Below are 57671 nucleotides of genomic sequence, written 5' to 3'. Positions count from 1 at the left end.
CGCCTCGTCGACCTGGCCCAGACCCAGCTCGAATTCAGCTTCGACTACGTCAAGCTCGACGCCCGCGATCTCGGCGTCGGCGAGACGCTGATCGCCCGCGGCCGGCAGCGGGTGGCGTGCATGCGGGGCCCCAACACCCGCACCGTGCCTGCCCGCGTGCCCGAGTCGCTGGTTCGAGCGCTCCAACCTTACGTGCCGTAGCCCCCGGGGGAGATTTGACATGGCAGACCAGAAGATCCTCAGGCGCGCCTTCGGGAGGTTCGCGACCGGCGTCACCGTGGTGACCGTCGGCGGGAACGCTCCGCACGGCATGACCGCCAACTCCTTCACCTCCGTCTCGCTGGACCCGCCGCTCGTGCTGATCTGCGTGGACCGCGGCGCGATCATGCACGGCATGCTGCCGGCCGCGGGCTCCTTCGGGGTGAACGTGCTCGCGGCCGACCAGGAGGCGCTGGCCAGGCACTTCGCCGACCGCTGGCGGGTGCCGGGCCAGGCCCAGTTCGAGGACGTGGACTGGTTCCCCGGCACGCTCACCGGCGCGCCCATGCTCAACGCCAGCATCGCCAGGTTCGAGTGCGAAGTCTGGCGGACCTACGACGGCGGGGACCACTCCATCTTCATCGGCAAGGTGCTCTCCCACGACGAGGAGGCCGAGGAAGCCCTGCTGTTCTTCAACGGCGGGTTCCGGCAGATCGAATTGAGCGCAGCGACATGATTGAGGTGAAGACATGACCGCTACAACCGGCCGGTCCCGGGCGGTTCCGCCCGGGCCGCCCCGGCGGGCCGCCCCCGGCCTGTTCGTCAAACTGGCCACCGACCGGCTCGCCCTGATGCGGGCCGCCGCCGACCAGTACGGCGACGCCGTGAAGATCTCCATGGGCCCCAAGACCCTCTACTTCTTCAACCACCCCGACCACGCCAAACACGTGCTCGCCGACAACAGCGGCAACTACCACAAGGGCATCGGCCTGGTGCAGGCCAAACGCGCCCTCGGGGACGGCCTGCTGACCAGCGAGGGCGACCTGTGGCGCAAGCAGCGCAAGCTGATCCAGCCGGCCTTCCAGGCCAAGCGCATCGCCGCCCAGGCGGGCGTGGTCGCCGAGGAGGCGCTCGCGCTGGTCGAACGGCTGCGGGCCACGGCCGGGAGCGGTCCCGTGAACGTGGTGGACGAGCTGACCGCGCTCACCCTGGGCGTCCTCGGCCGGACCCTGCTCGACGCCGACCTGGGCGTCTTCAGCGGGGTCGGGCACGCCTTCGAAGCGGTCCAGGACCAGGCCATGTTCGAGATGGTGTCGCTGGGCGCGGTCCCGATGTGGGTGCCGCTGCCCAAGCAGCTGCGGTTCCGGCAGGCCCGCAAGGAACTCCAGCACGTCGTGGACCGCCTCGTCGCGGACCGCAGGACGCGCACCGGCGACTGGGGCGACGACGTGCTGTCCAAGCTGATCCAGTCCACCGGCGAGGAGCCCGACCCGAAGGTCGGGCGGCAGCGCATGACCGACGAGCTGATCACGCTCCTGCTGGCCGGGCACGAGACCACGGCCAGCACCCTCGGCTGGACGTTCTACCTGCTGGACCGCCATCCGGAGGTGGCCGAGCGGCTGCACGCGGAGGCGGTGGAGGTGCTCGGCGACCGCCCGCCGGTCTACGAGGACCTGCACCGGCTGCGGTACACGTCCATGGTGATCGAGGAGGCGATGCGCCTCTACCCGCCGGTGTGGATCCTGACCCGGCAGGCCCTCGCCGACGACGAGGTGGGCGGTTATCACGTTCCCGCGGGGTCGGACGTGCTCGTGTGCCCGTACACGATGCACCGGCATCCCGAGTTCTGGAACGAGCCCGAGAAGTTCGATCCGCAGCGGTTCGATCCCGGCGTGCAGTCCGGCCGGCCGCGCTACGCCTACATCCCGTTCGGGGCCGGGCCGCGGTTCTGCGTGGGCAACAACCTGGGGATGATGGAGGCCGCGTTCGTGACCGCTCTGGTGGCCAGGGATCTGCGGCTGACCCGGGTGCCCGGCTACGAGGCCGTCCCTGAGCCGATGTTGTCGCTCCGGATGAAGGACGGGCTGCCTATGACTGTCTCGCCGCGTTAGGAGATGTGAGGGGCCACGGTCGTCCTTGACCGTGGCCTCGTCGTGCGTCCCCTGCTGTCAACCGGCCGATCTGAGCGCGACCTTGCGTACGTCGAGCAGTGCCATCAGAACGGGTGGGTCAAGGGGATGCGCCGGCCTGAGGTGCAGGTCGGCGGTCGTGATCCGGGTGTCGGGGCCGATGGTGATCGGGCCGACCCCGGCGACCGACGGCGCGTGCTCTCGGCTGAAGGGGTCACCGATGATCTCCTCTTCCCCGGGGGAGACCGCGTGCGAGAGCAGATGCCAGGCACCCTGAGGCACGTCCTCCAGCAGGTACGGGCCGGGGTTGTGCAACACCGTGCACCGCACCGGCCTGCCCTGGGGTACGCAGGTGGGGAAGAGCCCGACGAAGATCAGCCCCAGCCTGGCCGTCGAGGGCGCCCAGACCTCGCCCTGGACGGTGGCCGACCTGATCTCCGTGCCGATCGAACGGCTGTCGGGCACGATGCGGGTGGCGAAGCCGCCGTACTGCCGGTAGGTGGTGGGGGCGATGCCCACGCTGCTCTTGAAGCGCGAGCTGAAGGTTCCCACGCTCGTGTAGCCGACCCGGTTGCTGATGTCGGCCACGCTCAGCGAGGTGGAGATGAGGAGCCGTTTGGCCTCCTGCAGGCGGAGGGCGGACAGGAACCGCCCGGGGGAGATCCCGGTGGCCTGGCGGAAGACGCGGGAGAAGTGGAACTTGCTGAACATCGCGGTGCGAGCCATGTCATCGACAGTCAACTGCTCGCTGAGATTCTCATGCATGGTCTGAATAACTCGTCCGACGGCTCTTTCGATGGCCTCTTCCATTGTTGCTTCCCCTTGGCCAAAACGTCTATTGCGACTAACACGTAGTCGGACGTTTGAAGATGTCACAGGTCCAATTGTTCCCCACATGAATAGAGTTCGAATTCGCGCGCGTCCTCGGTGAATTCGGTTTCCTTCTTCGGGGCAGCCTCCATTCACGCGTCGATATGAGAGAGGTTGGGCGGTGCCTTCTGAGAATCACCGCACAGCGTTAAGAGACAATGGGTTGCCCGGTCCTGTCAACCTTTCAGATTCTGAACATGAAAGTTTCCGGGGGGCCTCGCCGTGAACATTCGCGGGGGGTGCCTGAACCGGTGCGAGACGTAATCGCACCAGGGCATGGGCGTATCGCGTCCGGCCCTGGGCCGTCGATCAGCCGGGATTCTCCCGGCGCTGGAGCTCGGTCGCGAACTGGCCCCACGCCTCGGCGCAGTCGCGGGCCAGCCTCGCCACCGAGTCGGCGCAGTGCGGGGGCACCGCGTCGACCAGGTCCTGCCAGTCCCCGACGGCGATCGACCGGGAATGCAGCAGCCGCAGCAGCTCGCGGCCCGGGTCGGTCAGCCGCAGGGACGGGTCCTTCCGCAGCGTCTGCAGGATGCTCGGGGAGTCCTTCGGCTCCGGCCGGGCCGGCGCCGGCGCTGTCCTGGCCGGCCGGGTCAGGGCCGGGTCGTTGCCCCTGAGCAGGCGATGCCGCACGTCGTGGGCGGTGCCGAGGGAGACGCCCGCGGCCCTGGCGATCTCCCGGATGGACGCGTCGGGATTGGCCGCGATCACTTCGGAGGCCCGTTGCCGGCCCGCCCCGCCGTCCAGCGGGCGCAACCTGCCGTCCACGCCGAGCCGCTCGTTCGACCGCGGCGATTCCGCACTCGAACGGCGGCGCACCGCGCCGACCGTCTTGGCGGCCAGCCCGGCGCAGGCGGCGATGGCACGATCGGAGAGCATCGGGTGCGAGGCGATGATGCGCTCCGCGGCCGCCTTCCGGTCGGCCAGCGAGAGCGGCAGCCCGTGGGCCACGTTCTCCTGGACGGCGCGGACGAACGCGTCCGCCTCGCTGCCGTCGAAGAAGCGCACCTCGATGGTGTCCTGGCCGCGCATCGCGGCGGCCCGCACCCGGTGCATGCCGTCGATCACGCGCATCGTCTGCCGGTGCACGAGGATCGGCGGGAGCGCGGTCTCCAGGCCCGCGAGCCGGATCAGATGATCCGCGTCCTCGCCCGCCAGCCGGGGCGAATCCGCAGGCCGGAGCGAAGCGAGTTGGACCAGGCAGGGAGCGTCGAGCCCGCCTGCCGGAGAATCAGGCGCACGTATCATCGGCCACCTCCACCGGCACGCGGCACACGTGACGGTTCCGAGTAGGACGGGTCCCCGGCCCCTCCCCACGGGGGGCTGATCTTTGCAAAATACCCCGGGCTCGCGCGCACTGGAACCCCGGGAGCCGCCGAGGTCTGAACGCTCGGCGAGGACGGCATTTCGGAAGATGCACCGCAATCGGTGCTGAAACGACGATGTGGGAGTTCGATCGCGCGCGTCCACATGCCGACTCCACGGTACAAACGGGAGTAATCCTTATGCGATCCGACTTACCCCCTCAAACCCGACAAAACATGACGTTAGAGGCGTTCGCCGACACGATCGTTCCCGGTGAGAAGCGGTTTCCGGACGACATCGCGGTGGCCGGCGCCTCCTCAGGCGGCGGCGCGGTCGCGGCCGGCGCGCTCGAACTCCTGGCCGACCCGGCCACCGGCATCGGCAGCGACCTCGGCGCGTTCGCGGACCTGATCAACGAGCACGCCCGGGCTTACGCCGCCGAGCACGGCCTGACCCCCGACCCGGAGCTGCCGCTGGTCGGCCTGTCCTTCGCCGACCGGACCGCGCTGATCCAGCATCTGACCTCGCCGACCCACCCGGAACGCGAGATCTGGATCCTGGTCGCCCTGTTCAGCAACATGGCCTTCGACACCGGGGCTCACCTGCACACCGTCGACGCGATGGCGGCCGGTCACCCAGGCCTGGCCGCGATGGGCTTCTCCCAGCCGGACGCCGACGGGCTGTGGCGGTTCCCGGACTACTCCTACGGCCGCGAGCTGGCCCATCTCCATCCGGGCACGACCTCATCCGGGAGCCCCGCATGACCAACAGCAACGGAACGGAACGCGTCGACGTGCTCATCGTCGGGAGCGGGTTCGGCGGCGCGATCGCCGCCTACCACCTGGCGGCGGGCGGGGCGAGCGTCCTGGTCCTGGAACGCGGGCCCTGGCTGGAGGGCGAGGACTTCGACCACGACTTCAAGCTCGGCTCCTCCTACACCCGGATCTTCGACTTCGTGGTCGGCGACGGCATGAGCCTGCTCGGCGGCAACTGCGTCGGCGGCGGCAGCGTGGTCTACTTCGCCGCGATGCCGCGCGCTCCCCGGTTCGTCTTCGACCGGCAGGGCTCGATCGGCCGCCGGATGTGGCCGGCCTCGGTGACCAGGGACACCCTCGACCCCTGGTACGACCGCGTCACCGAATCCCTCCCGGTCACCCGCCAGGACTGGAACGACGTCACCTACTCCGGCGGCCTGTTCGCCGCGGCCTGCGCGCACGCCGGGCGCACCGCCAACCCGGTGCCGGTGGCCATCGACGCGAGCAAGTGCACCAACTGCAACTGGATGATGGCGGGCTGCAGGTTCGACGCCAAACGGTCGCTGCTCTTCAACTACCTGCCCGCCGCGCTCGCGCACGGCGCCCAGATCCGGCCGATGCACGAGGTGCAGAAGCTGACCCGCAACGCCGACGGCGGCTACCGGGTGCACTACAACATCATCGACGACTCCGACTACCGGATCACCGCCGGGAGCGGCAGCATCGACGCCAAGATCGTCGTGCTGGCGGCCGGGGCCGGGGCCACGCCGGTGATCCTGCAGCGGTCCGAGCCGGACCTCGGGAAGATGCCGCACGCGGTCGGGCGGTACTTCTCCGGCAACGGGGAGCGGCTGAACACCGCGATACTCGACGAGGATCGGGTGCGCGACCTGCTCGGCCTGGCCAAGGCGGACGGCGTGCCGTACGCGGCGTCCCAGGTCGGGAAGGGCCCGTGCGTGGCCAGCTGGGACCGTCTTGACGGCGCGCGGCCCGAGTACACCCGGTACTCGCTGGAGCAGCTCTACTTCCCGCCCGGGTTCGGCACCATCCTGGCGCAGGTCCCGGACGCGACCGGGCCGAGCTGGTTCGGGGCCGAGAAGAAGGAGATCGTCCGGCGCTGGCAGTCCTGGCTGACCATCTTCGCGATGACCGAAGACGACAACGAGGGCGTCTTCGGCCCGCCTCCCGCCACCGGGAACGCGATGCGGATTTCCCAGCAGATGCTCGGGCGCGGCCCGATCCGGTACGACCCGACCCCGAACACCCTGCGGGGCTGGGCGCTGGCGGACGCCGACGTGAAGGACATCATGGAGCGGGACGGCCTGTCCCGGGTGATGCCGTGGACCAACGACGTGGTCGGCGCGTACACCGTGCATCCGCTGGCGTCCTGCCGGATCGGCGACGACCCGGCCACCTCGGCCCTGGACGACCGCCACGAGCTGCGCGGCCATCCGGGAATCTTCGTCACCGACGGATCGGCGGTGCCCGGCGCGCTGACCGTCAACCCCGCGCTCACCATCGCCGCCCTGGCCGAGCGGGCCATGCCCGGCATCGTGGCGGCGGCCCGGGCCCGCGGCGTGAAGGTGAGTTACGGCGCCCCCGCTCCGGACGGCTCCACCTCGGCGCGCAACGCGGTACTTCCGCTACTCGTCCGGGACTGAGCAAAAGACCGGGGGCCAGCACTCACAGAGATGCGACCCCCGGTCACGGATGGCAACGTCAAAAGAGACAACCCCACCGAAAGGCACGACAATGACCACTGCCCCATCCCGTGGCGCGGAACAGGCCCCCGGCAAGATCGTCGCCGCGTGGGCCAAGAACGACGGCGACGCCTTCGCGGCCGCCTGCACCGAGGACGCCAGCCTGATACTCCCCGGCGTCTACCTGAAGAGCCGCGCGGAGATCCGCGACTTCATGACCGCCGCCTACGCCGGCCCGTTCAAGGGGACCCGGGTGCACGGCGACCCGCTCAGCCTGCGCTACCTCAGCGACGACGTCGCCGTGATCGTCACCCAGGGCGGCGTGCTGCACCCGGGCGACGAGAAGGTCACCCCCGAGCGGGAGATCCGGGCGACCTGGGTGCTGACCAGGAAAGACGAGGGCTGGCTGATCGCCGCCTACCAGAACACCCCCACCGCGGCCTGAGCAGAGTCCTGGAGATCACGATGCAGGAGAACAAGTGCCCCGTCGCCCTCGACCCGACCGGCCGTGACTTCCACGGGGAGGCCGCGCGGCTGCGGGCGCAGGGCCCGGCGACCCAGGTCGAGCTGCCCGGCGGCGTGGTGGTGTGGGACGTCAACAGCTACGCCGTGGCCAAGAAGCTGCTGGCCGACCCGCGGGTGACCAAGAGCGCCCGCAACCACTGGCCGGCGTTCTACACCGGGCAGGTCCCCCAGGACTGGGAGCTGATCAGCTGGGTGGCGATGGACAACATGGTCACCGCGTACGGCAAGAACCACCAGCGCCTGCGCAAGCTGGTCTCCAGGGCGTTCACCCCGCGCCGGTCCGAGGCCATCCGGCCGAGGATCGAGGAGCTGGTCGGCGAGCTGCTCGACGGGCTGGCCGCCGCCGCCCCCGGCGAGGTCGTGGACCTGCGGGAACGGTTCGCCTACCCGCTGCCGGCCCGGCTGGTGGCGGACCTGATCGGCCTGCCGGAGGAGGCCCGCCGCAAGGCCAACGAGGTCATCGACATGATGGTGAACACCACCGTCACGCCGGAGGAGGCGCAGGCCACGCTGATGGGCTGGCGGATGGCGATGGAGGACCTGATCGCGTCCAAGCGGGCGACGCCCGGCGAGGACATGACCAGCGACCTGATCGCCGCCCAGGAGGAGGACGGCTCCCGCCTCAACGACGGCGAGCTGGCCGACACCATCTTCGCCATCCTGGGCGCGGGCTCGGAGACCACGATCAACTTCATGGACAACGCGGTCACCCTCCTGCTCACCCACCCCGAGCAGAAGGAGCTGCTGGACTCCGGCAAGGTCACCTGGGCCGACCTGATCGACGAGGTCCTGCGGGTGGAGTCCCCGCTCGGCCACCTGCCGCTGCGGTACGCGGTGGAGGACATCGAACTGGAGGGCGGCGTCACCATCCCCAAGGGCGACCCGATCCTGATCAACTACAGCGGGGCCGGCCGGGACCCGGCGATCCACGGCGACACCGCCGAGGTCTTCGACCTGACCAGGGAGAACAAGGAACACCTCTCGTTCGGGTACGGCGTGCACTACTGCCTGGGCGCCTCGCTGGCCCGGCTGCTGGCCACCATCGGCCTGACCCGCCTGTTCGAGCGGTTCCCCGACCTGACCCTGGCGGTCCGGCCGGACGAGCTCCAGCCGCTGCCCACGTTCATCATGAACGGCCACCGCTCGCTGCCGGTCCGCCTCAGCCGCGTGCCCGCTACCGTCTAGAGAGTCCATCGTCTAGGGAGTTCAAGGTGCACACAACGGAGATACCCCAGCGCGCGGAGATGCTCCGCCGGGCCACCGACCTGGTCCCGCTGATCAGGGACCGCGCCCCCGGCGCCGAGCACCTGCGGCGGATGGACGACGACGTGGTCAGCGCGCTGATCGAGACCGGCATCCTGAAGATGCGGGTCCCGGTCCGCTACGGCGGCTTCGAGTCCGACACCCGCAGCCTGGTCGACGTCGGCATCCAGCTCGGCCGGGGCGACGGCGCGGTCGGGTTCACCGTCGCGCTCTGGTGGATCACCTCCTGGATCGTCGGCCTGTTCCCCGACCCGGTCCAGGACGAGGTCTGGGGCAGCGACCCCGACGTCCTGGTCTGCGGCACCCTCGCCCCGACCGGGATGGCCACCGCCGTGGACGGCGGCATCCTGGTCAACGGCCGGTGGGGGTTCAACAGCGGCGCCGCGCACAGCCAGTGGAAGATGTTGTCCGCGGTGCTGACCACCCCGGACGGCGGCGGCGAGCCGATCATGGCACTGGTGCCGATCAAGGACATCCAGGTCGTGGACGACTGGCACGTGGCCGGGCTGCGCGCCACCGGCAGCGTGTCGATGGTGGCCGACAACCTGTTCATCCCGCAGGACCGGGTGATCGCCATCGCGCCGCTGATGGCGCAGCAGTACGCGTCCAAGCTCAACAAGGACCGGCCGATCTACCGGTGCCCGATGATCCCGGCCGCGTCCGCGTCCACGATCGGCAAGGTGGCCGGGCTGATGATGAACGCCAGGGAGGCGTTCTTCGAGCGGCTGCCCGGCCGGGGCATCACCTACTCCGGCTATGGCGACCAGCGGGAGGCTCCGCTTACCCACCACCAAGTGGCCGAGGCCGCGATGAAGATCGACGAGGCCGAGTTCCACGCCTACCGGCTGGCCGACCTGGTCGACGCCAAGTGCGCCGGCGGCGAGACCTGGTCGGTGACCGAGCGGGCGCTGGCCCGGGTCGCGATGGGCCGGGTCTGCCAGCTGGCCCACGACGCCATCGGCATCTACAACACGGCGAGCGGCGGTTCCTCGATCTTCGAGACGGTCCCGATCCAGCGGATCGTCCGGGACATGGAAGCGATCAACCTGCACGCGCTGAACCACCCGAACACCAACATGGAGCTGTACGGCCGGGTGCTCTGCGGCCTCGAGCCGGACAGCGCCTACCTGTAAGAACGAAACGACGAGAGTCCAGACCCGCCGCTGTGGGTCTGGACTCTCGCCGTTCGGGGATTTCCAGGCATGGCTTATAGGGCTTCAGCTGTACGCCCTCGCTTGCAGGGCGAACAGTTCGGAGTAAAGACCGCCGGAGGCGGCCAGGTCGGCATGGGACCCGGATTCGACGACCCGCCCGTCCCGCACGACGATGATCAGGTCGGCCATCCGGACGGTGGAGAAACGGTGCGACACGAACAGGGTGATCGCGCCGGTGGCCGCGCTGACCCGCCTGGCCTGCTCGGCGTACTGCTCGAACAGGGCGTGCTCGGCCTGCGGGTCCAGCGCCGAGGTGGGTTCGTCGAGCACCAGCAGCAACGGCGCGGACCGCATCAGCGCCCGGCCGAGCGCGAGCTTCTGCCACTGGCCGCCGGACAGTTCTGCGCCGTCGGCGTAGGTCTTGCCCAGCTGCGTGCGCAGCCCGTCGTCCAGCTGCTCCAGCACGTCATCGGCCTGGGCGCGGGAGAGCGCCGCCAGGATCGCGGCCTCGTCGCCGGCCCGGGGCAGGTCGCCCACGCCGACGGTCTCCCCGGCGGGGAACTCGTACCGGATGAAGTCCTGGAATCCGGCCGCGACCCGTTCCCGCCAGGCGGGCATCGGGACCCGGCTCAGGTCGACGCCGTCGGCCAGGACCTGGCCGCGGGTCGGCTGGTAGAACCCGCACAGCAGCTTGACCAGGGTGGTCTTGCCCGCGCCGTTCTCGCCGACGATGGCGACCGTGCTCCCTGCGGGGAGCTTAAGGTTCACCTCACCCAGCACCGGGGTCCCGGTGCCGGGGTAGGTGAACGACACGTCCCGCAGGGTGATCCCGTCGCGCAGCCGGTCGGGCGGCGACTGATCGGGCCGGCTCGGTCCGGTCGCGGTGACGACCTCGGTGAGCCCGGCCAGCCTGCGGTACGCGGCGGCCATGCGCTGCAGGTCCTGCAGCAGCGTGACGGCGGTGGTGACCTGCTGGTTCACCTGCGCGGCGAGCGCGATGACGAGCACCACGTCGCCGACGCCCCGCCGCCCGGTGATCGCGTCCCGGACCACCAGGAGGACCGCGCCGACGTACGCCAGCGCGAAGATGATCTGCCCGGCCGCGCGCACCCAGGTCGCGGCCAGCTGCGCGCGGACCAGGCCGCGCGTGGCGGTCGCCCACAGCGCGCGGTGCCGCCCGCGCAGCTCGCCACCCAGCCGGAACACCCGCAGCTCGCCCGCGAGCCTGGCCGAGGTGGTCAGGTGGAACAGGTTGAGCGCGACCCGGGTGGGTTCGGCGGTGCCGGTCCTGGCCCGGTCGCTGATCCGCTCGGCGATCCGGCCCGCCAGCAGCGGCGGGAAGGCGGCCAGCGGGAGCAGCAGCAGCCACGGGTTGACCTTGGCCAGCAGCACGGCGGTGAGCGCGACGGCCAGCAGCAGGCCGGCGCTGTTGAGCAGGGCCTCCAGGCCGACCCGGAACTGGCGGGCCTCCCGCTGCAGCACGGTGAGGGTGTCGGCGTGCTCGGGCCGCTCGTGGTGCTCGATCCCCGCCGAGCCGTTGGAGAGCGTGATGAGCTGCTCGGCGAAGTCGAGCTCGGCCAGCTCGGAGAGCTCGAAGTAGGCCAGATGGGCGAAGTGCCCGAAGGTGAGGGCGGCGACGGCGAGAGCGGCCACGCTCACCCCGGCCCAGGCCGCGGCGGCGGTGTCGCCCGCGATGACCGCGCTGGTCATCCAGGCCAGGGCGGCGGCGAGGGCGGGGGCGGCCACCGCGCCGGACACCATCAGGATCACCGAGACGACCGTCTTGCGGCGGTCCATCCGCCAGGCCGTCGTGATCATCCGCACCGCGCCGATCCGCAGGTCTCTCATGCCGGGACCTCGCTCCCGGTGAACCGGTCGGCCTGCAGCCGGAACAGGGTGGCGTAGCGGCCCTCGCGCGCCAGCAGGTGCTCGTGGGTGCCCTGCTCGACGATCCGGCCGTGTTCCAGGACGACGATCAGGTCGGCCTGACGGACGGTGGAGAAGCGGTGCGAGATGAGCAGCGTGGTCGCGCCCTGGGTGAGGTCGGCGAAGGTGTCGAAGAACTGGGCTTCGGCGCGCACGTCGAGGCTGGCCGTGGGTTCGTCCAGGACCACGATGGGGGAGCCGTGGCGCAGCGCGAACAGCGCCCGGGCCAGCGCGACCCGCTGCCACTGGCCGCCGGACAGGTCGGTGCCGCCGGTCAGGTGGCGGGCCAGCGGGGTGTCCAGGCCGAGGGGGAGCGCGTCCAGGGTCTCGGTGAGGCCGACCGCCTCGGCCGCCGCCCGGATGCCGGAACGGTCGTCCATGGCGGCCACCGCGCCGAAGGCGATGTTGTCGGCGGCGGGGGCCTCGTACTTGGCGTAGTCCTGGAAGATCACGCCCAGTTTGGCGCGCCACACCTCGATCGGGTAGCTGGCGATGTCCACGCCGTCGGCGCGGATGGTGCCTGAGGTCGGCTCGTACAGGCGGGCCAGGAGTTTGACCAGGGTGGTCTTGCCCGCGCCGTTGAGGCCGACGATCGCGGTGCAGCGGCCGATCGGGAAGGTCAGGTTGAGGTTCTCGAAAATGGGGCGGCTCTGGCCCGGATAGCGGAAGGTGACGTCGTCGAACTGAATCGTCCAGACCGGATCCGGGATGCGGGACGGCGGCCACGTTTTCGACGCCGGTGCCGGCGGCGTCTCGATCCTGCGGGTGAAGCGCAGGACCCGCTCGTACGCCTCCATGCCGACCGCCGTCTGGAGGTCGGCCTCCGGGTAGTACTCCGACAGCCGGAGCGCGCCCAGGCAGGCCTGCATCACCAGGATGAACTGGGTCAGGGTGAGGGTTCCCGCCGCTCCCGCCGCGCCGAACACGGCCGCCATCACGGCGAGCGTCCACAGCGCGAACCCGACGAACGGCCACAGGTAGACGCGGCGGCGTTCCGCCCACATGGGTTTCAGCCAGGCCAGGTAGGACTCCCGCAGGCGGTCCCGCAGCCAGCCGGCCAGGCCGAAGACGCGGATCTCCTTGCCCGCCGCGGGCTGGATGGCCAGGTCGCGGAAGTAGTCTCCCTTACGTTCCGCCGGGCCCAGGGCGAAGCGGACCTTGACGTACTTGCGGAGGCCGCCGCGCTGGCCGTACCGGAACAGCAGGACGGCGACGGCGAGGCCCGCGGCGGCCAGCCAGGAGAACATGACGCCGACCGCGACCGCGTAGCCGGTCAGCTGGGTGTAGCGGGCCAGCAGCGCGAGCAGCCCGGCGCAGGCCTGCCCGGGGCTCTGCACCCCGAACTCCAGCTCGCGGGCGGCGGTCCGCAGCGCGTCCACCGACTCCTGGTCCTCCAGCGGCGCGATGCCCTCGCTGCGCAGCGCGGCGCCCATCAGCTCGTCGTAGATCTGCCCGTCGATCCGGCGGGCCAGCAGCTCGCCCAGCGTGGACTGCAGCGGCGCGACGACCTGCTGCCCCACGAACGCCGCCGCGGCCACCACGAACACGGCGACCAGCGAGTCCCACGCGGCCGAGTCCAGCCCATCCCGTACGGCCGCCGGCACCCGGCCCAGCACCACGCTGGTGGCCACCACGAACACCACGGGCAGCGCGCCGAGCACCAGATTGACCAGAGCCAGCAGCGCCACCAGACCGACGCCGCCGCGCGGCACCTGCCGGGCGATGAGCCACCGGGCCGCGAGCAGCTCACGCGGTTGGGACAGGACGCGCATGCCACCTCCAGATCTCCGACTTCACAAGTACAGACCAGACACCCGACCAAAACTCATCGGCCCCACTCGAAGATCAGGTAGGGACAACCGCGGGCCGGATGATTACGGTGGGATCTGACAGTCTGTGCCGCCGGAGCAAGGAGTGTCAGATGGCAGATCGTGAGGGTGACTTCACCCGCCTGGCCGATCCCTTCCGGCGCGAGCTGCTGGCGCACTGTTACGGCATCCTCGGCTCCGCCGACGAGGCCGAGGACCTGGTCCAGGAGACGTATCTGCGGGCGTGGCGGTCCTACGAGCAGTTCGAAGGGCGCTCGTCGATCCGTACCTGGCTGTACCGGATCGCCACCAACGCCTGCCTGACCGCCGTGGAGCAGCGCAACCGGCGGCCGATGCCCACGGGGCTCGGCGGGCCCTGCGAGGACCCGGAGCGGCTGCCTCCGGCCCAGCCGGAGATCCCCTGGCTCCAGCCGCTGCCGGACGCGCTGCTGCGTCCTGAGAGCGAGGACCCGGCCGCGATCGTCAACTCCCGCCAGACGGTGCGGCTGGCGATGGCCGCCGCGCTCCAGCACCTGCCGCCCCGGCAGCGCGCGGTGCTGCTGCTGCGCGACGTCTTCGAGTGGCGGGCGGGCGAGGTGGCGGAACTGCTGAACACCACCACGGCCGCGGTCAACAGCATGCTGCAGCGGGCCAGGGCCCAGCTGGGCGAGGTCTCGGCCGACGACGACTACGCCGAGCCGGCCAGGAGGGACCAGCGGGAGCTGCTGGACCGGTGGGCCGCCGCGATGGAGACGGCCGACGTGGGCGCGCTGATGCGGCTGCTCGAGGAGGACGCGGTCTGGGAGATGCCGCCGTTCGCGGCCTGGTTCAGCGGGCGCGAGGCGATCGGGCGGCTGATCGCCTCCCAGTGCCCGGCCGGCCCCGGCGACACGGTCATGGTGCCCACCCGGGCCAACGGGCAGCCCGCGTTCGCCTTCTACCTCCGCCAGGACGCGCGGGTGCACCGCGCCTACGCCATGCACGTGATGAGCCTGCGGAAGGGTTACGTCCACCGGGTGTCCGTTTTCTTCTCTCCCGAGCTGTTCGGCTCTTTTGGCCTGCCGATGGAGTACGCGGCGACCGGCTGAGCCCCCCGGACGGCAATTCAAAAGATGCGTCGCGGCCCTGTCCAGCCGACGATGAATAGGCGATGCCCGAAATGTCATGGCCTATTCTGGAAGGTGGCAGGAAATGCGTCCTTTTCGCATTGAAATCCCGCAGGCCGATCTGGACGACCTGCACGACCGGCTGGCCAGGACCCGATGGCCCGCCGAGCCGCCCGGCGAGGGGTGGAGCCGCGGCGTCCCGCTCGCCTACCTCAAGGAACTGGCCGAGTACTGGCGGACCGGCTTCGACTGGCGCGCCGCCGAGGCGGCGCTGAACGAGCACCCCCAGTTCGTCACCGAGATCGACGGCGCCAACGTGCACTTCGCGCACGTGCGCTCGCCCGAGCCCGACGCCATCCCGCTGATCATCACGCACGGCTGGCCGGGCTCGATCGCCGAGTTCATGGACGTGATCGGCCCGCTCACCGACCCGCGCGCGCACGGCGGCGACCCGTCCGAGGCGTTCCACGTGGTGATCCCGTCGATCCCGGGCTTCGGCCTGTCGGGCGCGATCCCCGAGACCGGCTGGGACTCCTGGCGGGTCGCCCGCGCCTGGGCCGAGCTGATGCGCCGCCTCGGCTACCAGCACTACGTCGCGCAGGGCAGCGACTGGGGCATGATGATCTCCTTCCAGCTGGCCCAGGTCGCCCCGGAGAACGTCATCGGCGTGCACGTGAACATGCTGGTCACCTTCCCCTCCGGCGACCCGGCCGACATGGCCGCGCTCACGCCCACGGAGCTGGCCGGGCTCGGCCGGCTGCTCAACTTCGACCAGGAGCTGTCGGCCTACTTCAAGCTCCAGGCGACCCGCCCGAACACCCTCGGGTACGCGCTGACCGACTCGCCGGTCGGCCAGCTCGCCTGGATCGCTGAAAGATTCATGGACTGGACCGACGCGGAGAAGGCCCCCGAGGACGCCGTGGACCGGGACCAGATGCTCACCAACGTCTCCCTCTACTGGTTCACCCGCACCGCCATCTCCTCCAGCTCGCTCTACTACGAGAGCACCGACCGGACCGCCCAGAACGTGGCCGCCGGGTTCGGCGGCCCGTGGCCGGTCACCATGCCGGTCGGCGTGGCCGTCTTCGCCGGTGACGCCACCGCCCCGATCAGGGCCTGGGCGGACCGGATCGTCCCCACCATCACCCACTGGAGCGAGCTCCCGCGCGGCGGCCACTTCGGCGCGATGGAGGAGCCCGACCTGTACGTGAGCGACGTCCGCGCCTTCGGCCGGTCCCTGCGCGCCTGAACGTTTCATCAGCCGGCCCGGGGACGCCCCGGCCCGGCGGGCTCGCGGCGGAGAATTCCGGCGCGAATTCCAAGGCCGCGCAATTAGCGCGGGACGCGTTTTCCCGGCACCCCGGAAAACGCCGACGCATCGTTATTCGCACCCATTTAGGAGGCCCGGGTGAAACACGCCCAAGCGCCAGCCCAGGACGAGCTCGTACGGCGCGCGGCGGAGCTGGTTCCCCTGCTCCAGGCGAACGCGCTCGCCACCGAGGACGGCCGGCTGCTGACGCCCGACTCGCTCGACGCGCTCCGCGACTCCGGCGTCTTCCGGATGCGCGTCCCCGCCCGCTACGGCGGCTACGAGAGCGACGCCCGCACGATGGTCCGGGTGGCCACCGAGCTCGGCCGGGGCGACGGCTCCACCTCGTGGACCGCGTCGGTCTGGTGGATCACGTCGTGGATGGCCGCCATGTTCCCCGACGAGGTCCAGGACGAGGTCTTCGACTCCCCGGACACCCGCCTGTGCGGCACGCTCAGCCCGACCGGCATGGCCGTACGGCAGAACGGCGGCGCCGTCCTGAACGGCAAGTGGGGCTTCATGAGCGGCGCCCGCCACAGCCAGTGGCAGGTGATCGTCGCGGTCACGCCCACCGCCGACGGCGGCCACGAGCCCATCATGGCCCTGGTCCCGCTGTCCGACCTGCAGATCGTGGACGACTGGTTCACCTCGGGCCTGCGCGGCACCGGCAGCATCACCACGATCGCCCAGGACGTGTTCATCCCCGAGGAGCGCATCCTCTCGATGGGCGCCATCCTGCACGAGCAGTACGGCTCCAAGCTCAACGCCGACAGCGCCATCTACCGCAACCCGCTGCTCCCGGTGGCCTCGGCCTCCTCGGTCGGCACCGTGGTCGGCATGGCCAAGGGCGCCTGGGACGCGTTCTTCCGGCGGTTGCCCGAGCGGCACATCACCTACACCGCCTACGCCAGCCAGAAGGACGCCCCGCTCACCCACTTCCAGGTGGCCGAGGCGCGGCTGCTGATCGACGAGGCCGAGTTCCACGCCCTGCGCCTGGCCGGGCAGGTGGACGAGAAGTCCGGCACGGAGTGGTCGCCCGAGGAGCGGGCCCGCGCCCGCGCCGACATGGGCGCGGTCTGCGACCTGGCCAAGCGGGCGGTGGACCTGCTCACCACGGCGAGCGGCGGCTCGTCCATCTACAGCGACGTGCCGATGCAGCGGATCCAGCGCGACATGCAGGCGGTCAACCTGCACGCGCTCATGCATCCGGACACCAATCGGGAGCTCTACGGCCGCATCCTGTGCGGGATGCCGCCCAATACCTTCTACATCTAGAGGAGCGGACATGCGGAACCGCGCGGTGGTGCTGGGCGGCGGGATGGCCGGCCTGGTGGCCGCCAAGGTGCTGTCGGAGCAATTCGAGCAAGTCCTGCTGGTGGACCGTGACCAGCTGGCCGGGGTGGACGAGCCGCGCCGGGGCGTTCCGCAGGGGGCGCACGCGCACGGCCTGCTGGCCAAGGGCCAGGAGGTGCTGGAGGGCATGTTCCCCGGCTTGACCGGGGAGCTGGCCGACGCCGGCATCCCGATGGGCGACATGGGCGTCAACCTGCGCTGGTATTTCAACGGCCGCCGGCTGCAGCCGTACGCGACCGGGCTGAAGGTGATCTCGGCCACCCGGCCGGAGCTGGAGAGCGCGGTGCGGGCCCGGGTGCAGGCGCTGCCCAATGTCACGTTCCTGGAGAACCGGGCGATCCTCGCGCTCACCGTCACCGCGGACCGCAGCCGCGTCACCGGGGTGACGATCGAGGGCGAGGAGATCGCCGCCGATCTGGTGGTGGACGCCACCGGGCGCGGCTCGCGCACCCCCGCCTGGCTGGCCGAGCTGGGCTACCCGCGCCCCGAGGAGGACCGGGTCAAGATCGGCCTGTCCTACACCACCTGCCATTTCCGGCTGCGGGAGAACGTGCTCGGAGAGGACATGGCGATCCTGTGCGTGGCCACCCCGGACAACCCGCGCGGCGCGTTCTTCTCCCGCCTGAACGACCGCTACCTGCTCTCGCTCACCGGCATGCTGGGCGACCAGGCCCCGACCGACCAGGAAGGCCACCTGGCCTTCGTCAAGTCGCTGCCGGTGCCGGACATCTACGACGCCGTGCACGACGCGACGCTGCTGGACGAGCGGGTGGCGTTCCGCTACCCGGCCAGCGTGTGGAAGCACTACGAGCGGCTCGCCCGCTTCCCGCTGGGGCTGCTGGTGGTGGGCGACGGCGTGTGCAGCTTCAACCCGGTGTACGGCCAGGGCATGACGGTCGCCGCCCTGGAGGGCCTCACCCTGCGCGAGCACTTGAAGGGCGGCGCCCTGCCGGACGCCAAGGCGTTCTTCACCGACGTGGCCAAGGTCATCGAGGCGCCCTGGGGCGTCTCGGTCGGCGGCGACCTCAGCTACCCGGGTGTGGAGGGCGAGCGGAACGAGCAGGTCCGGATGGCCAACGAGTACATGGACCGGCTGCGCGCGGCGGCCGAACACGACGGGACCATCACGGCCGGGTTCCTGCGGGTGGCCGGGCTCATCGACCCGGTGGAGGCCCTCATGAGCCCGGAGATGGCGGAACGCGTCGGCGCCCAGACGCAGAACGTGTAGTCCGGTGGTCGTCAAGAAGGCGTTGCGGAGGTCCCTCGCCCAGGTCCGGCATGTCACGCCGGTTCCGCCAGGGGCGGCGAGGGGGCTGGTGGCGGACGTGTACGCCCAGGTGGAACGCGACTTCGGGATGCTGGCCCCGCCGGTCGCGCTGCATTCGGCCGCGCCCGACGTGATGGCCGGAGTGTGGATGCTGCTGCGCGAGTCCCTGCTCGCCCAGGGGCTCGTGCCGCGCGCGGCCAAAGAGCTCGTGGCCACCGAGGTGTCCCGCGCCAACGCCTGCCCCTACTGCGTGGACGTGCACGGCGCGACCCTGCGCGGCCTGGGCGGGCCCGCTCCGGCCGCGCCGGACCCAGGCCCCGAGGTCACCGGGACCCGGCTGACGTTCCACTACCTCAATCGCATGGTCAACGTGTTCCTCGGCGAATCCCCGCTCCCACCCGCCGTGCCCGGGGCTATGCGCGGCGGCGCCCTGCGCGTCCTCGGCTCGATGATGGGTTCGTCGGCGCGCCGGCCGCGGCCGCCGGGCGACTCGCTCGGGCTGCTGCCGGACGCGCCGCTGCCGGCGGACCTGCGCTGGGCGGAGGGCAACCAGTACGTGGCGGGCGCGGTCGCCCGGGCGACCGCGGCCGTCTCCCAGGCCGGGGAACGGTCGGTGCCCGAGCCGGTCCGAGACCTCGTCACCGCCGAAGTGACGAAATGGGACGGGACCCCGCCGGGCCTGAGCCGGGCGTGGTGCGAGGACGCGGTGGCCACGCTCGCCCCCGCGCACCGGCCCACCGGCCGCCTGGCGCTGCTCACCGCGATGGCCTCCTACCAGGCCGGGACAGCGGTGGGCGACGTCAAGGCGGACGACCGCGCGCTCCTCGAAATCACCGCCTGGGCGAGCATGGTGGCGGCCCGCGCTCGCTCAGGCGGTTCCTAGGCGGTCTTGAGCGGCCTGGGCGGTTCGGCGTTCATGGGTGGTCTTGAGCGGCCTGGGCGGTATTGGGTTGCCTGGGCGGTTTGGCGGTTCGTGGGCGGGTTGTAGGCGGCGGCTTTGGAGGGATATGAACCCCTGGCGCGCTCTAGCGGTGTTGTGCGTGACCAACTTCCTGATCCTGGTCGACACCACGATCGTGAACACGGCCGCCCCCTCGATCATGACCTCGCTCGGCGCGGGCGTCGGGCAGATCGTCTGGATCCTCAACGGCTACCTGCTCGCCTTCGCCTCCCTCCTGATCGTCTTCGGCCGGGTCGGCGATCTCCTGGGTCCGCGCAACGTGTTCGCGGCGGGCCTGGCCGTCTTCACCGGCGCGTCCCTGCTGTGCGCGCTCTCGGCCGACCCGGGCCTGCTCATCGCGGCCAGGGTCGTGCAGGGCGTCGGCGCGGCGGCGCTCGTCCCGCAGGCCCTCGCGCTCATCTCGGCGATCTTCCCGGCCGACCGGCGCGGTCTCGCCCTCGGCATCTTCACCGCCGTGGCCGGGGTCGCCTCGGTCGGCGGCCCGACCTTCGGCGGCCTGCTCGTCACCCGGTACGGCTGGCAGTCGGTCTTCCTCATCAACCTGCCGGTCGGCCTCGCCGCGCTGCCCCTGGCCCTGCGCCTCATCCCGGACCTGCGCCCGCCGCGCCCGCAGCGTGTCACGGCAGTCCCCGGCCTGTTCCGCCACCGCGACTTCACGCTGGCCGTCGCGATCACCACGATCACGTCCTTCTCCCTGTACGGCCTGCTCCTGGTCTACGTCATCGACACCCAGACCGTCCTGGGAATGACCCCGCTGATGTCCGGCGTGACCGCCCTCCCCATGACACTCGCGCTGACCGCCCTGGCACCGTTGTCGGGCAAACTGGCCGACCGCGTCGGCGGGCGCATCCCGTTGGCGGCCGGGCTCACCCTCTACGCGCTCGGCGTCCTCGCCCTGGCCGTCCAGAGCACGTACCCGATCCCGCTCGCCGTCATCGGCATCGGCATGGGCCTGGCCTTCGCGCCCGCCACCATCGAGGGCCTGCGCGCGATCCCGCCGCACCTGGCCGGGGTGGCCTCGGGCACGCTGAACACCGCCCGCCAGCTCGGCGGCGCGCTGGGCGCCTTCACGATCGGCGCGCTGGACGCCGCCAAACCGGCGCTCGGCCTGGTCGCCGCGCTCATCGGCGCCGGCGTCGTGCTGGCCCTGTTCATGTCCGCGCGCGAGGCCGCACCACCACCCGGGCCGCGTACGCCGAGAACGCCAGCAGCCCCGCCCCCAACAGGAGCAGCAGCCCCGTGAACACCCACTCGTTCGACCCGCCGGGCCCGTAGACCCAGTACGTCCTGCCGATGTCCACCGCCGGTGTGGTCTGCCCGGCGAGCATGGTCTCCCGGTCGCTGCCGTACAAAGAGACGCGGTCGCGGACCGCGCCGGACGGGGCGGAGAACGCGCCCGTCCAGGTGCAGCTCTCGTGCCCGGGATGCTGCACGCAGACCAGCTCGGTGGCGGTGAAGACGCCGGAGACCCCGTCGGCCCGCGCGGCGCGAACCGCGGGGCCGATGCCGGGGACCGTGAACCAGAGCAGGACGAACCCGGCGAGCGCCGTCACCACCGAGGAGAACGGCAGACCCCGCCGCCGGCTCATCCGGGGACGGGAACGGCGCAGGTGCAGTTCATCTGGGCCCGCTCGACCCGGTTCGGGCGGCGGTGCAGGATCATCGCCACCACCATCGGGGCGAAGACCACCGCGTTGTAGAACAGGTGCAGCTCCACCCGGGGCACGATCAGCTGCAGGATGCTGGTCGGGGCCGCGCGGCCGAACAGGTTGGCCGCGAACAGCGCCTGCAGCAGCAGGATCAGGTGCTCCAGGTGGTGCCAGACCTGGATGCCGAGCGAGATGTTCCACCACGTCCTGGCCCGGCCGGTGAAGCCCTTGCGCAGGATGATCAGGCCGATCAGCATGAACAGCGCGTACCCGTAGTGCATCCACTCGGACTTGACCAGCCACGGGAAGGGCACGCCCAGGACGCCGCGTGCCTCCGGCAGCGGCCAGCCGAGCGCGTAGACCTGGATCGCCTGGGCGACGTGCTCGGCCCAGTGGGCGATGACGATGAACAGGAAGATGTTGAGACCGAGCTTGTGGTAGCGCGTGTTGAGCGCGCCGTTCTGCACCGGGAACGAGCCCGCCGCGGCATGGGTTGCCATCGATGCCCTCCGACTCTCTGGAGTGTGCCCTCATCGTTTCGCGCAGGCGAGCGCGTTTCTTCTTCCAAAATGCTGCGTTAGCGCACGTTGAGAGAAGACACCTGGATCACCCCCGGGGGACGCTGGTGGCCGACGAGGGGGGTTACAGATGCTGGTGTGCGTGACCGGCGGCACGGGATTCGTCGGCTCCCATTCGGTCGCGGCCCTCATCCGGGCGGGTCACCGGGTCCGGCTGCTCGCCCGGGATCCGTCCGGGGTGGAGCACGAGGCCATGGATGTGGTGGCCGGGGACATCACCGACGAGGCCGCCGTGCGCCGGGCGGTGCGCGGCGTGGACGCGGTGCTGCACGCGGCCGCCGTCTATTCCTTCGACAGCAGGCGGCACGCGGAGATGCGCCGGGTGAACACGCGCGGCGCCGAGGTGGTGCTGGGCGAGGCCCGGCGGGCGGGCGTCGGCAGGATCGTGCACGTGTCCACCGTGGGGGCGCTGTTCCCCGCGCCGCTGGGCGTGATCGGCCCGGCCACGCCGGTCGGGCGGCCACGGGAGACGTACCTGGCCAGCAAGGCGGGCGCGGAGGAGGTGGCGCGCGGCCACCAGCTGGACGGCGTGCCCGTGGTGATCACCTACCCGCCCGCGCTGGCCGGGCCCGACGATCCCCGGCTCGGTGACCAGAACGCCCGGATCCGGGATGTGCTGCGGGGCCTGATGCCGATGTGGCCGACCGGCGGATTCCCCCTAGGAGACGTCCGCGACACCGCCGAACTGCACGTCCGCGCCCTCACCGCCCCCGACCTCACCGGGCGACATTTCGGACCTGGGCGGTATGTGGCGACGCGGGAGTTCCTCGGCGCGCTCCGCGAGGTCACCGGCCGCCCGCTGCGCACCGCGTTCCTGCCCGCCCGGGCGATGCTCCCGGCCGCCCGCTTCGCCGACCTGGCCCAGCGCTGGTGGCCCTGGCACATCCCCGCCCAGTACGGCGCCGTCTACACCTGCGCCGTCGCCGCCCCCGTCGAGGAGCAGGCCTCCACGCTCGGCGTCCGGGCCAGACCGCTGGCCGAGACCATGCGCGACACCGTGCGCTGGCTGCGCGACACCGGGCGGATCACCGCCCGCCAGGCGGGGACCGACCTGGTGGCGGTCCGATGACGGTCTCGCGGGAGGACCTCAGACCGCTCCCGGAACCCCCAGGAAGGGGAGTGCGTGCCGTGGGCAGTTCGGTGCGGAGGGTCAACGGCCGGTCCGTGGTCGACGTGCCCGTCCCGGACGTCTTCGTGGATCCGCCACCGCCGGACCCGCGCACCATGGCAGGCCTGCGGCGTGAGCACGGCAACTTGCGGGACCGGATCGCGACGGGCGACGCCGCGGCGGCGGCGCGGCAGCGCGCCCTCGGCAAGCGCACCGCGCGCGAGCGGCTCGCCGCGCTGCTGGACGAGGGCTCCTTCGACGAGCTCGACCGCTACCGCCGCACCCAGGCGCACGGCCTGAAGATCGGCGAGAACCGGCCGCACACCGACGGCGTGATCGCCGGATCCGGCACCATCGCCGGCCGCCGGGTCTTCGTCTACGCCCAGGACTTCACCGTCTTCGGCGGCTCGCTGGGCGAGGCGCACGCCTCCAAGATCCACAAGGTGATGGATCTGGCCATCGCCACCGGCGCGCCGCTGATCGCGCTCAACGACAGCGGCGGCGCGCGGATCCAGGAGGGCGTGCTGGCCCTGCACGGCTACGGCGGCATCTTCCACCGCCATGTGCGGGCGTCCGGGGTGATCCCGCAGATCAGCGTCATCCTCGGGCCGTGCGCCGGGGGCGCGGCCTACTCGCCCGCGCTGTCGGACTTCACGTTCATGGTCCGCGACATCGCCAAGATGTATCTGACCGGGCCCGACGTGGTCGCCGCGGTGAGCGGGCAGCGGGTCACGCACGAGCAGCTCGGCGGCGCGGGCGTGCACGCCGGGACCGGCGTGGCCACCTTCGTCCACGACGACGAGGACAGCTGCTTCGCCGACGTCCGCTACCTGGTCTCGCTGCTGCCCGGCAACAACCTGGAGCCGCCCCCTGGCGGCCCGGCGCGCGGCGCGACCACCGAGCTGCGCCCCGCCCTGGCCGGGATCGTCCCGGTCGAGCCGAACAAGCCCTACGACATGCGCGCCGTCGTCGCCGAACTGGTCGACGACGGCGAATTCATCGAACTCCACGAGGACTGGGCGCCGAACGTGGTCTGCCTGCTGGCCCGGATCGACGGCCACACCGTCGGCGTGGTCGGCAACCAGCCGCTGTCCCTGGCCGGCGTGCTGGACGTGCAGGCCGCCCAGAAGGCGGCCCGTTTCGTACGGTTCTGTGATGCCTTCGGCATCCCGCTGGTGACCCTGGTGGACGTGCCAGGATTCCTGCCCGGCACCGACCAGGAGCAGGCGGGCGTGATCCGGCACGGCGCCAAACTGCTGTACGCCTACTGCGAGGCCACCGTTCCCCGGATATCGGTGATTCTGCGCAAGGCCTACGGCGGGGCGTACATCGTGATGGACTCGCGTTCCATCGGCTGCGATCTGGCGCTGGCCTGGCCGACCAACGAGATCGCCGTGATGGGCGCGGAGGGCGCGGTGAACGTGCTGTTCCGCAAGGAGCTGGCCACCGCCGCCGACCAGGAGGGCCTGCGCGCCGAGCTGGTCCACGAATACACCGGGCAGCTCATGCATCCTTACTACGCGGCCGAGCGCGGCCTCATCGACGACGTCATCGACCCGGAGCAGACCCGCGCGGCCATCGCCCGCGGCCTGGAGATGCTGCGCGGCAAACGCGCGGACCCCGTCCAGCGCAAACACGGCAACGTGCCGCTGTAGTCGTGATCTGGACAGCTGCGGCTGTCTATGGGACGGGTCTCTGGTTAATCCTGTTTCCGCACGTCACCGCGCTCGATCAGCTCTGATTACAGCTGGTTCCCGATCGGCCATAGCGGCTGACCTGTGACGAAGGGCCACATGCGGAAAACGGGGTTAATACATCTGGATCTCGTCGATCCGCTCCCGTGACCGTGCCACCGATTCGGTGGCCAGCTCCCAGGCGTCGCCCGCGCTCACCATCAGTCCGACCAGCTGCGCCTCCACGCAAGCGTCCGCGTCATACGGCGGGATGAGGTAGCCGCCCAGCTCCAGCGTGACCAGGCCGTGGACGGCCATCCACATCTGGTGCGCCACCAGGATCGCGTCCCCCGGCCGGAACCGGCCGCTCGCCAGGCAGCGCTCGGCGCATTCGGCCACGTTGCCCAGGGTGTAACGGCCGTGCTGGCGGTCCTCCTCCGACAGCGAGAACCCGGCCAGCGAGGAGCCGCCGAACATCACCGCGTAGAGGTGCGGGTTGGCCAGGGCGTTGAAGCGGTAGGCGCGGCCGAGCAGTGCCATGTCGGCCACGGGATCCTCGGTCGCCCGCACGCTGGTGAGGCGTTCCTGCAGCCGGGCGAAGCCCTCCCTGACCATCTCGCGGACGAGCCCGCTCATGCCGCCGAAGTGGGTGTAGACGGTCATCGTGGAGCTGTCGGCCTCGGCGGCGATGCGGCGGGTGGAGAGCGCCTGCGGGCCGTTCTCGGCGAGCAGTCGGGCCGCGATGTCCACGAGGGCGGGCTTGGTGGCGGGGTCCGATCGTCGAGGGCTCACCTTGACATTGTTGCATAACAGCGATATTTATTAACCACAACACTGTTATGTTTTCGGGAGGGCGTCGGTCATGACCGCACACGACGTCGCACTTCTGGCCGAGGATCGGCTGATGATCGAGGGCTGCCTGCCCGCCGGGCTGACCGGCTCGCTGGTCCAGGCGCTGCCCAACCCGCGCGCCGCCCACCCGCTCGCGGGGCCGCTCGTGCACTCGGGCGTACGGCTCCGCGACGGAGTCGCACGCTGGTACCGCGCGCCGGCGCCCCTGTGCGGCAGGCCGCCGTTCGGGCCGATTCCCGCCCTCGCCCCCGCGCTCTGGATGTGCCCCTCCGGCGGGCCGGACATCACCGTGGCCCGCCCGGCACGGGACGCGCGGACGGGCTGTTGGCACACCGTCGTCACGTACCCGGATCTGGGCTGCGCCGAGCATCTCACCGCCGAGCCCGACGGCACGGTGGTGCGCACGGTGCCGTTCGCGCTGGCGGACCCGGCGCCGTTCATCAGCGCGGTGGCGCTCACCGAGCGATACCTGGTGATGGTCCATCCCCCGGTGGCCTACCACCGGGCGGCGGCCCTGCTGAAGACCCGGCTGCCGTATGTGGCGCAGCCCGGGCGGGGAACCCGGGTGGGCCTGCTCCCGCGCTGCGGAACCAGGGAACCGTTCTGGCTGCCCGCCGGCCTGCCGATCCTCGCGCTCGGGCCCCGCCAGGTCAACCTGGGCGCGGGCTGGCAGGCCGGGCGCCCGGTGCCGGTGGGGGAGTGGCTCCTGGTCTTCGGCCACGACCCGGTCGCCCGGCGGGGGGCGCTGTTCGTCTTCCAGATTGCTGACCTCGCCCACCCGCGCGCGGTGGTCCAGCTGCCGGTCAGCGTGGGTGTGAGCGACCGCGCGACCTGGCTGCCCGAATAGCTCGCCCGCGCCTGAGCGTTTCCCAGGGCAATCTCCGCACCGTAAGTCGTATGTTCCGGCTTGGCCGCGCCTGTGTCTGGGCTGAGGAACGCAGGTCGCGAAGCGGCCGGAGAGACGAGGGAAGGCACAAGCTGAAGGCGGCCGAGCCCGCCGATCCGAAGGATCGGCCATGTCACAGCACGGCAAAAGGTGCGGCGGGTGGACGTCTCTCGTGACGATGAAACGGACGGGTCTTGCGACATCCGGGCGAGAGGGCACCGACATGACCGACCTGAATCTTGTGATCGCCGCGCTCACGGCGGACGGCGACGACGTGGACCGCATGGTGGCCGACCTGCCCGCCGCGAAGTGGGCGCTGGAGACGCCCTCGCCGGGCTGGACGATCGCGCACCAGATCGCGCACCTGTCGGCGACGTTCCGGATGGCGGGCCTGGCCGCGTCCAACGCTGAGGCGTTCGCCGCGCTGGCGTCGAAGCTCTCGCCGGACTTCGACGCCAATGTCCGGCACGCGATGGCGGGCTTCCTCGCCGAGCCGCCGGACGTGCTGCTGACCCGGTGGCGGGCCGAGCGGGACGGCGCCATCAAAGCGCTGGCCGCCGCTCCGCCGGACCAGATGGTGCCGTGGCTGGTCAATCCGCTGCCCCCGGCCGTGCTCGGCATGGCGGGCATGATGGAGCTGTTCGGCCACGGCCAGGACATCGCCGACGCACTGGGCATCAAGCCGGAACGCACAGACAGGATCCAGCTCATCGTTGCCTTCTCCATCCGGACCTGGACGTTCGGGTATCTGGCCCGGGGGCTGACCCCGCCGGAGACGGAGTTCCGGTTCGAGCTGACCGGGCCGTCCGGGGCGTTGTGGACGTTCGGGCCCGAGGATTCGCCGAACAGGATCACGGGGTCGGCGGCGGACTTCTGCCTGCTGGTGACGCGGCGGCGGCATCGGGACGATCTCGACCTGGCGGCGGCGGGCGCGGAGGCCGATCGCTGGATGGACATCGCGCAGGCGTATCGGGGCCCGGCAGGGGATGGCCGTACTCCGGGGCAGTTCAGGTCAACGACCTGATCGGTGTTCACGAGAGAAGCGACCACACTCTGGCGGCTGCGGGTCTGCGGGCCGAGGTTGTTTCGGCGCCACCGCGGACGCCGATCTCCGCCTGGTTGTCGCCCCCGCCATGCGGCTCACGTATGGTGACGAGTTGCTCATCCTGGATCGCGCGGCTCGCGGCGAATCCGGATACTGATCAAGGGCCGGACTGTGGGCCCGACGCCTCCGCGCGGCGGCAGATGTGTGCTTCCAAAGTGGGCAGGCGGTTGCATGGTCGACGCCTTGATCGGCGGGAGGGCGGCGGCAGAGCATGCGGGTGGCGATGACGAGCGTGGCCGCGGGACGGGCCGGCCGCGTTAACGAGGACTTCACCGGCGCCGTGCCGACGGCAGCTGTGCTGATCGACGGCGCCGGCATCCCCGGCAGTGAATCGATCTGCCGGCATGGGGTGGCCTGGTATGCCAGCCACCTGGGAGGCAGCCTCCTGAGCCTGTTGTCACTCGTGCGGGACCGCAGTCTTTCGGAGTTGCTCGCCGAGGCCATCGAGCGGGTGACGGACGATCACCGGGACACCTGCGACGTCGCCAACCCCATCAGTCCGTCGGCGACGGTCGCCATCCTGCGCCTGTCCGACGGCCTCATCGAGTACCTGGTGCTCGGTGACTCGGTTCTCGTCCTGGACAGAGCAGATGATGCGCCGCTCGTCGTCTCCGATCCGCGGGAGGTGATCATCAGCCGGTCGTACCAGCCCGCGATCGAGGCCGCCGCCGCGGGTGGCGACGAATACCAGCGGCTCCTGCGAGACTTGCGCGCCAACCGGAACCGGACGGACGGCTTCTGGGTGGCCAAGGACGACCCGCGGGCGGCAGACGAGGCGATCACCGGAAGCTGCCCGATCTCCGAACTAGCCGGCGCCGCCCTGCTCAGCAATGGAGCCAGCCGCATCGTGGACCGGTTCCAGCTCGCCGACTGGCCAGAGGTCATGACCGTCCTGGCGACGAGCGGACCCGCCGAAATCATCCATCGTGTCCGTCAGGCGGAGGCGCGCCACGCAGTGGCGGCCGACGATGCGACGATCGCACACTGCACCGACCTCGGCGAGGCCTGACCGTCGCCTTCCCGGGCTCACCCGTTTGACGCGGGTGAGGGCGCCGTCGCGGCCGCAGACGAACCGGATGTGGTCGCCGGCTTTCGTTCCGATGTGGTGCTCCAAGGCGTTGGTCAGAAGGGGTGGGTTCCGGGGCGCGGGCCGTTCGGGTCTACGGCGCGCAGTACCCGGGCGCCGATCTCGCGCAGTTGTTTCGGCTGTGCCTTGGTCATCGGGTCGAAGACCAGGCGGCGAACCTCGGCGACGTGGCCGGGCGCGGTCGCGACGATCTTGTCGAAGCCGTCGTCGGTGAGGATCGCGAGCGTGTAACGGCCGTCGGTCGGGTCGGGCGTGCGGCGCACCCAGCCGCGCTTCTCCAGGCGGCCGACGGCCTGCGAGAGGCGGGGGAGCGAGCCCTCGGAGAGCAGAGCCAGGACGCTCATCCGCAGCGTGCGCTCCGGGGCCTCGGACAGGCTGGCGAGGATCAGGTACTCGAAGTGGCTGAGTCCGGCGTCGCGTTGCAGCTGCGCGTCGAGGGCGGCCGGCAGTCGGAACAGCATGGCGACCAGGGTGATCCAGGTCTGCTCCTCGGCGGAGTCCAGCCAGCGGGGTTCGTCGGTCACGTCATCGAGTATAACTTCAACGCGCAAGTGTTGATCACTTGCGCGTTGAAGTCATAAGGGTCTATGTTTCACTTCACCGTTTAACTAAATCTACGGCAGGGTGAATCATGAACGTCGTCCTCTGGGTCATTGTTGGGCTGCTCGCGGCCGCGTTCCTGTTCTCCGGCGCGACGAAGCTGCTGCGATCGCGGGAGCAGCTGATCGCCTCCGGCCTGGGCTTGTACGAGGGCTGGCCGCCGCCCGCGATCAAGGCGCTCGGCGTCATTGAGGTGCTGGCCGCGATCGGACTGATACTCCCGGCGGTGACCGGCATCGCCCCGATCCTGGTGCCGCTCGCCGCGACCGGGCTGGTGCTCATGATGGTCGGCGCGATGGTGGTGCACGCGCGGCGCGGGGAGTTCCCGTATCTGGCGCTGAACTTGGTGCTGCTGATCCTGGCCGCGGTGGTGGCCTGGGGGCGGTTCGGGCCGTACGCCTTCTGACGAGAACCGGGGCGTCCTTCGCGGCCCGATCTCCCGTCCAGCGGCGGAACGGGCATGCCTCGATTGCCTAGGGTCTGGTCCGCGGAACAGACCTGCGGTCAGCGCGAAGTGCCGCATGGTCGCCGGACGGTGTACTTGTTGGTGCGGACAGTGGCCTGGGCAAACCGGTCGACACGCGGGGTGAACCAGCGGCCGGTCTCGAACGGATTAAAAGCGCGCTCTTGACCCTGAATTTCTACGCCGAACGGTCCTCCCACGGATTCTCCACGCGGGCACCTGTTCGGGCCAGGTGTTTGGTGTTGCGGGTGGCCAGCGTCCAGTTGTTGGCCACGGCGGTCGCGCCGATCAGGGCGTCGGGCGGGTCGATGCTTGTCCCGGCGCGCTTGAGCGTCTTATGGATGGCCAGATACGCCCCTGCCTCCCGTTCGCCGATCAAGGCGATCCGGCCCTGATAGTCGATTCGGATCTGGGCCAGCGCCTGGCCGTACCGCGCCCTGCGCACAGGATCAGCAACGGCTGCGACACCTGCTTCGATCTCGGCGACGGTGAGGACGCTCAGGTAAAGATTCGGCGTGGGGATCGCCCGGAACCAGGCGATGACGTTCGGATCAGGTTTCGGCCTGGTCGTGAGCTCGGCTACCACGTTGGTGTCGAGGAGGTAGATCACTCGCTCTCCGGCCGCTCATCGTAGGAGCGGCCCCCGAAGTCCAGGTCCTCGAACGGAGCCGAGAGGAGGAACTCCTCGAAGCCGTCGTTGGCGAGCGTGGCCCAGCGGGTGAGCATCGATTCCAGCTCGGCAATATCGGTCTCGGCGAGCTCGGCGTCGAAGTGGACGAGCTGGTCGCCGGGCAAGGACGCGCGGATCTCCCGGATAGTCCGCAACGGGTGCGCGTCATCCGAACGAACAGGAGGCGACATGCCGTACGTTGCGCTCATCGTCACTCCTTCCTCTCACCTGGAGTTTACGCGTCCATGTTCGTGTAGGGCTTCGAGAACACGAATCATCTCCGGCGTCGAATCCCCTTGGTGTGGATCGGGTGCGCAGGGCGTTGAGCGGCTGGTCTGGGGGCGTCTGGGGTCATCTTTTGTGATCTTGTCCACAATGTACGCCGGCACCTCAAGCAGGAAGGCGTTGATCCGGCCACGAGCGGGCGTCTCTGCCACTCTCGGCACCACCGCGCACCCGACCGCGAGCTGGCTCGTACAAGTCGTCAAGAACCTGATGATGGATCTGGAGGACGCCGGCTGCCGGATCCGCGAGCGGGATGGGAAGGTCCCGGCGTTCATGGACGAGATCCTCGCGGAGGTCGGCATTCAGGACCATGCTCACCCGAATCCGGACGTCACGAATGAACGCGATCATGGAACGGCGGGGCAGTCCTGCCGTCGCGAGCTTCTCGACCGCTGCCTGCTCTGGAACGAACGCCACCTGCGGCAAGCCCTCCGCGAGTACGAACGTTTTACACCCGGCGCCGAGCCCATCAAGCACTGGCCGAAGCCGCCCTGCTGCGCACAGTCCCGGATCCGATCACTGATCCAGAGCGCATCGCCGACTTGAACATACGCCGGCGAGACCGGCTCGGCGGAGTCCTCCGCGAATACTCACATACCGCTCGAACTGCATGGATGACATTTTCGGCAGGCGCAGAGTGCCCATAGCGGGACGAATCGCAGATCAAATGGGGTCAAAGGTGGTGGGGTGCCAGGGATTCGAACCCTGAACCTACGGATTAAAAGTCCGTTGCTTTACTGTCATCCAATGCCGCAGGCTGTCTATTTCTATTAGACCGTCCGGATTTTCCACTGTCAAAGTGTCCTCGTGTGGTGGGCAATGCCGTCCCGTATCGCGTACCAATGAGCAACCGCCGAGCAACCATCGGCTACCCGGACACGTTTTACCCAAACACGATTACGCACTCTCGCCGTGTGGTTCTGTGTCAAATTTCCCGATGCTCGTAGGTCCACCCGATGTGCCAGAATTCTCTGGGCACCAATCATGCCTTGAACGATTTATCAATCCGCTTATGTCTAACCTACAAGGTATTCCTCGGAGGTGATCATGCGTTCGGTGACACCTGCCTGGTCAAGCAATGCGTACAAGTCGGCGATTCCACCTGTGCGCGCCGTGGGGGATGCGTTGGTGAAGATCAGACGTTGGGCTGCCCGCGAAAGCCCTACGAAGAAGGTCGATGTCGAGCCCTGCATGTCTTGAGCGTGCGCCCACCATTGCTCGTCTTCCAGGCCCAGAAAGAACACCGTGTGATACTCCAGGCCCTTACTACGGTGAACGGTCAGTAGGCTGACAGCATCGGCGGCCTCGTACTCCTCCAGGAGGGCTGGCCACCGCAGCCCAGGGAGCACTACCTGCTCAAGCCGGGCTCGGACGGATTTGATGATGTCTGGGAGTTTCTCCTCCCGGCTGTAACGGCTCAACGCGTCGAATCCGACGGCGTCTACCACTCGATCAACGGCGTCGGACAGCACTTCGTCAGTCGGTGGGCGCTCGTTGAGCCAGCTGCGCAGCGCGACTATGAGGTTGGTGAGTTCGTCGCTGACGGCGCGGGCGGATGACTCCTCGTCAGCCACTCCGCGGACGCGTTCCATGGTGGCGGTGACATCCAGCCAGATTTGTGGGAGTCCTGCGGGCGTGGCAGCCAAGCGCAACACTCCCACGATGAACTGGGCGACCTTATTCTTGAGAAGGTCTTGGAGTTTCATCGTCCCCACGGCGGCGTCATCATTGCGCAAGCGGATGCCGTGACGGGCCAGCTCGGGTTGGAAAAGCGGGTCGATGTCGCCGACTCTCTGGCGGGCGACAAGCGCGAAGTCTGACCCAGCCCGGCCCGATGTAGCGATGTCATCGGCAATCCACTGCGCTATCGTCCGCGCTTCGCTTTGACGATCATCGAAGGTCCAGAGGCTGACGGAGTCGTCGCAAGGCGGGTGAGGGGCTTTGGAGATGGCGCGAACGGTCGATGAGTCAAGGTGGCGGGCGACAACATGTTGCAAGTCCACGAGCTGCTCCGATGACCGGAAGTTCCAGGTGAGCTCGTGGTTTTCGGGGGCGAAGTCCGCGGCGAAGGACTCAAAGGCATTTGGAAGCGCTCCAGCGAATCCCATGATGCGCTGCTTTCGGTCGCCCACGATCGTGACGACCGGCCTGTCGCCGAGCCTAGGAACGGCATCTGCCGGAGGGTTGAATACCTCGGCGACAGAGTTCGTGTCGATGTCGGGATCGGCGAAGAGCGAGCGAAGGAAGCTGAGCTGTGCGGGTGTGGTGTCTTGGAATTCGTCGACGAAGAGGAAGGGGTAGGTCAGACGTAGCGCTCGACGCAGCCGAGGGATGGCCCGTACGAGAAGCTCACCCAGCCGATTGATCATCACGAAGTCGAGCTGAGGCTGAGCGGCGCCAATAAATCGTTCTTGCCACCACGCCAGAGCCGCGAATGCGATCGGATCTGCCTGAGCGGCTTGCGGTATTTCGGGGGGCAAGTCCCATTTGCCGACTACGTGGGGGAGGAAGGTCTTGGGACTCATGGATTGGATCGCCGACCGCAACTCCGGAGGTGCCTGCCAGCGCAGCCGGCCCAGGAACGCGTTGATTTCCTTCGTGGCGGTGGAGGCGTACTCGATCGTGTAGTCGCCGGACATGGCCCACGCGGTCGGCAGAGAGAGCCGGAAGCGATCCAGGAGGCTTTTGGCGAAGGCGTCGAAGGTCATCGAGTCGAAACGCCACGCGTGCTCAGGGACCCGGGAACGGACACGACGACCAAGGTTGGCGGCCGCGTCGCGTTTATAGGAGATCGCCAGAATGCGTGCGGGGTATGGACACCCGCCGCACTGGAGGAGATACGCGGCTCGCTGAGCGAGAAGTTCTGTCTTCCCTGCGCCCGGACCGGCAGTGACCGAGGTCGATACTGTCGAGCGCACTACCTGCCAGGCGGCCGGTTCCAGATCATCGATTCCGGCTGGACGCCAGGCGCTGGTGTCGGTTGTGGATTTCGGGGCGCTGGTCATAGGGCCAGTTTTCGCTGGATGTAGGTGACCAACGCGTTGAGTGCATCCGGGCCGTAGCTCAGCTGTTCATCGGTCAATCGTGTGAGTGCGCTGAGGTGAGTGCTGGGCTTGGACCGGGACACGAACAAGTACCGATACCAGCGCAACTCCCTGTCGCGGTCGTCTTTCTCCGCTGGGACCTTCGAGTCCCAGTATGAGGTGGCGGGAGGGTCAACACCCAACACGCTCTTGCGCGCATCGGTGGCATCGGGGCCGCGTTCAGCGCCGGACAGAGTCATGTACGCAGCGGGGAAGGCCTGGACCATGCTGTGATCAAGATCGAGAGGGGTGCTGAAGAACACGCCGAATGAACGTAGGTGCGCCGCGACTTCTTCAGTCTGCTCATATGTCATCTTGTCGGATAGGTCGGCTATGCCCCCGAATCCCTCCAGGACAGCCAACGGGTCGACGCCCTGTTCGAGCAGCCGAGTGCAGGCGTCGCGCAGACGGCCCGCGCCACCTCCTGAACGGCCGTAGTCGAGATCCAGGAGCGTGGCGTGCGGGATGTCGAGGTCGTTGAGAAGCTTCCAAAAGTGATTGGTGTGGCGTCCGCCGAGCGGAACCATAGCCACGAAGGACGGATCAAGCGCGATGCCCCGTGCCTCGGCGATGCGAGGGATGACGATCTGTTCTGAGTCGCCTTCTCCCAGGACGACGAACCGGGCGAAGTAGAGCTCTGGGTGAGCTCTGACCGCCTCACGTACGTATTTGCCTTCCTCGCTGTCTCCGGCGGGGAGGGTGATGGATCGAACTGAGGCGATGCCGGTGTCCGTTGCCAGCCGGAAGTAGCGGATGCATTCAGGATCGACGCGCGCCAGAGCACCCGCGGAATGGCTGGCGATGATCGCTTGGGCCCGGGAGTTAGCGCTGAGCTGTCTCATCTGTCGAGCGATGCGTGACAGGTAGAAGGGCGACAGGCTGTTCTCTGGCTCTTCCACCATCACCATGGTCAGACTGGGCAGTCTGATGGAGCTCAGATCGAATTCGTCGGCATGCGTTCCATCGGCAAGGCCGCTCTCGATGTCCAGTGCGGCTGCGGTGAGCGCCAGATGGAGTAGAGAGCGTTGCCCATCGCTCAGCATGTCAGCCGGTCGGGGCTTGCCTGTGTGTGTCGGCTCGAACACCAACTCGGTGTCACGCAGCAGGTCCGCCAGATCGCCCTCTAGTGGACGCAACCGAGGAATGGCGTGCATGCCGGCGTCGTGAAGCTCACGCCACCGACTTGCCAGGGCTGCCTCCACCACACTGGTGCTTGGTTCGGAGTGGAATCGATTGGTGATCGTCGTCGATGTCTGGGTGACGAGGGTGCGAAGGTCAGGGGACCAGCGGGCGGCTCGCCAGATCCGGCTGCGCAGAAAAGCGGCAAGCTGACGTGCACCGTCACGTGACGCCGGAACGTAGATCGCCTGGATGCGTGAGCGCTCGGCTGCTGAAAGTGGATAGGTCGCGGTGCTGTCGTACTCCTTGTCCAGGGTCAAGACGGCTTCGAGGGTTTCGGTCACAGACCCATCGAGGGTGCCGTCGGCTTCCCAGACTGCTTTGAGGACGATGCGGCATTTGAACGTTCCATCGGCAGTGGAAGCCATCCGAAGGAAGAACTCGGGCACTGTGCTCTTGGCGAGGTCGCTGTTCTCTTCGAGTTCAGGGAAGGCGAGCACTGCCTCGATGCGGAGGTTTCGACTGTCGGGTGGAGTGGTCTCTCCTGCTGGCACGTGGAAGTCGTCGACGCGGACGCTTCGATCGCCACTGCTAACGCCGAACAGACGAAGCAGCGCTTGGCAGGCGGCGGTCTTGCCGGCCCCATTGGTGCCGATGAAGGCCGTGAATTCGGCATCAATACCGATATCGGTCGATTCGGGGCCGAAGCACTGGAAATTCTGCAGGGTTAGGTTCTCGATGTGCAATCCGGTCCACCCGTCCACATGGTACAAATCTCGCGCTTTCAAGGGCGGCGGTTGCTCGTTCAGCAGGGTGTCGAGCTCTACGTCGTCCTGGCAAAACTCGTTGCAAGGTGGCGGGCAGAGTTGCAGGCCCGCTCTGCCTACGTAGTAGGCATAGAAAAGGAAGGGAACAACTAGGTCATGATCCGCAGCTTTGGGGGTGCGGAAAATCAGCTTTGGGGTTGGCTCGTGGCTCGTGGCTTGAGCGCGATGAGGTCATGTACACCTTATCGAAGGTGTCCTGGTTATTTCTGTACTTCATGTGTGGGCGTGTCGTTCAACTCCCGGAGCCCACTGTGTGAAGCCGGCGCTGAACCGCCGCCACGATGGCCGTCCGGCGCGCTGCGAGGAAGGCGGAGCGCTCTCCCTGATCGGTAGGCAGCAGGTCTGACTGTGCGCCTGCCGATAATTCCATCCGTCCAGGTCACGGCCTTGCAGGGCTTCTCTTGTAGGCAGGCTTCGATTCCTGAAGAGGAGCCAGTGCGGCAGGATGACCGGTCGTGCTCCTTCGTCTGGCCTACCTGGCCGTCACGAACACTTTCGCCGCGCTGCGGTTGCTGCCGATGGGAGATCGGGATAAGGACGTCGAGATCCTCGCCCTGCGTCACCAGATCACCGTTCTCGAACGGCAACTCGGCGCCGACACCCGGGTGAGGTTCGCGCCCGAGGACCGAGCCTTCCTCGCCGCTCTCCTGGCACCGCTGCCCCGCGACGTGCTTCGTCGGCTGAGGCTCCTCGTCCGGCCGGATACCGTCGTGCGGTGGCACCGCGATCTGATGAAACGGCGTCATGCTCGCGCCTGCGTGCCGAAACGGCGCGGGCGCCCGCCCACGGTCCGTTCCATCCGCGCTCTCGTCCTGCGCTTAGTCCGGGAGAACCCGTCCTGGGGGGGTACAGGAGGGTCCACGGAGAGCTCACCACGCTCGGCATCACGGTCGCGTCGTCCACGGTCTGGGAGATCCTCAAACAGGAAGGCATCGATCCGGCACCTGAGCGGGCGTCGACCACGTGGGCCGACTTCCTGCGCTCCCAAGCCGAAGCTCTACTGGCGTGCGACTTCATTGAGACCGTCACCCTTGATGGGCGGCGTCAGTACATCCTGGCCGTCATCGACCACGCCACCAGACGCGTCCGCGTACTCGGCACCACCGCCCACCCGACCGCGAACTGGGTCGCCCAGGCCATCAGGAATCTGGTGATGGATCTGGAGGACGCCGGCTGCCGGGTTCGCTATCTGATCCGCGATCGGGATGGGAAGTTCCCGGCGCTCATGGACGAGATCCTCGCCGAGGCCGGCATCCAGATCGTGCTCACCGGTATCCGGATGCCGCGGATGAACGCGGTCATGGAGCGGTGGGTGCAGTCGTGCCGCCGCGAGCTTCTCGATCGCTGCCTGCTGTGGAACGAACGTCATCTGCGGCACGCCCTGTGCGAGTACGAACAGTTCTACAACCGGCATCGAGCCCACCAAGCCCTTCTCCAGGCGGCCCCGCTGCGTCCCGTCCCGGAGCCGATCATTGATCCTGAGCGAATCGCGAACTTGACCATACGCCGACGAGACCGGCTCGGCGGAGTCTTCCACGAGTACTCACATGCCGCTTGAACTGCACGGATAGAATTTTCGGCAGGCGCAATGTCCTGGCCGATAATCGCCAGCCAGGCACATGCTGACGCCGTGATGTTCGTCATGGCGGTAGCCAGCCGCCTGTACGAATACCGTGCGCTGTCATCAACACTGCGGTTTTCGCGGCAGAAGAGGATGTTCGCGATGATCGTCCGGGTATGCATGTGCCTGCGCCCCATTCGCACGCGAAACCGCCCTTTCTCAGCACCTCGCATCGTAATCTGACTCCGTGCATCCACGCGACTCCGCAACCACTGACACAGCAGCGTCTACAGGTGGGGCACGTGCAGCCAGCGGTTTGAGTTTTCAGGCGGAGGTCTTCGCCTGGTGGGCGGCACACGCCGTCGCGGACGTTCCGCCAGGCCTCGGGCTCAATCCTCAGACTAGGGTGACGGCCGTGGGCTGTGAGACCGGCCTTCCGATGGACGACGTCGGAGTTTCCCTATCGGACGACGGCCTCATTCTTGTACAAGCGAAACGCGGATTGCGCCGCCTTGACCTCCGTACAGCTGATCTACGTGCGGCGGTTGGTCAGCTCGTCGCTGCCATGCGCCATGGCCTTAAGCTCCAGAGCGGTATTCGTCCAATCGATCCATTCCGTGATCGGCTGGTGATCGCGACTGACCACCAAAGCAGCCGTTCCTTCGGGGTGCTCGGCACGGTCTGCGCGCGCTTCACCGATCATCCTTCAATCCTCCCGTTGGAGGCTGCTGCCGTCAGTGATGAGGAGCGCGCGGCACTCCATACCTTCCTCGCGCTCGTCACTGCGAGTTGGAAGGATTCCGCCGGTACGGTGCCTACTCCGGAAGAGTTAAAAATGCTACTGAGGGTAACCGAAGTGGCCCGCTTCGACTTCGCCCGCCACTCCGGAACGCACCTTCGTCGTAGTGAAGTTATGGTCGCGGACGCTCCCGCTATGCAACCGTTCTCTCTGCTCGTCCGTATTGGGCTTGAGGCCGCTCGGACTCGAACATGGCGGCTGCGGCACACGCTCAGGAAGGAGCTTGGCTATGTGGAAGGTAGCTCTTCAAAACTAGGGGGAAAGACTCCATTTTTCGCAGTTCCACCTCTCATGGGAGGAGAGGTAGCTCGACCATCGCTAATGCAGCGGTTGCATGACGCCGTCGTAAGCGTGGATACCGATCCCAATGCGATCATTACCGGACTGCGGGGATCCGGAGGATTCGGAAAAAGTACATTGGCACGCATATTTGCTCATCACGAGGGCATCCGCGAACGCTTCGCCGACGGCATCTTATGGGTCTCTTTGGGAGACGACGTCCACGGCCCAAGCCTCGCCGGGAAAGTCAATGATGCGGTGTACCTGCTTACGGGTGAGCGTCCCCCGTTGACGGATCCACTACTCGCCGGAGCTGAACTCGGGCGCGCGCTTGACGGCAGGCATCTCCTCCTGATCGTGGACGATGTTTGGTCGAGCTCCCAACTGGAACCGTTCCTGCACGGAGGCACCGAAGCGGTCCGCCTGATTACAACACGTCAAGAGAGCATCTTGCCTCCAACGGCCCCGGTCGTGGCAGTGGAGGCGATGCTGCCGGACGAAGCCTGTGAAGTCCTTTTCGAAGGGCTTGGCTCGGTCTCCGCCCGTACGGTCACCGATGTGCTGGCGATATGTGGACGGTGGCCGATGCTGTTGGCCTTGATCAACGGCGCTGTGCGTGCCGACATGCGGGGCGGTGGATCAGCCGATCATTCTCTGCAGGATGTTCACGAACAAATTCGACGGCATGGTCCAGGGGTGTTGGACATCGCGGACGAAAGCCAGCGGCATCTTGCGGTGGCAGCGACCATGAAGGTCAGCCTCAGCCGGTTGAGTCCGGAGGAGCAGCAACGATACCTCGATCTCGCAGTGTTCCCAGAGGACGCTGACATTCCCCGCTCAGTCCTCGAGAACTATTGGCACCACACAGGGGGATGGGCAGTTTATCAAACTCATCGCTTTTGTCAGCGACTCACCGATCTGGCACTTGCCGTGGATTATCGACAAAGCCCGGCGAGGCTTCGTCTTCACGACGTTATTCGTGCATGGCTATATCATCAGCAGAAAACAAGAATTCCGGAATTGTGTCAGGCGCTGGTTGACGCGCATCGCCACGTGGTTCCGCTGAATGAAGGGGTTACCGAGTGGTGGAGATTGTCTCTCGGTGAAACCTATCTCTGGTCTTGGTTACCTTTCTTTCTACATGGCGCCAGACTCGATGGTGAACTCCAAAGTTGCCTACATAACCCGGAATACCTGATCGGCAAGCTTAATGCCGTCGGTCCCGCTGGGCTGGAGGAAGACCTCAATCTTAGTGCAGATCCGACAACTTTGGCGCTCCGTCAGGTCGTTCGGCAGAATGCCCACGTACTCGGACCACTGGCTCCGGTGGGCTCCCTGGTCGCCACCCTCGCATCTCGACTGCCGGATCGACTGGAGTTAGCCGAGGTTAGGAGAAGACTGGCCGCCTGCCTCACCCAACCGTATATCTTCCCAATCGCGCCGATGCCGGATCTACCGCACCCTCGGCTTGCACGAGTTCTAGCCGGCCACTCTGGCTTCATCACGAGCCTCTTCGTCATTGGCGAAGATACCATTTTCTCTGTCGGGAGTGATGACAAGGCGCGCGTGTGGGATGTCCGTGAGGGCCAACTTCTGGCTGACGTGTCTGCTCCGGAAGGAAAACACTTCCCTGTGAGGGAAATCGCCGTCAAAACCGAAGTCTGGCATGCATATCTTGGTAACGAGGACCAAGTACTGGTTGTCGACCCCCAAACGAGCAAAGTGCGTCATAGGCTGATCGGGCATACTTCGATTGTGCACGCGCTGGAGGGCCCGGCTGACGGTTCATGGCTCTCAGTCGGCGATCATTCAGGAACAGTACGAATTTGGAATCCGCGCGACGGCTCCCTCACCCATACATTGGAAGGGCACGAAGATCCTGTCGTTGCGCTAACGGCTTCCCCCGACGGGGACTGGCTGGCGTCCGCCAGTCGTGATGGCATTATTCGCATTTGGGATCCTCATACGGGTAATCTTCTCCACACCTTGGCGGGTCATGAAGAGATGGTCGACTCACTGGCCAGATCCCCGCAAGGAGCTTGGCTCGCCTCCGCCTCCATCGATGGCGTTATTCGAATCTGGGACCCACAGAGTGGCGCCTGTCTGCAAACCCTGGAGGGTCACGGTCCCGGTTTCGGTGCCGCCAAACCGCTAGTACCGAACCGCGACGGCACCAGGCTATTTTCTTCCGGATTCGATGGCACCATTAGGATCTGGGATTTGCGTAAAGGAACCGCCCTTGATGTTCTGACCGGCCACAGCGGTTGGGCCGGAGAGCTCACGATTTCTCTTGACGAAAGGTGGATGGCTTCAGGCGGTTACGACGGCAAGATATATATCTGGGAAAATGATCAAAATTTTCCGCCACAAAGGCTCATCGGACACTCCGGGCGGATTGGAGACCTGATTTCCGCTGCCAACGGCAGATGGGTCGCTTCGACCGGCGACGACGGCGACGTCCGCATCTGGGACCCCGGCACGGGCAGGTGCCTACATGTGCTGAGGGGCCATCGCGGATGGGCGGGTCCGATAGTGGCCGCCCCCGACAGTTCCTGGCTGGCGACCACGGGCCAAGACGGCACGGTACGAGTCTGGGATGCCAGCACTGGAGCAGCACTCCACGTCTTGACTGGCAACAGCAAGAAATCTGAGTCATTGGCGGTATCGCCGGACGGCCGCTGGTTGGCCTCCAGTTGCCTTGACGGCGCCGTTCGGATCTGGGATCCGCACACAGGTAAACTTATGAATGAATTGGAGGGCGGATACGGGCCGCTCGCGGTCGCCAAAGACGACAACGGCACTCTATTGGCATTAGCTCAGGAATTGGTCGGCATTCGCTTATGGAGCATGCCTGACGGTACCACTATCTCGATAACAGATTCTAAAGCTGGCGACACAGGTACGATGGCCTTCCTAGCGGCCCCGGGCGGGACCTGGCTGGCGAACGCTATCAGCGATGAGATCCAGGTGTGGAATACGACTACGAGGTCCCTGACCCACACTTTCGCCGTCAAGAACGGCGACGAGGCCTGGCCATGTTCCCTGGCCACCGACCTCTCTGGTACGCGACTGGCCGCAAGTTTTAATGACGGCAGCATCCGTGTTTGGGACATCAGAACTGGCCTTCTCGATCAAGTGCTCATCGGCCATTCCCAGGAAGTATCCGGGTTGATCATGCACCCTGACGGTTCATGGGTGGCTTCCGCCGGATACGACGGCACCGTGCGAGTCTGGCCCCGAGGAAGCGGCAATCCTATCGCGGCACTACGCACCGACGACCAGCTCCGCAGACTCATCCTCTGCGGGGACGTACTAGTAGTCGCAGGAAGCCGCTCTCCGTATTTCTTCTCCTTCCGGCCCTCCGAGTGAGGGGCCCCAGGGATCCTGTGGGGCTCAAGAACTCGATTCACTTCCAGCGCGGGGCCCTCCATCCGGTGGGGTGGACGGTTATGGAGCGACGTCTCCAAAGAGGCGGAACTGCTGGTGCTTCGGCATCAGAACGCGGTCCTTAGCCGCCAGGTCCCACGGGTGCGGTATGAACCAGCCGACCGCCTGTGATTGGCGGCGCTCTCGCACCTGATACCCCTGCGCCTGCCGATAATGCCATCCGTCCAGTTCATAGCCCTTCAGGGCTTCGCGTGGCGTGGCGCGACCTTCGGCCACTACGGAGGGGCCGAGTGCGGCATGATGAGCCGCCGTGCTCCTTCGCCTGGCCTACCTTGCGGTCACGAACGCCTTCGCCGCGCTGCGGTTGTTGCCGATGGGCGATTGGGACAAGGACGCGGAGATTCTCGCCCTGCGCCACCAGATCACCGTCCTGGAACGGCAACTCGGCGCCGACACCAGGGTGAGATTCGCCCCCGAGGACCGAGCCTTTCTCGCCGCCCTTCTGACATCGCTGCCCCGCGAGGTCCTGTGTCGGCTACGGCTCCTCGCCCGCCGGATACCGTTCTGCGCTGGCACCGCGATCTGATGAAACGGCGTCACGCCCGGACCGTGCCCATGAGCAGCCAACGAGCAACCACTCGTGATTTCGCCTCGACGCCGAGGCCCCAAACCGTGAGGAATCGCCGGGCAAATGGGGTCAAAGGTGGGTGGGGCGCCAGGGATTCGAACCCTGAACCTACGGATTAAAAGCGAGCGTTCAAACCCCAAGGTCAGGACGCGATTCCTCCCGGGCGTGAACGCTCGGGGTTCCTCGCTAGACGGCGGCTGAAGTTTCGGGTCAAAGGATCATCTTCGAATCGCCCGGTGCCCTCGGCCAGGATGTTTTCGGCAGGACCGTGGGCATCGGCGTGAATGACGTACCGATGGGGAGCCATGGCGACCCGCATGCCGGGCAGCGCGTCCATGCAGGCGGCGTGCACCTTTTGCAGGTCGGTCGAATCTGGATCGATCAGGGTTGCGACCAGTTCGTCGTCGTGCACGGCCACCTCGGCTTGCCTGGCTCCCGTCGCGTTCCTGACCAGTTCGGTGACGCTCGGCATATGGGCCCAGCCCGCTTTCGTCAGGTGCCAGTCGCCGTCCCGGCGAGCTGGCTCAAGGCCCGTGTGCTCGCCGATCTCGGTGGTGCCGATCTCGGTCGTGGTGGCGGTGCAGAGCAGGCGTTCCATGCCGCGCAGCCAGGCCAGGGACTCCTCCGGCGGCAGGATCGCCGCGTCTAGCAGGAGGGTGAGCCGCAGCATGTTCCCGGCGTCGTCGGCGAAGACGAAGTAGGTGCTGGTGCTGCTGTCCACGCCGTCGAGCCACCGCCAGATGGTGCGATCCAGCGCGTCCGGCCCGATCTTCCCGGGAGTGTGGGGCCGCGCGGGTCCCAGCTGCCGGTAGTTGAGCCAGCAGGACAGGTCAAAGGAAATGCCGCGCTCGTGCTCGATCTCGTGCCGCAGCTTGGCCAGCTCGCCGGGCGGGTGCGGACCGAACCGCGCCGCCCGGGTGAGCGCGACTCCCGATCGCGCGATCAGATCAGATATCGAAATGTCGAGTAAATCGATGCATACCGGGACGTCTTGGGTGTGCATGCCGACCGCGAAACGTGTTCTCGGGGCGATCCTGTTGCCCACGGTCAGCTGCAGGAAGGAGCGGTCCAGGCCGCTGACGTGCCCGGCGATCGCGCTGACCCCCGCGTACAGCACGCTCGCCGGGCTGACCTGGTGACGCGCCGCCAGCGCCGACACTGCCATCGCCAGCGCGGGGGAGTCGAACTGGAGATACCGGTAGCGCGGCGAGTCGTAGGCGACGGCCGGGCGCGGCAGCATTGTCTGCGGCATCACCCGCAACGTCTCCGCGTGCCACGCCACCGCCCGCTCCCCGTGCCGCCGCCCCGCGTCCGACTTCTCCCATTCGGCCTCGTCCAGCGGCCGGTGCGCGTGCTCTGGCACGGCGACGGGCGCGGGCGGCCGCGCCAGCAGGTCGCGCAGATGATGCCGCACCCAGTGCCCGCCCGTCTGATCCAGCACCAGATGAGACGCCACCACCACCAGCTGCTTGGGCACCCCCGCCGACGTCACCAGCGCGAACCGGATCGGCCACTCCTCGCTCACGTCGAACGCCACCGACCACATGGTCGCCGCCGCGCCGTCCGCCGCGGTCGCCGCCGCCTCGGCCTCGATGACCGGCACGACCAGCTCACCCTCGCGAAGCACCCGTTGCCCGGGCCCGTACGGCGGCGGCACGTAGACCGTGCGCAGCGCGTCGAAGTCCTCCACCAGCTCCCGCAGCGCAGCGAGCACGTCCTGCTCGCTCACGCCCCGGCGCAAGGCCCAGGTGAAGCGGAGATTGACGCTGCTGGTGTCGGGGCTGAGCTGCTCCATCAGCGCGAACATGTGCTGCTGCGCCCAGGTCAGCGGCCCTTCGCCCCCCTCGGCCACCGCCTGAAACGGGATCACACGGGCCGGAAACCCGGCCAGTTCCGCCGGGATCTTGCTGTGCACCGGGCCGCTCCTTCGTAGCAGCGCCTGCCTGCCTCCGCCGACCAGGGGCAGGTAGACGCTGCCGAGCACCGGAGGAGGCGAGCCTCACCGAAAACTTTCGTAAAGTCCACTGCCTCCGGGGCGGTTTTCTCGTGCCATTTTCTCTTTGTGAGACTACTCAAACGCACGAATCCAGGCAAAGAACGGAACCGATAGATCTCCGATTGTGACCGAAATATTTCGGTTTTCGGGATTTTCCGCGCCATCCGGAAACAGGGCCGCGCTGTCCGCGCGCGAACAGGACTGCGGCATCCGGAAACGAGAACGGCCGCGCCGTCCGGAGACGACGCGGCCGTGCGAGTATCCGCTAGGTGCAGGCCTTCCCGTTCAGCGTAAACAGGCCCGGGGTCGGGTTGGCCCCGCCCGCGCTGTCCCCGAGGAAGCCGAACGTGACCGTGCTCCCCGGCATGATCTTCTTGTTGTGGCTGAGGTTGGTCGCGGCCACCGACGCCCCGGTCTGGGTGATGGCGGTCAGCCAGTGATCGGTCACCTTCTGGTCGCCGATCCAGGCCCACCGCAGTGTCCAGCCGTCGATCGGCGTCGTCCCGGTGTTGGTGATCGTGGCCTGGGAGGTGAAGCCACCGGCCCACTGCCCGTGCCGGACATAGTCCACCTTGCACGCCCCGGCCGCCGGGGCCTGCCCGTCACCCTGGTCGGCCAGCGCGGACGCGATCCAGCTCAGCGCCGAGTTCCAGTTGACCGCCACCTCGTTGGTCGCGTACGACTCGATGTGGTCGACGTAGCAGAACTGCGGCTTGCACCCGGCCAGCAGGCCCGAGGCGTACGGATCGTCCAGGCTCGCGTTCGCGCCACCGGCGATCGACCCCGCCGGGGGATTGGGCAGGCTCTCGTCGAGCTGGTGGCCGAAGATCCGGCTGTGCTGGTTCTGCGGGTTCTTCTCCCCCCAGCCGGTGACATAGGAGTGGTTGAGCGCGTTCCTGCCGAAGATGTAGTCCATCCCCTGCAGCGCCCCGGCCTGATACTTCCGGTCCCTGGTCAGGTCGTACGCGGTGGCCAGCACGATCACGTTGTTGATGATGTTGCTGTTGGAGCCCCAGAAGTAGTTGTTCGCGCCGCCGGGCAGCGGCAGCCCGTACGCCTGGGTGGCCAGCGTGGCCAGGTACGCGTCCGCGGCCGTCACCACCGACTGGCGGAGCTGCTGGCGTTCGGCGGCGGGCAGCTCGCTCGGGATCGTGGCCAGATCCATCCGGCCCAGCGCCGCCGTGGCCGGCCAGCCGAAGCCGGTCGAGGTGAACACGTTGCCGGTGTGGTGCGGCGAGGCGCGCAACTCGGTCAGGTAGGGCGCCTCCCCGGTGGTCAGGTAGAGCTCGGCCGCCGCCCAGTAGAACTCGTCGCTCACGTCGCCGTCGCTGTAGGAGCCGCCGCCGTTGCCGTCGTTCGGGTCGGCGAACCTGGCCGGGTTGGCCTTCGCGGCCGTCCAGGCGCGCTTCGCCGAGGTCAGGCACTTCGCCGCGAACGCGGCGTCGTACCGGGCGAACAGCCGGGCGCACTGCGCGGCGGTGGCGGCCAGGTTGAGCGTGGCCGCGGTGGACGGCGGGTGCAGCTCGCGGAGCTGCGGGTCGTCCTCGGGCTGGAGCGGCAGGCCGGTCCAGTTCTGGTCGTGCATCTTGTGGTGGGCCATGCCCGCCAGCGGCCGGCCGACCGGCACCTGCATCCGCATCAGGAACTCCAGCTCCCAGCGGGCTTCGTCCAGCACGTCCGGCACGCCGTTGCCGCGCTCGGGCACCCGCAGCGTGCTGTCGCCCAGCTCCGCGCCGCCGAAGCCGGTGATCGCGGTCTTGGTCCGCTCGAAGGTGTTCAGCAGCTGGTAGGTCGCGATGCCGCCGTTGACGACGTACTTGCCGTGGTCGCCCGCGTCGTACCAGCCGCCGCGCACGTCCAGGCGGTAGTCGCAGACGCCCGGCTGGCACGGCACGTCGGTGTCGCCCTGGTTGGGGGCGACGCCCAGGTGGCCGGCCGGGCGCGCGTACTGCGCGCCGAACAGGGCGCCGTCGATGGCGATGCCGCTGCGCTGCAGCGCGAAGAACTGCAGCGAGTCCGAGCGCAGCTGGTCGTAGACGTCGGCGGAGATGTCGAACGGGTAGCTGGTCTGGTCGTCGGCGACCAGCGTGAGGCCGGTCCCCGTCCCGGTGTAGGAGCTGAAGTCGATCGTGTGCACGTTCTGCCCCGACGCCTGGTCGACGCCGCGCGGCGTGCTGTTCCCGCTGGCCAGCACGGTGCCGCCGCCGTTCTTGAGCTGCCACGGCAGCGCCGCGGTCGCCTCGGTCACGACGGTCGCGTTCTTCGGCCCGTGCGGCAGGTAGCCGACCTGGTTCACCCGGACGCGCGGCCCGGTGTCCGGCACGTACGGCGGCTCCTCCTCGCCCCCGCGCAGCGACACGTCGTCCACGCACAGGCGGTACTCGGCCGTGTTGGCGCCCACATGGAACACCACCTGGGCCCGCTCGGTGTCCGCGCTCGCGGTGAAGGTGTATTCGAAGGTCTGCGTGGTCGTGGTCAGCGGCACCGTACGCCCGAAAAACGAGGTGAACGGCGCGTCGCCGAGCTGCACGTTGGCGTTGACCGAAGACCCGGGCGAGGCCGACGCCTCGAACGAGAAGGTGTAGGTGGCGCCGTTCACCAGGGGCACGTCGTTCTGCCCGATGCCGGCGTCCCACGGGTTGGCCAGACCGGCCGGGACGGTGGTGCACAACCGCCCGTCCGCCGTGCTGGTGGCGTTGGTGCCGTAGGTGAACCAGCCGCCGAGGCCGTCGGCGAAGTCGCCGTTCTCCAGCTGCTCGGGCCCGCCCGCCGGCGGCTCGGCGTCGGTGTCGCTGGCCAGCGAGACGTCGTCCAGGCAGAACGTGAACGCCGAGGCGCCACCGCCCAGCTGGAAGGTGAAGGTCCCGTTGGCCGAGTCCAGGTTGCCGTCGAACTCGTAGGTGAAGGTCTGCGGCGTGGTGGTGAGGGCCACCTCGCGGGAGATCGCGGTGGTGAACGGCGCCTCGTTCAGCTGCACGTTCGCCCGGACCGTCACGGCCGCGCTGGCGGAGGCCGTGAAGGTCAGCGTGTACGGGTCCCCCTCGGCCAGCGTGATGTCGTTGTGGCCGAGACTGGCGTCCCAGGGATTGGCGGTGCCCGCGGGCACCTGCGCGCACAACTCGCCGTCCACGGCCGAGATCGGCGTGTTCCCGGTGGACCACCACGGGGTGGTGGCGCTGTCGAACGTGCCGTTGTCGATGTGCTCGATGATCTCGGCGTGCGCCGAGGAGGCCGTCAGGCCGGTGAGGGTGAGTACGGCGGCCGCACAGCCCGCGACGAACGCGTGCAGGCGCCGACCAGGCGATCGGGTCACGACGGTCCTTCCAGGAGCGCGTGGGAGGAATGTGGGAGCGCTCCCGCGCAGGCTAGGGGAACTCGTGACCGCCGAGAAGACGTGCTAGGGGTTCTGCTCGCCGGAGGCGGGTGCCGCCCTCGGTCCGCAGGTCGCAGGGGTGGGAAACCGCTGTCGCGCGATCGTCGATGAACCTTTCACCGCGGCATGGCGGGCATGCCGCGGTGTCGGGTGTGTTGGTGCGGATCAGGTGCCGGAGAGCTTGCGCCAGTTGGCGTAGCGGTTGGTCGGTGGTAGCCAGACGGTGATGAGGGCGGTCAGACCGGCCAGGCCGCCGGCCAGGGCGAGGATCATGTTGAATGCGCTGAGGTTGTCGGCCAGGGCCATCAGCGCGGTGAAGAGCGCGCCGAGGCTGAAGATTGTCAGCACTACGCGGGCCCAGGTCTTGGCGGATCTGAGTGCCAGCAGTAGCAGGCCGACGACCAGGCCGGTGATGATGAAGGTCATGGCGCGGCTGGTCACGATGGAGGTGTCGACGTCCCGCATCGCGGCTTCCACCAGTTCCTCGCTGAAGCCGAGCGACTTCACCTGGTCGATCAGCAGGTCCTCGCCGGAGATCAGGTAGATGACGCCGTTCACCACGTTGGCCAGCGCGATGACGATGGCGCTGATCAGGGTGATCGTGAGGGTGACCGGGGTCTTCTGCGGGCCCTGCGGGGCGCCCGGGTATCCGGGGTTCTGCGGGTATCCCTGCTGCGGTGGGTAGCCGGGCTGCTGAACGTGGTAGTGGCCCTGCTGGCCCGGATGCTGGCCCGGATGTTGGGGCTGCTGGCCTTGGTACTGCGGCTGCTGTCCCTGCTGCCCGGGATACTGGGCCTGCTGAGGGTATTGAGGGTTCTGAGGATACTGCGGGTTCACGGATTCCCTTTCATAGCACGAAATATCCGGCATACGTGCGGCAATGCCGGCCGATCAACGGGGGCAGCCTGAACACGCACCAGGTGATCGATCAATTCCCCGGCCGTCGATCGGAGGGAGGACCAACGAGGCGCCGGAGGGCGCGCGGCGGGTAACGCTAATACCTTGGCGTCGCCCCGCAGTCAGATCCAAGGTCCACAATGAACCGCAAAAATCTCCATAGTGGACCTGTTCACCGAGCCGAATCAGTGCATTAAAGACGAGATATCCGACAAAAGCCGACGAAATTGGTCAGCCGTTTGAGTGTTGACCGGTTAAGCGCTAGGTCGCGATTCCCATGATCTGCTTGACCGTGCCGGGATCCCGCAGCGTACGCAGCATGTAATGGGCCACATCGGCGCGCGGCACCAGCCATCCACCCCGGATGTTCCGCCCGTGCGCCGTGCGGTACACCCCGGTGAGCGGCTTGTCCGTCAGCCGCGGCGGGCGCACGATCGTCCAGTCCAGGCCGCTGTCCCGCAGCACGTCCTCCAGCACGGCCAGGTCCTCGTACACCGGGCGGAAGGACGCCTTCGCGAACGGCGCGAACAGGTGCCGCATGAAGAACCCGTCCCCGGGATCGAAGCGCGGCGGCCGGGGGTTCGCCGGGGTCGGGAACGTCCCCATGGGCGCGGCGCTGACCACCACGATCCGCCGCACTCCGGTGTCGTGCATCGCCGCGGCGATCGCCCGCGTCCCGGTTCCGGCCACGCCCGCCTCGGCCCTGGTCCGCGGCCCGAGACCGGACAGCACCGCGTCGGCCCCGGCCACCGCGTCCCGCAGCACGGCGGGATCGGGCGCCGACAGATCCGCCGTGACCACCCGCGCCACACCGCCCAGACCCCGCGGATTGCGCGCGACCGCCGTGACGTCATGCCCTTCTACCAGGGCTTGTTCGACCAGCTGGCGGCCGATCCCGCCGGTGGCCGCGAAGATCGTGAGTTGCATGGCTCGTACCTCCGAGTGGCGATACCCTTTTCTCTGTATGTCATACGACACGAGGATCATATCATATGGATTCCGTATCATCTGAGTTCGCGGCTCGCCACCGGCGGCGGCTGACTGTGGAGATCAAGGAGTCGCTGCGCGAGCTCAGCAACCAGCTGTCGCTGCTCAGCCATCACGTGGGGATGAACGTCGGGCTCAAGGACGTGGATCTGGACTGCCTGGACCTGATCTCCCGGCACGGCCCGCTCAGCCCGAGCGCTCTGGCCAGAAGGGCCGGGCTGCATCCGGCCACGGTGACCGGCATCATCGACCGGCTCCAGCGCGGCGGCTGGGTGATCCGCGAGCGCGCTCCCGACGCGTCCGACCGGCGCGCGGTGGCCGTCCGGGCCCTGCGCGACCGCGGCGCGGAGCTGTACCAGCTCTACCAGGGCATGAACGCCGCGATGGACGAGATCTGCACCGGCTACGACGACAAGGAGCTGGAACTCCTCGCCGGATTCCTGCGCCGCACGACCGTCGCCGGCCGCGAAGCCACCGACGCCCTCGCCGACGAGGATTGAAGAAAGGGGTGCCGGTCGCCCGGCACCCCTCAGGCGGTGACGACCGACTCGTCGGCCGTGGCCGTACGGGCGGTGACCAGCACCGGGCGTTCGACCACGGAGACCTCCACCCGCAGGCCGGGCGCGAGCCGTACCGCGTCGTGGCCGGGGACGTCGGCGAGGACCTGGCTGTCGTCGGCGAGCTGCACCCGCAGGCGGGCGGTCGAGCCGCGGAACGAGGAGGCCAGGATGAGCGCCGAGCCGGACTCGGCGGGGGTGACCAGGACGGCCTCCGGCCGGACCAGCACGTCCACCAGCTCGCCCGGGGCGGTGCCGTCGATCGGCAGCAGCGCGCCGAGCACCTCCACCCGGTCGCCGGTCACCCGGCCGGCCAGATGGTTCATGGTGCCGACGAACTCGGCCACGAACGGCGTGGCCGGGCGGTCGTAGATCTCGGCGGGCGCGCCCACCTGCTCCAGCCGCCCGTCCTTCAGCACCGCGACCCGGTCGGCGATCGACAGGGCCTCCTCCTGGTCGTGGGTGACGAACACGGTGGTGATGCCCAGCTCCAGCTGGAGCCGGCGGATCTCCTCCCGCAGCGACACCCGCACCTTGGCGTCCAGCGCCGACAGCGGCTCGTCCAGCAGCAGCACCTGCGGCGCGAGCGCCAGCGCGCGGGCCAGCGCCACCCGCTGCTGCTGCCCGCCGGACAGCTGGTGCGGGTAACGGTCGCCTCGCCCGGCCAGGCCGACCAGGTCGAGCAGCTCGTCGGCCCGGGTGTGCCGCTCGGCCACCGGACGGCCCCGCACCCGCATCCCGAACGCCACGTTGTCGCGCGCGTTCAGGTTCGGGAACAGCGAGTACGACTGGAACACCATCCCGGCGTCCCGGCGGTTGGCCGGAACCCGGGTGACGTCCTTGCCGTTGATCAGCACCATGCCGGAGTCCGGCTTCTCGAACCCCGCGACACAGCGCAGCGCCGTCGTCTTGCCGCAGCCGGACGGGCCCAGCAGCGCGATCAGCTCGCCCTGCTCGACGGTCAGGTCCAGGCCGTCCAGCGCCACCGTCGGGCCGTACGCGCGCCGCAGCCCGCGGAACTCCACGGTCATGATTTCTTCCTTCCGGCCCGGGAGAGCGTGAGCAGCAGCAGCCAGGCGAGCAACAGGCTGAGAATGGACAGCGCCACCGACAGCTGCCCGTCGCTGCCGGAGATCGTCACGATCCAGACCGGGAACGTCTGGTAGCCGAGCAGGGCGGCGACGGTGTATTCGCCGAGCACCAGCGCCAGCGTGAGGAACGCGGCCCCGGCGAGCGAGGAACGCAGGTTGGGCATGATCACCCGCAGCATCACCTGCGGCCAGGACGCGCCCAGGTTCCTGGCCGCCTCGACCAGGGTGACCACGTCGATCGCCCGCAGGCCCGCGTCCAGCGACCGGTAGGCGAACGGCAGCGCCAGGATCACGTACGCCAAAACCAGCACGAACGGGAAGTTCTCATCCTGCAGCGAGATGAGCGTCTGCCAGAACGGCGTGGCCGCCAGCGCGTCCGCGCCCTCCCGCAGCGAGGTGCTGATGCCGACCACGTAGGTGATGGGCGGCACGACCAGCGGCAGCGTGGTGATCGTCTCCAGCACCGGCCGCAGTCCCGGCGCGCCGAGCCGCACCGCCAGCATGGCCGGCAGGATGAGCAGCAGCACGATGACGATCGTGGCCGCCGCCAGAGCCAGCGACAGCAGGAAGCTCGTCACGAAACCGGGCGCCGACAGGATCCGGCCGTAGGCGCCGAGCGAGAACCCCTGCGCCTCGTTGTAGACCGTGAACGTCGCCGCGATCACCATCGGCACCAGGAAGTACACGGCGGCGATCAGCAGGATCACCCGCCGTCCCCAGCCGCCGCCCGCCACCGGAGCCGCCGGGGTGACGATGGTGGGAGTCACCGCAGCCATCGGGAGCTCCTTCGTTGCAGCGGCAGGTAGACGGCCATCACCAGCAGGGCGATGACGATCATGTCCAGGCTCAGCGCCAGCGCCACGTTCTCGAAGCCGACCAGCACGTTGCCGGTCAGCGCGTCCGCGATCTGCAGCGTCACCAGCGGCACCGACGCGCCCACCATGGCGGCCGCCGTCGCGTAGGCGGCGAACGCGCCGCCGAACAGCAGGACCACCCCGCCGAGCAGCGCGGGAGCCAGCACCGGAATGCCGACGAGCCGCCAGAACTGCCAGGTCGTCGCGCCGTTGTTGAGCGCCGCCTCCCGCCACTGCGGGCGCAGCCCCTCCAGGGCCGGGGCGATCACCAGCACCATCAGCGGGATCGAGAAGTAGAGGTAGACCAGGGCCAGGCCCCAGAAGTTGTAGAGCAGCCCCGAGCCGAGCCCGAGGCCGGTGGTGATCACGCCGGAGTTGCCGAGCGTGGCGATCCAGATGAACGCCAGCGGCACCCCGCCGAAGTTGGCCAGCACTCCCGACACGCTCAGCACCGCCTCACGCAGCGCCGAACTCTTCGAGGTCAGTACGGCATGCGCCAGGAACGTCCCGGTCAACGCCCCAGCCACGGCCACCACCGCCGACAGCTCCACGCTGCTCATCAGCGTCCCCAGGTACGGCTCGCGCAGGCTGGCGGTCACGTTCGCGAACCCGAACGAGGAGGGCTCGCCGGGCGCGCCCTTCTCGGTGAACGCGCCGACGGCGAGCATCACCGCCGGGATCCCGAACGCGACGGCCACCACCAGGAGAAGGGGCGCGGCCGGCGCCCACCCCTTCCCCCAGCTACGTGCCTTGACCTTGGTCATCCGGCGACCGCGGCGCCCCAGCCGGCGGCCAGGTCCGCCTGGGCCTTCGTGGCCTGCGCGTCGGTCGGGAACGTGGGCGTGCCCTCGACCGCCGGCAGCGCGGCCGACGCGGCCTGGTCCACGGTTCCGTCAGAGATCATCGCGGGCAGCAGCACCGGGCGGGCGAAGCCCTTCAGGAACAGGTTCTGGCCCTCGGGGCTGTAGAGGAACTCCTGCCAGAGGCGGGCCGCCGCCGGGTGCGGGGCGTCCTTGTTGATCGCCTGCGCGTACAGCTGGAAGTACTTGCCGTCGGTGGGGATGACGGTCTTCCAGTCCAGGCCCTTGGGGGTCATCAGCGGCGCGTAGGCGGCGTTGTTGTAGTCCCAGTCGATGCTGATCTGGGTCTCGCCCTTCTCGATCGTGGCCGGGGTGGTCTCGACCGGGTTGAAGTTCCCGGCGTCCTTCAGCTTCTTGAAGAACTCGATGCCCGGCTTGATGTCGTCGAACGAGCCGCCGTTGGCCAGCGCCGCCGCGTACACGCCGGCGAACGCCGAACCCGCCTTGGTCGGGTTGCCGTTCATCGCGACCTTGCCCTTGTACTCGGGCTTGAGCAGGTCGGCGAAGGTCGTCGGGCAGGGGTCGACCTTCTTGGCGTCACAGCCGATCGACACGTAGCCGCCGTAGTCGTTGAACCAGAGCCCGCTCGGCTCCTTCTGCCCGTCCGGGATCTTGTCCCAGGTCTGCACCTTGTACGGCGCGAACAGCCCTTCGGCGGCCCCGCTCACCGCGAACGCCTGCCCGACGTCGAGCACGTCCGGGGCGCGGTCCTGGCCCTTGCGGGTCTTCACCGCGTTGATCTCGTCGGCCGAGGAGGCGTCCGGGGTCTCCTCCTCAATCGTGATCTTGGGATACTTGGCCTTGAACGCGGCGAGGATCTCGCCGTAGTTGGCCCAGCTGGGCGGCAGCGCGATGACGTGGAGCTTGCCCTCCGCGTTGGCGGCCTCGACCAGCTTCTCCAAACCGCCGAAGTCGGCGGCCGAGGTGGCGGTCCTGGCGTCCACCCCGCCCCCGCTCGGCGCGGCGGAACCGGACGCCCCCGTGGTGCCGGGCGCGGCGCCACAGGCGACGGCGCCGAAAATAAGAACGGCCGAAAGGCCGGCGAGTGGCAGTCGTGCAGAGGTCACAGCAGATCTCCAGGTGGAACGATGTAGTACTTCTCCGAACAAACTAGGGATGGTGTCTCTGCGGTCAGTGACGCGCGCGTGAACAGGGGCGTACCATTTGGAAACCGCTAACTTCATACGGCGCCCTTCGGCTTGGGTCCCGATCATGACTCGGTGTGCTTTTTATTGCTCGATACCACTTGATATTGGTCAATATCGGCCAAGAAGGTCTCCATTTGATGCCGAACTTGCTGCGTACCGAGCACAAGGCGCGTACGTGGGGTCAGAATTCGGAGGCCGCGTCCAATAGCCACGCGGCCAGATAGCGCGCGAACGACGCCCTGACAAGGACCAGAAAGCCATCACTTTCAGCGACCAGGATGATCTGCGCCCGCGCCAGCAGCGTCTGCGCGCACCGCCCCGCCGGAAAAACCTCCGGATGCAGATCGAGCGCACACCCATGAGCCAGCAACTCCCGCGCCCGCCCCCCACTCACCCTGACCACCGCCCACTGCGCCGACACATCAACCCCCCGCACCTCCGAGGGCCCGATGACCAGCCACTCATCCGGCCCAAGCCAAACCGCGACCGTCTCTCCATCCGTCACGGCGGTATTAGCCGGAGTGAGCGGTTCGTCGCTCCTGACATTGACCTTCGCGAGGAAGGGCACCTCCCTCACGCAGACCCCATCGAACTCAGCGAAAAACCCATCGAGCGGGCTTCTGCGCTCAGGTCTCGTGTCCAGGACCAGTCCGCTGGTTCCGTCCACCGTGTCGGGGTGGCCGTCGCGGCGGGTGCCTTCGGGGTCGTACAGGACGGGGGTGGTTACGTCGGATTTGGTGCCGTTGAGGGTGGTGAGGGTGGGGTGGGAGCCGGTTATGAGGGCTAGGGAGAAGGTGCGGTTGAGGGTGGGGCTGGTGTAGCTGGAGGTGACGTGGCCGACCATTTTGTTGTGGGCCAGGAGGGCGGTGCCTTCGGGGAGGTGGGTTGTGGGGTTTTGGGGGAGGAGGGCGACGAGGTGGCGGCGGTCGGGGCGGGAGGTGTCCTGGCGGGTGAAGGAGCGTTTGCCCAGGAAGTCGGGTTTCTTTTTGGAGATGATCCAGGTCATGCCGAGGTCCTGGGGGGTGGTGGTGCCGTCGGTGTCCTGGCCGATGATGGGGTAGCCCTTTTCGGCGCGGAGGACGTGCATGGTTTCGGTGCCGTAGGGGGTGATATTTCGGGACATGAGGGCATGCCAGAGGGCGAGGCCGTACCAGGCGGAGACGTTGATCTCGTAGGCGAGTTCGCCGGAGAAGCTGATGCGGCAGACGCGGGCGGGGATGCCGGCCACGTCGGTCTCGCGCCAGGTCATGAACGGGAAGCTGGTCTTGTCGACGGCGAGGGCGGGGGCCAGGTCGCGGAGGACCGCTCGTGAGCCGGGGCCGACGAGGGCCACGGTGGCCCATTGGTCGGTGACGGAGGTGCAGGTGACCCGCAGGTCGGGCCACTCTGTCTGCAGCCACTCCTCCATCCAGTCGAGTACGGCGGCCGCGTTGCCGGTCGTGGTCGTGATCAGGAAATGGTCGTCGGCCAGGCGGATCGCGGTGCCGTCGTCGAAGACCATGCCGTCGGGGCGGCACATCATGCCGTACCTGATCGAACCGACGGCGAGTGAGCTGATCAGATTCGTGTACAGGCGATCGAGGAACTCGGCGGCGTCGGGGCCGATCACGTCGATCTTTCCGAGCGTGGAGGCGTCCATCGCGGCGACGTCTTCGCGGGCGGCGCGGCATTCCCGGAGCACGGCCGCTTCCATGCTCTCGCCGTTCTGGGGGTAGTACCAGGGGCGTTTCCACTGCCCGACGTTCTCGAACAGGGCTCCGTGGTCGGCATGCCATTGGTGGAGCGCGGTGATCCGTACCGGATCGTGGAGAGCGCCCCGATCGCGCCCGGCGAGTGTCGCGAACGACACTGGCAGGTATGGCGCCCGGAATGTCGTGCTACCCACCTCGCCCGGAGTGGCCCCGATCGCATGCGCGACCAGCGCCGCCGTCAGAGCACCCGAGGTCTTCCCCTGATCGTGCGCGGTTCCGGCAGTCGTGTACCGCTTCACATGCTCGACTGAGGTGAGCCCCGCCCCCGTGGCCCGCCATATGTCAGCAACGGTCACATCCCGCTGAAGGTCCACGAAATGCCGCGAGTAATCATCAGCCGGGACGAACCACAGGACCTCGCCGACGTGATCGATGTCTCCCCGCGCGGCACCCACCACCTCGACAGCCTGCGGCGACTCATCCGGGACCAGCGCCCCCAGGGACTCGTCGTATCGCAACGTGCCGCCCGACTGGCTGAACAGGTGAACAACAGGGTTCCAACCCCCCGACACCAGCAGGAGATCGGCCGAAAGCTCCCGACTATCGCCGACCGAACCCTCGCGAGGACTGACAAGCACCGAAGCGAGCTCATCGCCTCCCCGCGCCTCAGTCACGAAATATCCGGCAAGCACCTCAATACCGGCCGCCTGCGCCCGACTCACCCACTCCTCACCAGGAACCCGCCGAGAATCCACGATCGCCGCGACCGCAACCCCCGCCCCCGCCAACTCCAACGCGCCGGCATAAGCACTGTCATTAGTCGTGAACACCACCGCCCGCCGCCCAGGCAACACCCCAAACCGGCCGAGATACTCCCTAGCCGCCCCCGCCAGCATCACCCCCGGCAAATCATTCCCCGCGAACGCGATCGGCCGCTCCTGCGCCCCCGTAGCGAGAACCACCCGCTTAGCCCGAATCCGCCACACTCTCTCCCGAGCCACACCCGCCAACGCACCAAACCCAAGATGCCCAGCCCTACGCTCAACCGCCACCAGATAGTTGTCGTCGTAATACCCCACCACAGTGGTCCGCCCAAGCACCCGAGTCTCCGCCCCAACCAGCTCCGGCGGCGCTGTAGTCATCGGTCCTGAGTCGGCGATGATCACCCGGGCTCCGGAGCGTTCGGCCTCCAGCGCGGCTGCCACTCCCGCAGGACCAGCGCCGACTACCAGCACATCGCAATGTGCGTAAACAGCGTCATACCGCGCCGGATCTGGCTGATCGGCGAGCCGTCCCCGCCCGGCCAGGCTGCGCGCCACCAACCCGTCATAGAGTTCCACCGTTGTCGCCAAGACCATCGGCTCAGGAAATGGTGCCTCAATCTGCACCACCGCATTTGGCTCCTCGACGCCGGCGGAGAAAATCCCCCGAGGTCTCCCTAGGACCGCACTCGTCCCGACTCGCCGAACACCATTGGCCAGCAAGGCGGACGCGAGTGTGTCTCCGGGGTGTCCGCTGTACTCCTGGCCATCGAAAACGAACCGGAGGACTTGCGTCCGGTCGATGGTTCCCAGTTCAGGATGCCTGTTCATCCGATCACCGGCTGGGGCTCTCCGGGCAGATAAACAGCCTGAATTCGATTGGTTCGGGTGTCCCGCACCACGTTGAACCACCGGCGGCAGCCTGCTGAATGGCTCCATCGCTCCGCGAACGATCCCTCCGGATTCTCCCGGAAGAACAAATACCGTCCCCATTCCTCATCCGACAACGCGGCGGGATCCTCCGGATAAGCCACATGAGCCTGCCCGCCATAGTGGAATTCAACTTCGTCGCGCTGCCCACACCAGGGGCAAGGGATAAGGAGCACGGAGGGCCTCCACAGGATGGGACGTACAGGGAAAGTCAGCGGGCGATGGATGGGCGTATGGCGAAAGTCGATGGGCGACGGGGTGGGTCTATGGGGAGAGTCGATGGGTGACGGAAATGGTCCATGGGGAAAGTCGGCGGGCGATGGATGGGCGTATGGCGAAAGTCGATGGGCGACGGGGTGGGTCTATGGGGAGAGTCGGTGGGGGATGGGATGGGTCTATGGGGAAGTCGGTAGATGGTGGAATGGGCATGCGGGGGAGTCAGTGGGCGACGGCGGCGGCGCCGTGTTCGTCTACCAG

General features: G+C 68.2%; 47 protein-coding genes (1 of these 47 only partly in view). 25 read left to right on the top strand and 22 right to left on the bottom strand.

The window, feature by feature from the left end:
- The 3 genes in view from Aple_RS33095 to Aple_RS33085 are tightly spaced (at most 19 nt apart) and all read left to right on the top strand, a layout consistent with a single transcriptional unit that may run on beyond the window.
- Window positions 1-201: the 3' portion of an acyl-CoA thioesterase gene (locus Aple_RS33095; RefSeq protein WP_155348656.1), read on the top strand. The gene continues 237 nt to the left of window position 1, outside the view; the window shows 201 of its 438 coding nt (coding positions 238-438); its start codon lies off the left edge, out of view; the stop codon is at window positions 199-201.
- A gap of 19 nt (window positions 202-220) precedes the next feature.
- Window positions 221-715, top strand: a complete 495-nt coding sequence (locus Aple_RS33090) for a flavin reductase family protein (protein ID WP_155348655.1) — start codon at window positions 221-223, stop codon at window positions 713-715.
- Between the two features lie 13 nt (window positions 716-728).
- On the top strand, window positions 729-2090 hold the full coding sequence (locus tag Aple_RS33085) for a cytochrome P450 (RefSeq protein WP_155348654.1): 1362 nt from the start codon (window positions 729-731) through the stop codon (window positions 2088-2090).
- Window positions 2091-2147: 57 nt separating this feature from the next.
- Here the strand turns inward: Aple_RS33085 and Aple_RS33080 are convergent, their stop codons facing one another.
- On the bottom strand, window positions 2148-2873 hold the full coding sequence (locus tag Aple_RS33080) for a helix-turn-helix domain-containing protein (protein ID WP_281361632.1): 726 nt from the start codon (window positions 2871-2873) through the stop codon (window positions 2148-2150).
- Window positions 2874-3287: 414 nt separating this feature from the next.
- Window positions 3288-4226 (bottom strand): ParB/RepB/Spo0J family partition protein, encoded by a 939-nt coding sequence (locus tag Aple_RS33075; RefSeq protein ID WP_155348652.1) that lies wholly within the window; start codon window positions 4224-4226, stop codon window positions 3288-3290.
- A gap of 293 nt (window positions 4227-4519) precedes the next feature.
- Between Aple_RS33075 and Aple_RS33070 the strand changes: the two genes are divergently transcribed.
- From Aple_RS33070 to Aple_RS33050, 5 genes are all read left to right on the top strand, one after another.
- Window positions 4520-5047 carry a DUF5987 family protein gene (locus Aple_RS33070; RefSeq protein WP_246264947.1) on the top strand — a complete coding sequence of 176 codons (528 nt, stop codon included), beginning with the start codon at window positions 4520-4522 and terminating at the stop codon, window positions 5045-5047.
- Complete coding sequence (locus Aple_RS33065; protein ID WP_155348650.1) at window positions 5044-6699, top strand: GMC family oxidoreductase N-terminal domain-containing protein; 1656 nt, start codon at window positions 5044-5046, stop codon at window positions 6697-6699. Before Aple_RS33070 ends, Aple_RS33065 begins: the two co-directional genes overlap by 4 nt.
- Window positions 6700-6790: 91 nt before the next feature.
- On the top strand, window positions 6791-7183 hold the full coding sequence (locus tag Aple_RS33060; protein WP_155348649.1) for an SgcJ/EcaC family oxidoreductase: 393 nt from the start codon (window positions 6791-6793) through the stop codon (window positions 7181-7183).
- A gap of 20 nt (window positions 7184-7203) precedes the next feature.
- Window positions 7204-8448, top strand: coding sequence for a cytochrome P450 family protein (locus Aple_RS33055; protein ID WP_155348648.1), 1245 nt, complete (start codon window positions 7204-7206; stop codon window positions 8446-8448).
- 26 nt (window positions 8449-8474) lie between these two features.
- Complete coding sequence (locus Aple_RS33050; protein ID WP_155348647.1) at window positions 8475-9659, top strand: acyl-CoA dehydrogenase family protein; 1185 nt, start codon at window positions 8475-8477, stop codon at window positions 9657-9659.
- A gap of 84 nt (window positions 9660-9743) precedes the next feature.
- Here Aple_RS33050 and Aple_RS33045 read toward each other — a convergent pair whose 3' ends face one another.
- Together Aple_RS33045 and Aple_RS33040 are read right to left on the bottom strand one after the other, a co-directional pair.
- Complete coding sequence (locus Aple_RS33045; RefSeq protein WP_155348646.1) at window positions 9744-11528, bottom strand: ABC transporter ATP-binding protein; 1785 nt, start codon at window positions 11526-11528, stop codon at window positions 9744-9746.
- Window positions 11525-13378, bottom strand: a complete 1854-nt coding sequence (locus Aple_RS33040; RefSeq protein WP_155348645.1) for an ABC transporter ATP-binding protein — start codon at window positions 13376-13378, stop codon at window positions 11525-11527. The genes Aple_RS33045 and Aple_RS33040 overlap by 4 nt, the downstream gene beginning before the upstream one ends.
- A gap of 149 nt (window positions 13379-13527) precedes the next feature.
- Here Aple_RS33040 and Aple_RS33035 point away from each other — a divergent pair, with 149 nt between their 5' ends.
- The 6 genes from Aple_RS33035 to Aple_RS33010 all read left to right on the top strand — a co-directional run bounded on the left by Aple_RS33035 (window position 13528) and on the right by Aple_RS33010 (window position 20653).
- Window positions 13528-14502: a sigma-70 family RNA polymerase sigma factor gene (locus Aple_RS33035; protein ID WP_155348644.1), complete on the top strand. Its 975-nt coding sequence runs from the start codon at window positions 13528-13530 to the stop codon at window positions 14500-14502.
- 103 nt (window positions 14503-14605) lie between these two features.
- A complete protein-coding gene (locus Aple_RS33030; RefSeq protein WP_155348643.1) occupies window positions 14606-15769 on the top strand; it encodes an epoxide hydrolase family protein in 1164 nt (387 codons plus the stop codon).
- A gap of 159 nt (window positions 15770-15928) precedes the next feature.
- Complete coding sequence (locus Aple_RS33025) at window positions 15929-17104, top strand: acyl-CoA dehydrogenase family protein (RefSeq protein WP_155348642.1); 1176 nt, start codon at window positions 15929-15931, stop codon at window positions 17102-17104.
- 10 nt (window positions 17105-17114) lie between these two features.
- Entirely contained in the window at window positions 17115-18410 is a 1296-nt protein-coding gene (locus Aple_RS33020; protein ID WP_155348641.1) for an FAD-dependent oxidoreductase, read from the top strand.
- Between the two features lie 4 nt (window positions 18411-18414).
- Window positions 18415-19332, top strand: coding sequence for a carboxymuconolactone decarboxylase family protein (locus tag Aple_RS33015; RefSeq protein WP_155348640.1), 918 nt, complete (start codon window positions 18415-18417; stop codon window positions 19330-19332).
- Between the two features lie 157 nt (window positions 19333-19489).
- Complete coding sequence (locus Aple_RS33010) at window positions 19490-20653, top strand: MFS transporter (RefSeq protein ID WP_170321767.1); 1164 nt, start codon at window positions 19490-19492, stop codon at window positions 20651-20653.
- Here the strand turns inward: Aple_RS33010 and Aple_RS33005 are convergent.
- Window positions 20562-20999, bottom strand: coding sequence for a hypothetical protein (locus Aple_RS33005; RefSeq protein WP_155348638.1), 438 nt, complete (start codon window positions 20997-20999; stop codon window positions 20562-20564). The genes Aple_RS33010 and Aple_RS33005 overlap by 92 nt on opposite strands.
- A complete protein-coding gene (locus Aple_RS33000) occupies window positions 20996-21559 on the bottom strand; it encodes a hypothetical protein (RefSeq protein ID WP_155348637.1) in 564 nt (187 codons plus the stop codon). The genes Aple_RS33005 and Aple_RS33000 overlap by 4 nt, the downstream gene beginning before the upstream one ends.
- A 160-nt stretch (window positions 21560-21719) precedes the next feature.
- Between Aple_RS33000 and Aple_RS32995 the strand changes: the two genes are divergently transcribed.
- Together Aple_RS32995 and Aple_RS32990 are read left to right on the top strand one after the other, a co-directional pair.
- Entirely contained in the window at window positions 21720-22706 is a 987-nt protein-coding gene (locus tag Aple_RS32995; protein WP_246264946.1) for an NAD-dependent epimerase/dehydratase family protein, read from the top strand.
- 155 nt (window positions 22707-22861) lie between these two features.
- Complete coding sequence (locus Aple_RS32990; RefSeq protein WP_373869666.1) at window positions 22862-24400, top strand: acyl-CoA carboxylase subunit beta; 1539 nt, start codon at window positions 22862-22864, stop codon at window positions 24398-24400.
- A gap of 153 nt (window positions 24401-24553) precedes the next feature.
- Here Aple_RS32990 and Aple_RS32985 read toward each other — a convergent pair whose 3' ends face one another.
- Entirely contained in the window at window positions 24554-25210 is a 657-nt protein-coding gene (locus tag Aple_RS32985; RefSeq protein ID WP_155348634.1) for a TetR/AcrR family transcriptional regulator, read from the bottom strand.
- 70 nt (window positions 25211-25280) lie between these two features.
- Here Aple_RS32985 and Aple_RS32980 point away from each other — a divergent pair, with 70 nt between their 5' ends.
- The 3 genes from Aple_RS32980 to Aple_RS32970 all read left to right on the top strand — a co-directional run bounded on the left by Aple_RS32980 (window position 25281) and on the right by Aple_RS32970 (window position 28270).
- The gene (locus Aple_RS32980) at window positions 25281-26117 is read left to right on the top strand and encodes a carotenoid oxygenase family protein (protein ID WP_155348633.1); all 837 of its coding nucleotides are present in this window, start codon (window positions 25281-25283) and stop codon (window positions 26115-26117) included.
- A gap of 262 nt (window positions 26118-26379) precedes the next feature.
- Entirely contained in the window at window positions 26380-27180 is an 801-nt protein-coding gene (locus Aple_RS32975) for a TIGR03084 family metal-binding protein (RefSeq protein WP_155348632.1), read from the top strand.
- A 304-nt stretch (window positions 27181-27484) separates the two neighbouring features.
- Window positions 27485-28270, top strand: coding sequence for a protein phosphatase 2C domain-containing protein (locus Aple_RS32970; RefSeq protein WP_218038611.1), 786 nt, complete (start codon window positions 27485-27487; stop codon window positions 28268-28270).
- Between the two features lie 113 nt (window positions 28271-28383).
- Here Aple_RS32970 and Aple_RS32965 read toward each other — a convergent pair whose 3' ends face one another.
- Window positions 28384-28872 carry a MarR family winged helix-turn-helix transcriptional regulator gene (locus Aple_RS32965; protein ID WP_246264945.1) on the bottom strand — a complete coding sequence of 163 codons (489 nt, stop codon included), beginning with the start codon at window positions 28870-28872 and terminating at the stop codon, window positions 28384-28386.
- A 107-nt stretch (window positions 28873-28979) separates the two neighbouring features.
- On the opposite strand from Aple_RS32965, the gene Aple_RS32960 reads away from it, so the two are divergent.
- On the top strand, window positions 28980-29354 hold the full coding sequence (locus Aple_RS32960) for a DoxX family protein (protein ID WP_155348630.1): 375 nt from the start codon (window positions 28980-28982) through the stop codon (window positions 29352-29354).
- 235 nt (window positions 29355-29589) lie between these two features.
- On the opposite strand, the gene Aple_RS32955 is transcribed toward Aple_RS32960, so the two are convergent.
- A complete protein-coding gene (locus tag Aple_RS32955; RefSeq protein ID WP_155348629.1) occupies window positions 29590-30021 on the bottom strand; it encodes a type II toxin-antitoxin system VapC family toxin in 432 nt (143 codons plus the stop codon).
- A complete protein-coding gene (locus Aple_RS32950; protein WP_218038610.1) occupies window positions 30018-30290 on the bottom strand; it encodes a hypothetical protein in 273 nt (90 codons plus the stop codon). Before Aple_RS32950 ends, Aple_RS32955 begins: the two co-directional genes overlap by 4 nt.
- Before the next feature lie 196 nt (window positions 30291-30486).
- Between Aple_RS32950 and Aple_RS53710 the strand changes: the two genes are divergently transcribed.
- Window positions 30487-30912 carry a hypothetical protein gene (locus tag Aple_RS53710; protein WP_218038609.1) on the top strand — a complete coding sequence of 142 codons (426 nt, stop codon included), beginning with the start codon at window positions 30487-30489 and terminating at the stop codon, window positions 30910-30912.
- A 470-nt stretch (window positions 30913-31382) separates the two neighbouring features.
- On the opposite strand, the gene Aple_RS32940 is transcribed toward Aple_RS53710, so the two are convergent.
- Both Aple_RS32940 and Aple_RS32935 read right to left on the bottom strand, forming a co-directional pair.
- On the bottom strand, window positions 31383-33371 hold the full coding sequence (locus Aple_RS32940; RefSeq protein WP_155348628.1) for a UvrD-helicase domain-containing protein: 1989 nt from the start codon (window positions 33369-33371) through the stop codon (window positions 31383-31385).
- Window positions 33368-35314, bottom strand: coding sequence for an ATP-dependent nuclease (locus Aple_RS32935; protein WP_155348627.1), 1947 nt, complete (start codon window positions 35312-35314; stop codon window positions 33368-33370). Before Aple_RS32935 ends, Aple_RS32940 begins: the two co-directional genes overlap by 4 nt.
- 796 nt (window positions 35315-36110) lie before the next feature.
- Between Aple_RS32935 and Aple_RS32930 the strand changes: the two genes are divergently transcribed.
- The 3 genes from Aple_RS32930 to Aple_RS32920 all read left to right on the top strand — a co-directional run bounded on the left by Aple_RS32930 (window position 36111) and on the right by Aple_RS32920 (window position 42007).
- Window positions 36111-36953: an integrase core domain-containing protein gene (locus tag Aple_RS32930; protein WP_218038608.1), complete on the top strand. Its 843-nt coding sequence runs from the start codon at window positions 36111-36113 to the stop codon at window positions 36951-36953.
- A 442-nt stretch (window positions 36954-37395) separates the two neighbouring features.
- Window positions 37396-41403 (top strand): NB-ARC domain-containing protein, encoded by a 4008-nt coding sequence (locus tag Aple_RS32925; RefSeq protein ID WP_155348626.1) that lies wholly within the window; start codon window positions 37396-37398, stop codon window positions 41401-41403.
- Between the two features lie 328 nt (window positions 41404-41731).
- A complete protein-coding gene (locus tag Aple_RS32920) occupies window positions 41732-42007 on the top strand; it encodes a hypothetical protein (protein WP_218038607.1) in 276 nt (91 codons plus the stop codon).
- Window positions 42008-42191: 184 nt separating this feature from the next.
- Here Aple_RS32920 and Aple_RS32915 read toward each other — a convergent pair whose 3' ends face one another.
- From Aple_RS32915 to Aple_RS32900, 4 genes are all read right to left on the bottom strand, one after another.
- Entirely contained in the window at window positions 42192-44033 is a 1842-nt protein-coding gene (locus Aple_RS32915) for a condensation domain-containing protein (RefSeq protein ID WP_155348625.1), read from the bottom strand.
- Between the two features lie 277 nt (window positions 44034-44310).
- Complete coding sequence (locus Aple_RS32910; RefSeq protein WP_218038606.1) at window positions 44311-47358, bottom strand: glycoside hydrolase family 9 protein; 3048 nt, start codon at window positions 47356-47358, stop codon at window positions 44311-44313.
- A 225-nt stretch (window positions 47359-47583) separates the two neighbouring features.
- Entirely contained in the window at window positions 47584-48255 is a 672-nt protein-coding gene (locus tag Aple_RS52885) for a hypothetical protein (protein WP_174889907.1), read from the bottom strand.
- Window positions 48256-48576: 321 nt separating this feature from the next.
- A complete protein-coding gene (locus tag Aple_RS32900; RefSeq protein WP_155348624.1) occupies window positions 48577-49242 on the bottom strand; it encodes an NAD(P)-dependent oxidoreductase in 666 nt (221 codons plus the stop codon).
- Between the two features lie 65 nt (window positions 49243-49307).
- On the opposite strand from Aple_RS32900, the gene Aple_RS32895 reads away from it, so the two are divergent.
- A complete protein-coding gene (locus Aple_RS32895; RefSeq protein WP_155348623.1) occupies window positions 49308-49802 on the top strand; it encodes a MarR family transcriptional regulator in 495 nt (164 codons plus the stop codon).
- Between the two features lie 29 nt (window positions 49803-49831).
- On the opposite strand, the gene Aple_RS32890 is transcribed toward Aple_RS32895, so the two are convergent.
- From Aple_RS32890 to Aple_RS32865, 6 genes are all read right to left on the bottom strand, one after another.
- Complete coding sequence (locus Aple_RS32890) at window positions 49832-50890, bottom strand: ABC transporter ATP-binding protein (protein ID WP_155348622.1); 1059 nt, start codon at window positions 50888-50890, stop codon at window positions 49832-49834.
- Window positions 50887-51726, bottom strand: coding sequence for an ABC transporter permease (locus Aple_RS32885; protein WP_155348621.1), 840 nt, complete (start codon window positions 51724-51726; stop codon window positions 50887-50889). Before Aple_RS32885 ends, Aple_RS32890 begins: the two co-directional genes overlap by 4 nt.
- Window positions 51714-52568 carry an ABC transporter permease gene (locus Aple_RS32880; RefSeq protein WP_155348620.1) on the bottom strand — a complete coding sequence of 285 codons (855 nt, stop codon included), beginning with the start codon at window positions 52566-52568 and terminating at the stop codon, window positions 51714-51716. The genes Aple_RS32885 and Aple_RS32880 overlap by 13 nt, the downstream gene beginning before the upstream one ends.
- On the bottom strand, window positions 52565-53731 hold the full coding sequence (locus Aple_RS32875; protein ID WP_218038605.1) for an ABC transporter substrate-binding protein: 1167 nt from the start codon (window positions 53729-53731) through the stop codon (window positions 52565-52567). The genes Aple_RS32880 and Aple_RS32875 overlap by 4 nt, the downstream gene beginning before the upstream one ends.
- A gap of 262 nt (window positions 53732-53993) precedes the next feature.
- Window positions 53994-57095, bottom strand: a complete 3102-nt coding sequence (locus tag Aple_RS32870; RefSeq protein ID WP_170321766.1) for a 2Fe-2S iron-sulfur cluster-binding protein — start codon at window positions 57093-57095, stop codon at window positions 53994-53996.
- Window positions 57092-57370: a sarcosine oxidase subunit delta gene (locus Aple_RS32865; protein WP_155348618.1), complete on the bottom strand. Its 279-nt coding sequence runs from the start codon at window positions 57368-57370 to the stop codon at window positions 57092-57094. The genes Aple_RS32870 and Aple_RS32865 overlap by 4 nt, the downstream gene beginning before the upstream one ends.
- Between the last annotated feature and the right edge of the window lie 301 nt (window positions 57371-57671).

Origin of the sequence: Acrocarpospora pleiomorpha (assembly GCF_009687885.1) — a bacterium.
In the GTDB taxonomy this organism is placed as follows: Bacteria; Actinomycetota; Actinomycetes; order Streptosporangiales; family Streptosporangiaceae; genus Acrocarpospora; species Acrocarpospora pleiomorpha.
The sequence above is the reverse complement of the archived record's forward strand: the minus strand, read 5'-3'. Positions and strand labels throughout refer to the sequence as shown.

What these genes read in the sequence shown, in the direction of transcription:
- Aple_RS33090 (WP_155348655.1), top strand. Translation starts at nt 221, where the DNA reads ATGGCAGACCAGAAGATCCTCAGGCGCGCCTTCGGGAGGTTCGCGACC.
- Aple_RS33085 (WP_155348654.1), top strand. Translation starts at nt 729, where the DNA reads ATGACCGCTACAACCGGCCGGTCCCGGGCGGTTCCGCCCGGGCCGCCC.
- Aple_RS33080 (WP_281361632.1), bottom strand. Translation starts at nt 2,873, where the DNA reads ATGCATGAGAATCTCAGCGAGCAGTTGACTGTCGATGACATGGCTCGC.
- Aple_RS33075 (WP_155348652.1), bottom strand. Translation starts at nt 4,226, where the DNA reads ATGATACGTGCGCCTGATTCTCCGGCAGGCGGGCTCGACGCTCCCTGC.
- Aple_RS33070 (WP_246264947.1), top strand. Translation starts at nt 4,520, where the DNA reads ATGACGTTAGAGGCGTTCGCCGACACGATCGTTCCCGGTGAGAAGCGG.
- Aple_RS33065 (WP_155348650.1), top strand. Translation starts at nt 5,044, where the DNA reads ATGACCAACAGCAACGGAACGGAACGCGTCGACGTGCTCATCGTCGGG.
- Aple_RS33060 (WP_155348649.1), top strand. Translation starts at nt 6,791, where the DNA reads ATGACCACTGCCCCATCCCGTGGCGCGGAACAGGCCCCCGGCAAGATC.
- Aple_RS33055 (WP_155348648.1), top strand. Translation starts at nt 7,204, where the DNA reads ATGCAGGAGAACAAGTGCCCCGTCGCCCTCGACCCGACCGGCCGTGAC.
- Aple_RS33045 (WP_155348646.1), bottom strand. Translation starts at nt 11,528, where the DNA reads ATGAGAGACCTGCGGATCGGCGCGGTGCGGATGATCACGACGGCCTGG.
- Aple_RS33040 (WP_155348645.1), bottom strand. Translation starts at nt 13,378, where the DNA reads ATGCGCGTCCTGTCCCAACCGCGTGAGCTGCTCGCGGCCCGGTGGCTC.
- Aple_RS33035 (WP_155348644.1), top strand. Translation starts at nt 13,528, where the DNA reads ATGGCAGATCGTGAGGGTGACTTCACCCGCCTGGCCGATCCCTTCCGG.
- Aple_RS33030 (WP_155348643.1), top strand. Translation starts at nt 14,606, where the DNA reads ATGCGTCCTTTTCGCATTGAAATCCCGCAGGCCGATCTGGACGACCTG.
- Aple_RS33020 (WP_155348641.1), top strand. Translation starts at nt 17,115, where the DNA reads ATGCGGAACCGCGCGGTGGTGCTGGGCGGCGGGATGGCCGGCCTGGTG.
- Aple_RS33005 (WP_155348638.1), bottom strand. Translation starts at nt 20,999, where the DNA reads ATGAGCCGGCGGCGGGGTCTGCCGTTCTCCTCGGTGGTGACGGCGCTC.
- Aple_RS33000 (WP_155348637.1), bottom strand. Translation starts at nt 21,559, where the DNA reads ATGGCAACCCATGCCGCGGCGGGCTCGTTCCCGGTGCAGAACGGCGCG.
- Aple_RS32990 (WP_373869666.1), top strand. Translation starts at nt 22,862, where the DNA reads ATGGCAGGCCTGCGGCGTGAGCACGGCAACTTGCGGGACCGGATCGCG.
- Aple_RS32980 (WP_155348633.1), top strand. Translation starts at nt 25,281, where the DNA reads ATGACCGCACACGACGTCGCACTTCTGGCCGAGGATCGGCTGATGATC.
- Aple_RS32975 (WP_155348632.1), top strand. Translation starts at nt 26,380, where the DNA reads ATGACCGACCTGAATCTTGTGATCGCCGCGCTCACGGCGGACGGCGAC.
- Aple_RS32970 (WP_218038611.1), top strand. Translation starts at nt 27,485, where the DNA reads ATGACGAGCGTGGCCGCGGGACGGGCCGGCCGCGTTAACGAGGACTTC.
- Aple_RS32960 (WP_155348630.1), top strand. Translation starts at nt 28,980, where the DNA reads ATGAACGTCGTCCTCTGGGTCATTGTTGGGCTGCTCGCGGCCGCGTTC.
- Aple_RS32950 (WP_218038610.1), bottom strand. Translation starts at nt 30,290, where the DNA reads ATGAGCGCAACGTACGGCATGTCGCCTCCTGTTCGTTCGGATGACGCG.
- Aple_RS32940 (WP_155348628.1), bottom strand. Translation starts at nt 33,371, where the DNA reads ATGACCAGCGCCCCGAAATCCACAACCGACACCAGCGCCTGGCGTCCA.
- Aple_RS32925 (WP_155348626.1), top strand. Translation starts at nt 37,396, where the DNA reads ATGGACGACGTCGGAGTTTCCCTATCGGACGACGGCCTCATTCTTGTA.
- Aple_RS32900 (WP_155348624.1), bottom strand. Translation starts at nt 49,242, where the DNA reads ATGCAACTCACGATCTTCGCGGCCACCGGCGGGATCGGCCGCCAGCTG.
- Aple_RS32895 (WP_155348623.1), top strand. Translation starts at nt 49,308, where the DNA reads ATGGATTCCGTATCATCTGAGTTCGCGGCTCGCCACCGGCGGCGGCTG.
- Aple_RS32890 (WP_155348622.1), bottom strand. Translation starts at nt 50,890, where the DNA reads ATGACCGTGGAGTTCCGCGGGCTGCGGCGCGCGTACGGCCCGACGGTG.
- Aple_RS32885 (WP_155348621.1), bottom strand. Translation starts at nt 51,726, where the DNA reads ATGGCTGCGGTGACTCCCACCATCGTCACCCCGGCGGCTCCGGTGGCG.
- Aple_RS32880 (WP_155348620.1), bottom strand. Translation starts at nt 52,568, where the DNA reads ATGACCAAGGTCAAGGCACGTAGCTGGGGGAAGGGGTGGGCGCCGGCC.
- Aple_RS32870 (WP_170321766.1), bottom strand. Translation starts at nt 57,095, where the DNA reads ATGAACAGGCATCCTGAACTGGGAACCATCGACCGGACGCAAGTCCTC.